Source organism: Streptomyces sp. NPDC005374, assembly GCF_042872225.1.
GTDB lineage: Bacteria > Actinomycetota > Actinomycetes > Streptomycetales > Streptomycetaceae > Streptomyces.
Map to the genome: position 1 here is coordinate 1 of NZ_JBIAKA010000005.1, position 57,671 is coordinate 57,671.

At 69.2% G+C, this 57,671-nt stretch carries 44 protein-coding genes and 3 pseudogenes (1 of these 47 running past the window's edge); 23 read left to right on the plus strand and 24 right to left on the minus strand.

The genetic code is table 11. The features are described 5' to 3' along the window. Window positions 1-96: 96 nt before the first annotated feature. Window positions 97-345: pseudogene (locus tag ACFYRX_RS13750) on the minus strand (SDR family NAD(P)-dependent oxidoreductase); the annotation flags it as partial. 337 nt (window positions 346-682) lie between these two features. On the opposite strand from ACFYRX_RS13750, the pseudogene ACFYRX_RS13755 reads away from it, so the two are divergent. The 3 genes and pseudogenes from ACFYRX_RS13755 to ACFYRX_RS13765 all read left to right on the plus strand — a co-directional run. Beyond that, window positions 683-918: pseudogene (locus ACFYRX_RS13755) on the plus strand (restriction endonuclease); the annotation flags it as partial. A 502-nt stretch (window positions 919-1,420) separates the two neighbouring features. After that, window positions 1,421-5,185 carry a hypothetical protein gene (locus ACFYRX_RS13760; protein WP_389099116.1) on the plus strand — a complete coding sequence of 1,255 codons (3,765 nt, stop codon included), beginning with the start codon at window positions 1,421-1,423 and terminating at the stop codon, window positions 5,183-5,185. Window positions 5,186-5,608: 423 nt separating this feature from the next. Further along, window positions 5,609-6,298 carry a hypothetical protein gene (locus tag ACFYRX_RS13765; protein WP_389099118.1) on the plus strand — a complete coding sequence of 230 codons (690 nt, stop codon included), beginning with the start codon at window positions 5,609-5,611 and terminating at the stop codon, window positions 6,296-6,298. 60 nt (window positions 6,299-6,358) lie between these two features. On the opposite strand, the gene ACFYRX_RS13770 is transcribed toward ACFYRX_RS13765, so the two are convergent. Continuing rightward, complete coding sequence (locus tag ACFYRX_RS13770; RefSeq protein ID WP_389099120.1) at window positions 6,359-9,619, minus strand: hypothetical protein; 3,261 nt, start codon at window positions 9,617-9,619, stop codon at window positions 6,359-6,361. A 661-nt stretch (window positions 9,620-10,280) separates the two neighbouring features. On the opposite strand from ACFYRX_RS13770, the gene ACFYRX_RS13775 reads away from it, so the two are divergent. Continuing rightward, on the plus strand, window positions 10,281-11,582 hold the full coding sequence (locus ACFYRX_RS13775; protein ID WP_389099122.1) for a HEAT repeat domain-containing protein: 1,302 nt from the start codon (window positions 10,281-10,283) through the stop codon (window positions 11,580-11,582). A gap of 524 nt (window positions 11,583-12,106) precedes the next feature. Here the strand turns inward: ACFYRX_RS13775 and ACFYRX_RS13780 are convergent. Continuing rightward, a complete protein-coding gene (locus tag ACFYRX_RS13780) occupies window positions 12,107-12,550 on the minus strand; it encodes a PIN domain-containing protein (RefSeq protein ID WP_389099124.1) in 444 nt (147 codons plus the stop codon). Next, window positions 12,547-12,813 carry a CopG family transcriptional regulator gene (locus ACFYRX_RS13785; RefSeq protein ID WP_389099126.1) on the minus strand — a complete coding sequence of 89 codons (267 nt, stop codon included), beginning with the start codon at window positions 12,811-12,813 and terminating at the stop codon, window positions 12,547-12,549. Before ACFYRX_RS13785 ends, ACFYRX_RS13780 begins: the two co-directional genes overlap by 4 nt. A 312-nt stretch (window positions 12,814-13,125) precedes the next feature. Here ACFYRX_RS13785 and ACFYRX_RS13790 point away from each other — a divergent pair, with 312 nt between their 5' ends. Together ACFYRX_RS13790 and ACFYRX_RS13795 are read left to right on the plus strand one after the other, a co-directional pair. Further along, a complete protein-coding gene (locus ACFYRX_RS13790) occupies window positions 13,126-13,818 on the plus strand; it encodes a hypothetical protein (RefSeq protein WP_389099128.1) in 693 nt (230 codons plus the stop codon). Beyond that, complete coding sequence (locus ACFYRX_RS13795) at window positions 13,815-14,279, plus strand: hypothetical protein (RefSeq protein ID WP_389099130.1); 465 nt, start codon at window positions 13,815-13,817, stop codon at window positions 14,277-14,279. The genes ACFYRX_RS13790 and ACFYRX_RS13795 overlap by 4 nt, the downstream gene beginning before the upstream one ends. Before the next feature lie 5 nt (window positions 14,280-14,284). Here ACFYRX_RS13795 and ACFYRX_RS13800 read toward each other — a convergent pair whose 3' ends face one another. Both ACFYRX_RS13800 and ACFYRX_RS13805 read right to left on the minus strand, forming a co-directional pair. Next, entirely contained in the window at window positions 14,285-15,085 is an 801-nt protein-coding gene (locus tag ACFYRX_RS13800; protein ID WP_389099132.1) for an FHA domain-containing protein, read from the minus strand. 1 nt (window position 15,086) lies between these two features. After that, the gene (locus ACFYRX_RS13805; protein WP_389099134.1) at window positions 15,087-17,042 is read right to left on the minus strand and encodes a protein kinase; all 1,956 of its coding nucleotides are present in this window, start codon (window positions 17,040-17,042) and stop codon (window positions 15,087-15,089) included. 227 nt (window positions 17,043-17,269) lie between these two features. Between ACFYRX_RS13805 and ACFYRX_RS13810 the strand changes: the two genes are divergently transcribed. Next, window positions 17,270-18,688: a tol-pal system YbgF family protein gene (locus tag ACFYRX_RS13810; RefSeq protein WP_389099136.1), complete on the plus strand. Its 1,419-nt coding sequence runs from the start codon at window positions 17,270-17,272 to the stop codon at window positions 18,686-18,688. Further along, window positions 18,685-20,523, plus strand: coding sequence for a serine/threonine-protein kinase (locus tag ACFYRX_RS13815; RefSeq protein ID WP_389099138.1), 1,839 nt, complete (start codon window positions 18,685-18,687; stop codon window positions 20,521-20,523). Before ACFYRX_RS13810 ends, ACFYRX_RS13815 begins: the two co-directional genes overlap by 4 nt. Window positions 20,524-20,612: 89 nt before the next feature. Here ACFYRX_RS13815 and ACFYRX_RS13820 read toward each other — a convergent pair whose 3' ends face one another. After that, window positions 20,613-21,170, minus strand: coding sequence for a hypothetical protein (locus tag ACFYRX_RS13820; protein ID WP_389099140.1), 558 nt, complete (start codon window positions 21,168-21,170; stop codon window positions 20,613-20,615). Window positions 21,171-21,204: 34 nt separating this feature from the next. Further along, a complete protein-coding gene (locus tag ACFYRX_RS13825) occupies window positions 21,205-21,651 on the minus strand; it encodes a hypothetical protein (RefSeq protein WP_389099142.1) in 447 nt (148 codons plus the stop codon). Between the two features lie 621 nt (window positions 21,652-22,272). Between ACFYRX_RS13825 and ACFYRX_RS13830 the strand changes: the two genes are divergently transcribed. Continuing rightward, window positions 22,273-22,611, plus strand: coding sequence for a DUF4333 domain-containing protein (locus tag ACFYRX_RS13830; RefSeq protein WP_389099143.1), 339 nt, complete (start codon window positions 22,273-22,275; stop codon window positions 22,609-22,611). Window positions 22,612-22,637: 26 nt separating this feature from the next. Here ACFYRX_RS13830 and ACFYRX_RS13835 read toward each other — a convergent pair whose 3' ends face one another. Together ACFYRX_RS13835 and ACFYRX_RS13840 are read right to left on the minus strand one after the other, a co-directional pair. Beyond that, window positions 22,638-23,342, minus strand: coding sequence for a response regulator (locus tag ACFYRX_RS13835; protein ID WP_389099145.1), 705 nt, complete (start codon window positions 23,340-23,342; stop codon window positions 22,638-22,640). After that, the gene (locus tag ACFYRX_RS13840) at window positions 23,339-24,592 is read right to left on the minus strand and encodes a sensor histidine kinase (RefSeq protein ID WP_389099147.1); all 1,254 of its coding nucleotides are present in this window, start codon (window positions 24,590-24,592) and stop codon (window positions 23,339-23,341) included. The genes ACFYRX_RS13835 and ACFYRX_RS13840 overlap by 4 nt, the downstream gene beginning before the upstream one ends. 118 nt (window positions 24,593-24,710) lie before the next feature. On the opposite strand from ACFYRX_RS13840, the gene ACFYRX_RS13845 reads away from it, so the two are divergent. Together ACFYRX_RS13845 and ACFYRX_RS13850 are read left to right on the plus strand one after the other, a co-directional pair. Further along, entirely contained in the window at window positions 24,711-25,469 is a 759-nt protein-coding gene (locus tag ACFYRX_RS13845) for an ABC transporter ATP-binding protein (RefSeq protein ID WP_389099148.1), read from the plus strand. Beyond that, window positions 25,466-27,469: an FtsX-like permease family protein gene (locus tag ACFYRX_RS13850; protein ID WP_389099150.1), complete on the plus strand. Its 2,004-nt coding sequence runs from the start codon at window positions 25,466-25,468 to the stop codon at window positions 27,467-27,469. Before ACFYRX_RS13845 ends, ACFYRX_RS13850 begins: the two co-directional genes overlap by 4 nt. A 95-nt stretch (window positions 27,470-27,564) precedes the next feature. Here the strand turns inward: ACFYRX_RS13850 and ACFYRX_RS13855 are convergent, their stop codons facing one another. Then, window positions 27,565-27,789: a hypothetical protein gene (locus ACFYRX_RS13855; protein ID WP_389099151.1), complete on the minus strand. Its 225-nt coding sequence runs from the start codon at window positions 27,787-27,789 to the stop codon at window positions 27,565-27,567. Between the two features lie 1,170 nt (window positions 27,790-28,959). Here ACFYRX_RS13855 and ACFYRX_RS13860 point away from each other — a divergent pair. Next, a complete protein-coding gene (locus ACFYRX_RS13860) occupies window positions 28,960-29,250 on the plus strand; it encodes a hypothetical protein (protein ID WP_389099153.1) in 291 nt (96 codons plus the stop codon). Between the two features lie 343 nt (window positions 29,251-29,593). On the opposite strand, the gene ACFYRX_RS13865 is transcribed toward ACFYRX_RS13860, so the two are convergent. Next, a complete protein-coding gene (locus ACFYRX_RS13865; protein ID WP_389099155.1) occupies window positions 29,594-31,906 on the minus strand; it encodes a hypothetical protein in 2,313 nt (770 codons plus the stop codon). Between the two features lie 195 nt (window positions 31,907-32,101). Here ACFYRX_RS13865 and ACFYRX_RS13870 point away from each other — a divergent pair, with 195 nt between their 5' ends. Both ACFYRX_RS13870 and ACFYRX_RS13875 read left to right on the plus strand, forming a co-directional pair. Then, window positions 32,102-32,533, plus strand: coding sequence for a hypothetical protein (locus tag ACFYRX_RS13870; protein ID WP_389099157.1), 432 nt, complete (start codon window positions 32,102-32,104; stop codon window positions 32,531-32,533). Window positions 32,534-32,781: 248 nt separating this feature from the next. Further along, a complete protein-coding gene (locus tag ACFYRX_RS13875; protein WP_389099159.1) occupies window positions 32,782-35,592 on the plus strand; it encodes a PKD domain-containing protein in 2,811 nt (936 codons plus the stop codon). Between the two features lie 36 nt (window positions 35,593-35,628). Here ACFYRX_RS13875 and ACFYRX_RS13880 read toward each other — a convergent pair whose 3' ends face one another. Both ACFYRX_RS13880 and ACFYRX_RS13885 read right to left on the minus strand, forming a co-directional pair. Next, window positions 35,629-36,069, minus strand: coding sequence for a hypothetical protein (locus ACFYRX_RS13880; protein ID WP_389099161.1), 441 nt, complete (start codon window positions 36,067-36,069; stop codon window positions 35,629-35,631). 118 nt (window positions 36,070-36,187) lie between these two features. Then, window positions 36,188-37,183: a helix-turn-helix domain-containing protein gene (locus ACFYRX_RS13885; RefSeq protein WP_389099163.1), complete on the minus strand. Its 996-nt coding sequence runs from the start codon at window positions 37,181-37,183 to the stop codon at window positions 36,188-36,190. Window positions 37,184-37,342: 159 nt separating this feature from the next. Here ACFYRX_RS13885 and ACFYRX_RS13890 point away from each other — a divergent pair, with 159 nt between their 5' ends. From ACFYRX_RS13890 to ACFYRX_RS13900, 3 genes are all read left to right on the plus strand, one after another. Beyond that, window positions 37,343-37,651 carry a hypothetical protein gene (locus tag ACFYRX_RS13890; protein ID WP_389099165.1) on the plus strand — a complete coding sequence of 103 codons (309 nt, stop codon included), beginning with the start codon at window positions 37,343-37,345 and terminating at the stop codon, window positions 37,649-37,651. 168 nt (window positions 37,652-37,819) lie between these two features. Continuing rightward, the gene (locus ACFYRX_RS13895) at window positions 37,820-37,993 is read left to right on the plus strand and encodes a hypothetical protein (protein ID WP_389099167.1); all 174 of its coding nucleotides are present in this window, start codon (window positions 37,820-37,822) and stop codon (window positions 37,991-37,993) included. A gap of 55 nt (window positions 37,994-38,048) precedes the next feature. Continuing rightward, window positions 38,049-39,236, plus strand: coding sequence for a tachylectin-related carbohydrate-binding protein (locus ACFYRX_RS13900; protein WP_389099169.1), 1,188 nt, complete (start codon window positions 38,049-38,051; stop codon window positions 39,234-39,236). 63 nt (window positions 39,237-39,299) lie between these two features. On the opposite strand, the gene ACFYRX_RS13905 is transcribed toward ACFYRX_RS13900, so the two are convergent. Further along, window positions 39,300-40,589 (minus strand): hypothetical protein, encoded by a 1,290-nt coding sequence (locus ACFYRX_RS13905; RefSeq protein ID WP_389099171.1) that lies wholly within the window; start codon window positions 40,587-40,589, stop codon window positions 39,300-39,302. Between the two features lie 543 nt (window positions 40,590-41,132). Here ACFYRX_RS13905 and ACFYRX_RS13910 point away from each other — a divergent pair. Next, window positions 41,133-41,525 carry a hypothetical protein gene (locus ACFYRX_RS13910; RefSeq protein ID WP_389099173.1) on the plus strand — a complete coding sequence of 131 codons (393 nt, stop codon included), beginning with the start codon at window positions 41,133-41,135 and terminating at the stop codon, window positions 41,523-41,525. Between the two features lie 41 nt (window positions 41,526-41,566). On the opposite strand, the pseudogene ACFYRX_RS13915 reads toward ACFYRX_RS13910, so the two are convergent. From ACFYRX_RS13915 to ACFYRX_RS13945, 7 genes and pseudogenes are all read right to left on the minus strand, one after another. Beyond that, a pseudogene (locus tag ACFYRX_RS13915) lies at window positions 41,567-41,635 on the minus strand (VapC toxin family PIN domain ribonuclease); the annotation flags it as partial. 54 nt (window positions 41,636-41,689) lie between these two features. Next, entirely contained in the window at window positions 41,690-42,499 is an 810-nt protein-coding gene (locus tag ACFYRX_RS13920) for a hypothetical protein (protein ID WP_389099175.1), read from the minus strand. Window positions 42,500-42,606: 107 nt separating this feature from the next. Next, a complete protein-coding gene (locus tag ACFYRX_RS13925; RefSeq protein WP_389099177.1) occupies window positions 42,607-45,408 on the minus strand; it encodes a LamG-like jellyroll fold domain-containing protein in 2,802 nt (933 codons plus the stop codon). A gap of 117 nt (window positions 45,409-45,525) precedes the next feature. Continuing rightward, a complete protein-coding gene (locus tag ACFYRX_RS13930; RefSeq protein WP_389099178.1) occupies window positions 45,526-46,362 on the minus strand; it encodes a carbohydrate ABC transporter permease in 837 nt (278 codons plus the stop codon). Beyond that, a complete protein-coding gene (locus ACFYRX_RS13935) occupies window positions 46,359-47,315 on the minus strand; it encodes a carbohydrate ABC transporter permease (protein ID WP_389099180.1) in 957 nt (318 codons plus the stop codon). Before ACFYRX_RS13935 ends, ACFYRX_RS13930 begins: the two co-directional genes overlap by 4 nt. Window positions 47,316-47,334: 19 nt before the next feature. Further along, window positions 47,335-48,633 carry an ABC transporter substrate-binding protein gene (locus tag ACFYRX_RS13940; protein WP_389099182.1) on the minus strand — a complete coding sequence of 433 codons (1,299 nt, stop codon included), beginning with the start codon at window positions 48,631-48,633 and terminating at the stop codon, window positions 47,335-47,337. A gap of 520 nt (window positions 48,634-49,153) precedes the next feature. Next, the gene (locus ACFYRX_RS13945; protein WP_389099184.1) at window positions 49,154-50,092 is read right to left on the minus strand and encodes a glycosyl hydrolase; all 939 of its coding nucleotides are present in this window, start codon (window positions 50,090-50,092) and stop codon (window positions 49,154-49,156) included. Window positions 50,093-50,449: 357 nt separating this feature from the next. Between ACFYRX_RS13945 and ACFYRX_RS13950 the strand changes: the two genes are divergently transcribed. Genes ACFYRX_RS13950 through ACFYRX_RS13960 form a run of 3 tightly spaced genes read left to right on the plus strand, consistent with a single transcriptional unit; the run spans window position 50,450 to window position 53,595 of the window. Then, the gene (locus ACFYRX_RS13950) at window positions 50,450-51,493 is read left to right on the plus strand and encodes a glycoside hydrolase family 43 protein (RefSeq protein ID WP_389099186.1); all 1,044 of its coding nucleotides are present in this window, start codon (window positions 50,450-50,452) and stop codon (window positions 51,491-51,493) included. A 9-nt stretch (window positions 51,494-51,502) separates the two neighbouring features. Continuing rightward, the gene (locus tag ACFYRX_RS13955; RefSeq protein ID WP_389099188.1) at window positions 51,503-52,555 is read left to right on the plus strand and encodes a LacI family DNA-binding transcriptional regulator; all 1,053 of its coding nucleotides are present in this window, start codon (window positions 51,503-51,505) and stop codon (window positions 52,553-52,555) included. A 2-nt stretch (window positions 52,556-52,557) separates the two neighbouring features. After that, window positions 52,558-53,595 carry a LacI family DNA-binding transcriptional regulator gene (locus ACFYRX_RS13960; RefSeq protein ID WP_389099988.1) on the plus strand — a complete coding sequence of 346 codons (1,038 nt, stop codon included), beginning with the start codon at window positions 52,558-52,560 and terminating at the stop codon, window positions 53,593-53,595. Between the two features lie 7 nt (window positions 53,596-53,602). Here the strand turns inward: ACFYRX_RS13960 and ACFYRX_RS13965 are convergent, their stop codons facing one another. After that, window positions 53,603-54,535 carry a LysR family transcriptional regulator gene (locus ACFYRX_RS13965; protein ID WP_389099190.1) on the minus strand — a complete coding sequence of 311 codons (933 nt, stop codon included), beginning with the start codon at window positions 54,533-54,535 and terminating at the stop codon, window positions 53,603-53,605. Between the two features lie 129 nt (window positions 54,536-54,664). Between ACFYRX_RS13965 and ACFYRX_RS13970 the strand changes: the two genes are divergently transcribed. After that, window positions 54,665-55,483 carry an inositol monophosphatase family protein gene (locus ACFYRX_RS13970; RefSeq protein WP_389099192.1) on the plus strand — a complete coding sequence of 273 codons (819 nt, stop codon included), beginning with the start codon at window positions 54,665-54,667 and terminating at the stop codon, window positions 55,481-55,483. A 176-nt stretch (window positions 55,484-55,659) separates the two neighbouring features. Here the strand turns inward: ACFYRX_RS13970 and ACFYRX_RS13975 are convergent, their stop codons facing one another. Then, window positions 55,660-56,973, minus strand: coding sequence for an alpha/beta hydrolase (locus ACFYRX_RS13975; protein WP_389099194.1), 1,314 nt, complete (start codon window positions 56,971-56,973; stop codon window positions 55,660-55,662). Between the two features lie 274 nt (window positions 56,974-57,247). Here ACFYRX_RS13975 and ACFYRX_RS13980 point away from each other — a divergent pair, with 274 nt between their 5' ends. Beyond that, a protein-coding gene (locus ACFYRX_RS13980) for an FAD-dependent oxidoreductase (protein WP_389099196.1) crosses the window boundary here: on the plus strand, window positions 57,248-57,671 show its beginning. The gene runs 1,259 nt beyond the window's last position; only the first 424 of its 1,683 coding nucleotides appear in the window; the start codon lies at window positions 57,248-57,250; its stop codon lies beyond the right edge, outside the window.

Here is a 57,671-nt window from a genome sequence, read left to right on the forward strand (position 1 = left end):
CGCCCGCCGAATACGAAGCCAACTACTACCGAGCGACCACGAAACCCCAGGTCACAGTCAACATCTGAGATCTCTATTGAACCCGGAACGGTTCACGGCACCGGTGGACGACCCAGCGTTGTTGACCAGGATGGTCACGTCGCCGGTGGCCTCGGCGGCGGCCGCCACCGAGGCGGGGTCGGTGATGTCGAGTGCGATCGGCTTGGCGCCGGGCAGGTCGACCTGGTCGGGATTGCGGGCGCCGGCGTAGACGGTGGCGCCGCGGCTGAGCAGTTCGGCGGCGAGGGCCCGGCCGAAGCCCCGATTGGCTCCGGTGACAAGGGCGGTGCTGGTGGAGAGGTCCATGAAGGTTCCCGGTGAAGTGGAGGGGAGATGGACAGAGCGCTGATGGCATGGCCTGATGTGACCCAGGTCCATTAAATTACGATCGTAAGAGTAAGCAGGTCGAGTCAGTGATCGCAACCGACCAGCCTGGTGAACGACGCTGCACCAGGCACCTTGCCGGAGCGCCGTCAGGGAGCTGATCGACGCCGGCAAGGTCAAGTGCTTCGGCCTGAGCGAGACCGGCCCGCAGACCATCCGCGGGGCGCATGTCGTACAGCCGGTCTCTGCCTTGCGGGCCGAGTGACCCTGGTCTGTGGCCCCGCCCATACCCGGCAGCCCGCCGCTACGATCACTGGCCATGGACTGGCTCGAGCGCACCGCAAGCTGAGGCAGTGGACCAGAAGCGGGACGCGCGCGCCGCACAAGCCCCTCCTGCTCCTGTACGCCCTGGGGCGGTTCCAGGAGGACGCGGACAGCGAGCTGCGGTACAGCACGGTGGAGGACGATCTGCGGCAACTGCTGACCGAGTACGGTCCGCCCAACAAGACGACGCCCGCCTACCGCACTCGATTCTTCTGGCATCACCGCATCTCGCGGTCGTGGAGCGGCCAAGCCGCGGAGACCGAGCAATCGATTTCGCTCACACTGCCCTTCAGCGACTGGAAGGGTTGGGGCGCCAGTGGCTCCTCGTGTGTTCCGCGCCGCCGCAGTGCTGCGCCACCGGAGACGTGGGTACCGCCATTGATGGCCCGCCTGAAATCTCCGCTTCCGCAGTCTCGCAGCAGAGCCGTCTGGACGAGTCACCTCGCCTGTCAGACCGAACTGCCATGCTTCCTAGATGGCCAGTAGGAACAAAGTGCGACGAGGGCGGCCCGCCGTACCTGTGCGACGAGGCGATCCGACCCGTGGACCCGCTGAATTCCTGTGGACGCAGACACGATCGGGGGCACGAGCCGGTCGCGGGTTTCACTACCAGGATGCCGTCGGAGCATGGCTGTGCGGCCGGGTCCTGTCCGGCCGGCTCGCCATCGATCGCATTGTCCCGGAGGGGTTTGAAGACCTCTCTTGCGAGGGCCCGACGTCCTGGCATGTCCAGGTGAAATCACGTCAGGAACGGGTCGGTGATTTCACCGCTGCTGATGTGGCCGGGCATCTCGTCGCCATGGCCAAGGCGCATGCCAAGCGGGCAGCGGCGGGAGTGACCGATCGCGCGATCCTCATTCTCGAACGGCCGGTGGCAGGAGAGCTGTTCACCCACTGGGATCGTCCGTTGAGCGCTCTCCCAACAGGCCATCCGGTGCTGCGGGAATTCGCCACGAAGGCTGCACACGCCGGTCTGGACAGGGACGAGATCGACGCCTGGTGCGAGGCTGTCAGCCTCTACGTGCTGCCATGGGGCGCCGCGGCAGCGGAAACCCGGGCCGCGGTAGTACAGCGCTTCGGGCTGCTCCCTGCGGCCGCCGAACCTATTGTGCTAGCCCTACGCGACGAGGTGGCAGGCCAAGCGGATGCCAACGCAGAGGCAAGTCTGGGTGACGCGGCTGGGCTCACTCGAACAAGCATCGAGCGCATCGCCCAGGAGGTCGTGGAAACCATCGAGCGCGAGTCACTGGAAGAAGCCCTGTCGTCAGGTGCCTGCGAGCCGGTGGACTTCGACCGACCGCTTCTGCCAACCGGCTTCTACGAAGGCATCGACGTGCAGCCCGGCCACATCGCAGCCGGCCTGCCCGCACCCAGGCAGGCTCTGACCGGCCAGGTGGTGACGGCGATCGGCCGCGAAGAGAGCGTCCTCATTGTCGGCCCGTCAGGAGTGGGCAAGTCGACTGTCATGTGGACGGCCGCCTACGTGACCAGGCATGTGCTCTGGTATCGGATCAGACGTCTCCGAGACGGGGACATCGCCGCGTTGGTGCGGCTGGCAAGAGCGTTGAAACCCTCGACACGCTCGCCGGTCGGATTCGTGGTGGACGGCATCGGAATCGGCTCGGCCGAGGCTTGGGACGCCCTTCAGCGAGAACTCGCCCCGATTCCCGGAGTCCTGCTGTTGGGTTCTGTCCGCAGTGAGGACTTGCTGCCCCTGCGGAGCCGGGCCAGGTGTACGCAGATCGCGGTGACACTTGACGAGGACGTCGCGAAGGAGATCCACACCGGGCTGACCGCCTCCGGTGCCACGACGACACCGCACTGGCGGGAGGCATACGAGGTAGCCGACGGTCTGACTCTGGAGTTCACTCACCTTCTCACCAAAGGAAGGCGGCTCTCGGACGTTCTGTCGGAGCAGGTCGACCGGCGGGTAGTCGAAGGACGACAGACAGAACTCGACATTCTGGCCAGGATCTCGGTGGCCCATCGATGGGGCACCGATCTGCCGGTACGGGCGCTCCAGCGACAACTCGGCATTGAGGACGTGGAACTCCGCGCCGCGCTCTCGCGTCTGGTCCACGAGCACCTCGTTCACGAGCGGCTCGGACATCTGTCCGGACTCCACCAACTGCGCTCGGGCAGATTGGCGGATGCCGTACACGCGGTACCGCCACCCGTACTCGACGAGACCGTCATCGCGGTCATGCGGATGCTGACGGACGAACAACTCCAGCCGTTCGTGGCCGGCGTCCTCACGGACTGCCCCGACCTCGATTCCGTCGTACTGGACCAGATTGTCGTCGAAGTTGGGCAAAGGCACGGAACGACTGCGGTCACCGGTGTTTTCCAGGCGCTCCGGCTGGTCGATTTCACTCGTTGCGCCACCGACTGGAAGCAGATCCTCGACCGGCATCAAGTAGCGCTCGCACACCGTCGAACCCTTCTGCAGTTCGCGCTGCTCGACGGGGATCCACTGCCCAACCTGCAACCCGAGATCGCGGCGGCCACAGCCGAGATCCGCGCGTACCTTCCGCTGAGCTCGCCGCTGCGCGACACCCTGGTGGAACGGCTCGGGACGGCCCAGTTGGCCCAACTTCTCGCCCAGTGCACGGAACCGATCGAGACACAGAGGGTCCTGGCCGTCCTGACAGGAACAGACCTGGATCTTACGAACTGGGCTGCAACGCTCACGGATTCTCCGTTCGGCCGACTGCTGACCGGTTCATCGACTGAGTCGCTGGGGGACCTTCTCACAGCGGCGCGAGCCGTGTCGTTGGATCTGGCGAACAGCCTGCTGGAACTCGTGGGCGGAGAGGAGGCTGTTCTGACGAGACTGAGAGCCCATTTTCCGTGGTTGTACGAGGTATCCGTCGTAGAGCGGGAAGGCCGACAGGTTGCGTACGCCCGTCTTCTGCACGTGTCCGATCGGGCTCAGCCGGAGGCGGAACAAGCGATCCGGGCCTTCGGGCGGATCCTGCTGCGCTGCCTCCCCCACTGCGAGAGCGTGGACGTTCAGAGCCTTCTGCCCGGTGGCATTCCCCAGACCTTCGGTGACTTCACAGCTGGGATCAGCCGTTTGGAGCGTCAGTACGATCGCTCGCCGACCCAGGTGGCATGGACTCGCGCGCAGAGCCTGATCGCCACCACTCTGGCCGGCACCACCGACCGGACCAGCAGGACCGCTGCGGCAAGCGCCCTGCTCCCTGAGCTGTACAAGTACTTGATTGATCTGACCCGAGTCTGGCTCACCGGCCGCAGCCAGCCCCGGGACGTCGCCATGCTCAAGAAGGTGCAGGCTGACCTGTACAAGCGGGCCACCGCGCTGACACTGCCCATGGACAATACCCACCTGTCCTCGCTGCCTGCCGATGACGCGGTCCCGGGTGGCGGAGCGGACCACTTGCAATCGCTCGCACACGGGATCGCGGACAATCTGACACAACGGATCGTCAATCCCGAGGAGTACAGATCACTCGCCGGGTACGTCCGAGACTCGCTGAGGAATAGCGCGTTGGGCGTGCGGGACCAGGAGCAATGGCACCTCGTCGACCAAGAACTGCCACCTGTCCTGGACCAGTTGACGAAGGCTCTCACCGACCTTCACGCCGTTCTCGCTGAGCTTACGTGGGGCACCCTCGGCCTACAGGCCATCAGGACCGCGGCACGATCAGGGCCGTCCGGCCTCGCTCTCGCCCGGGCCGCGGACGTTGCCCGCACCGCCGCCGACGCCCGAGCGCCCGCCGCACAGCAACAGCTCCAAGCCGACGCCGAGGCCGCAGGACTCTCCGTTCAGCTCTTCACCCGCCCTCCCGCCGATCCGAACGCGATGGAATGGCCAGCTGTTGAGTCGGCGGTGGGCGTGTACCTCGAGGACGTCATCGGATGGTCAGCGACGGTGGACGAACTAAGCGCCTTGATGCACCACGATTATGTGTCGCAGGGATACCGGGGACCCGTCCTCCTCATGCCCCTCATCGACGGCAGACCGGTCCGCCTCCTGACCCAGCAGCTCCAGACCACGTTGTGGCCGGGAGTCGACCTCTTCGACACCTGGAGTGCGGCCCTCCCCGAAGCCCACCCGACCCCGCTCACCAACGCGGTCATCAACGCCCATCAGGCTCTCCAATGCCTCTCTGGTCTGGCGCACCTAGCGACCTTGCGGGATACCGCTCCACTGCACCAGAGCGTCGCCGACGAAGCCGCGACGCGATTCCAGGAGACACATCGCATCATCACGGAACTCAGTCCCGGAGACCTGGTCATCAGTGAGATCGTGGACTTCCTCGGAACCCTGGCTCTCCGGGTGCAGAGCGAAATCGACACGGGCACAGCGGTCCGAGAACCGGGCGTACCGAATCTCGCCGTCGCCATTGCTGAAGGCGCCACCGGCCAACCGACCGACGACTTCCAGGAGATGGAATTCCTGATCATGGTCGCCCTGCAGTGGGACCTCTCCCCCGAACGCGCGGCACAGCCCCTTACCGCTGCCGATGACTGAGGCACCGGTGTCGGGCGACGAGAACACCCACCCTGTTCTGCCGCGGAGTCCGATGTTCATCGAGGCAAGGCAGTGAACAGCCCGGTACGGACGAACCAATACGCGGGCCGCTGTGCCCGGTGCGGCGCAGACGTCCCGGCAGAGGCCGGAGTACTGCTCCGAAGCGTGTGGGGTGGCTGGGTGATCTATCACCCAGATCACGCCCCGACACCCGATCCGGACGGCACCACGTCTGACACGTCCGCGATGCGCCCCAATCAGAGAGACGGGGAGTGCGAGACCTGCGGCTCGGTCGTTCCGGCTGGGCTGGGGGTGATCGTGAACACCGGCTTCGGTGGATGGGACGTCTACCACCGTGAACACGTCCGTGAGCCTGCTCCACCACCACGCCAACACCATCCGGGCTGGCACCGACGCCGCCTCATGGCCCTGGACATCGCAACCACCGGCAACCGTTACGGTATCGACCGCATTCTCGGCGCGGCGGTACGCACCACTGACGGAACGAATCGGCTCTGGCTCATCGATCCCGGCCCCGGCCCGCTGTCCGTCACGCCTCGCAAGAATCACGGCATTTCAGTGGAGCGCGCCCGTGCCCACGGAACGACTGCCATCGAGGCTCTGGAGGAATTGACGACTGTGCTTGTGGGGCAGTTGGCAACCAAGGAACCGATGGTGGTCTGGTATGCCCAATTCGTGCTGACCACGTTGGAGAGTGAACTGCGCCGGCACGGACTCACACCACTGTCCGATCGCTTGGCCAACGGCATGTCACCGATCTGCGACCCACTCGTTCTGGACCGGCACGCTGAGCCCTTCCGCTCTGGCGGACGCGCCCTGGAAACGGTCGCCAAGTGGTACGGCATCCCGCATGAACGCCCGGGTGACCCCTCCTGCGACGCCGAAACCACGCTCGTCCTCGCGCAGGTCATCGCGGCCTGCCACCCTGCCGTAGGCCGCTTGTCCCGCCCCGCGCTCCACCGGGAACAGGTCCGCTGGTACGAGCAGTACGTGCAGGAAGCTGAGGCTCGGCGTCCCAACAGGGACAGGGATCGGAGCTGGCCCTTGGAGACGGTCCAGGTGCTGGACTGGAAGGAGCACGAACTCGTCTGATGCACGGCATCAGTGGCCATATACCTAGGCCGGCACCCGCCGTCTCTGCCTGTTGCCCTTTCACTCACGGGACCGGTTGTCGGCCGCCACACGCACACTGTGGCGTGGGTCGCGGGCGAGGAGTTCCAGTACGGCTCTCGCCGTTTCGGATCGCTTGAGGTCAGTCTGAGCAGCTGCTTCGGCCAGTGTCTGACGGACTCTGTGCTCACTGTCCTTGGCCAGGCGCATGGCGGTGTCCCGGTAGCGATCGGGATGCCGTAGGCACAGCACCGCGCAAGCTTGACGCACATTGATATGGCGGTGCGCCGCCAGAAGGTCGGCGTCGACATCCGCGGTGATGCCTTCCACGAGTCCACTGAGCGCGACCGCCGCAGCATGAAGGTGGGCGGTGTCCTCGCTGGACAGCAGACCGATGGCTTGTCCGCGCACCCATGCGTGTTCTTCGGGGGTTGTGGCTGACGCGACTGCCAGAAGTAGAGCTTCTCCTCGCAGAGACGCCGAACCCCCAGAGACCTTGAAGGAACTGAGCGGGTGGGGCGTGCCGGTCAGCTGGTCGTCCAGGTGACTGCCGTCCTGGTCGCCGACCGCGAAGCCCTTCGCTGTACCGAACACCTGTCGCTGGACGTCGACGGGCAGGTCGACCACCAGATTACGGACTCCGATGAGCGCGTCCTTCCTGGTTGTGGCCACTTCACGCACGTCATTCGCGATACTCATGAGCTTGTCGAGGCATTCCGTGCGACTCTCCTCGCCGAGCTTGCCGACCAAGTAGGAATCGGAGACCAATCTGGTTCCGAACTCCGCGATGCCAGGTTTCGGTTCGCGGTGTCGAAGAATGCGGGCCCGCGCCTGCTCCGCGCGTTCGCGCACCGCGACGTGGTCGGGGTCGATCACAGCCCGTGCGACATCGGCCAAGTAGAGACCGTTGTCGTCGAGGCGGCCGACTCTCGCCCGGAGCCGGATGAGGTCGTCCTCAGCCAGCCCGCCCGGGACAACGGAGCCTGCCCGGGGTTCCGTTTCCGCTTGCCGCGCTTGCAGAAGGCTGATCACCTTGTCATCCACGACGAGTTGGAGCGCCTTCTGTGCCCCTCCGTCTGCCAGATCGAAGAGTCTGGTCAGAGCTTGCATCGCGATGGCCCCGTGGGTTCTGGCGATGGCGACACAGGCGGAGGCATGGCAGTCGTCCGAGTGGTGGTACTCGTTGGATCCCCGTGGGACATCAGGGGCCAGGAGATCGAGAACTGCGAGAGCTTGTTCCTGTGTTCCCCGAGCCGCGAGCGCGCAGACGCTGCGAGTGACCTGGTGCGTGAGGTTGTGGAAGGGGGAATCCGCCACTTCGCCGGCTCTGGCCCGTTGAGCCAGATCAGTCAATTCACCGAGCAGATCACGGGCCGTCTCGTCGGAGATCAGATCCGCCTGCGCCTCAACGATCGTGGTGCGGCAATGGAGTACCCACCAGGGAGCATCGGAGAGGGGGCCGAGTGGCAACGTGAGGTCGCCGACGGCAGCGGCGAGTTCCTTGAGCTTCTTCGTCCTGCCCGCGCGTTGGTAGTACTGGGCGGCAAGAGATGATTCGTGACTCTCTCGATACAAGTCCCCCAGAAAATCCAGTGCCTCGAACTCGCTGCCCCAGTCTCCAGTGGTCACCGCGTCGGTAAGCCAGCGACGGGCTGACAAGACCGCCTCGACAGGTTTGCCGTTCACCTTGGCCGACAAAGCCTGTTCCCGGAATGGGCGCACTCGGTCAAGCAGACGTCCCGTGCCGGTGGCGCGGAGCGCCTGCGCGAGCCGATGCTCGTCATCGATGAGCGAGGTCAGAGGACCGTACTGGGCGTTCACTGCCCGGATCGCGTAGAGCCAGTCCGCGGCATCCTCGGTCATCCCGGCATGGATGGCGTCGTAGACCGCATCGCGCCACGTCTCGACTGCCTCCTCCGCTCGACCCTCAAGGGCGCAGAGCCTGGCTTCACGTGCGTTGATCAAAGCTGCCTGTCGACCGGACACCCGGTGATGCCGCGCCAGCCGCTTAAGCTCCGTGCGCTCGGCGAGGTCGTACTCGGCGCGCACCAAACGCAACCGGACGACAGCGTCCTCGGCGACCCGTCTGATCAGCTCCGTATCCGCTCGCGTGGCGGCTGCGGTGATGAGACCGTCCAGGTTTTCGACTCGGTCCGGGTCCAACGCCAGCAGATGTTCGGCGAACAGCAGCACCAGCAACGGCTGGTAAACCGGCTCTTCCGCGGCAGGCGTCTCCAGCGCGGTACACAGAGCGACGAAATGACCGAGTGGATGGAGCACGCTCTTGACTGCGGAACCGACCAATTGGAGGTGCCGTTGCGCGAGTGCTGTCTGCGTCCGCCCGGACGCCTTCTCGCTGGCGGTCAGTTGTTCAATACGGTGCAACAGTCTCCGGGGTTCGTCGCGATCCCCGAAGTGCAGTGCGACGACCGCGAGATGTGCAGCCAAATCGATGGCTTCATCAACGAGTTGGGCGTCCACCAGTGCGTCGAGTTGCTTGCCTCGCATGGTGACCGCATGACCGCGGAAACCGGCCTCGTCGAGCCGTTCGGCCAGTTCGCCGTACAGTCGGGCGGACTCCTTCGGCGCGGTCGATCGGTGGGCGTCCGCCCGTCGCAGAATCGGTGCCACGTCGTTGGTCTGCAGCGGGCCGACAAGGATCCGCTCCGCCTGCTCCTGCCGATCGGGCAGTGGTACGGGAACTCCTTGTGGGGGAGCGCCTGTACAGAATGTCGTCGCCGTCTCGCGGGTCCAGAATCGGGCGACCACATCGCCTTGGAAGCGCAGGTAGTCATTAATCTGCTCGGATCCCCACAGGCCCAGCTCCAGGTCGGAGTGTGCGTCCTGGAGTCTGGCAAGCTCATCAACGACCTGAGTGGGCTGCGTGGTAGCCGAGGTGGCAATGATCAGATGGCGCGCGCCGAAGGGGCGCCGACCACGTGTGAAGGTCTCCACGGCTGCTCGCAGATCGCCGGCAGTGAATGACTGATAGTCCTTGCACTGGACAACGGTGTAGTTGCCATCCGGCTCACGGCCGGCGAGGTCGATGCCGTACTGCGCCTGCCCCTGCGTACCGTAGCGGCGAAACTTCACGCCTCTCAGACCGAGCACGCCGCGTGACAGCGCCAGTACGAGCTTCTCGAAACGGTCCCAGCCGAGGTGCAGATCGAGGTCCTCACCCGGTGGGACGTTGCCTGAGGCGCCGGGCTCGGGCGAAGCGCTGAGATTGGGATCCGCGGTCCACGGCTCCCAGGGGTCTTCTCCACCGACGGATACAGCTCGTTGCGAGGCAGTGTCGATCACGCTTCAATATTACATCGCGATCGTGCATAAATTCCTTCAGACCAAAGAACTCACCCTCCATAGCGACTTCCCGTAGCGCTCGGTACAGGGCGCTTGAGGGCTGATCGCTAACTCACCTTTCTCATTCTGACCAAAGCATCAAGTTGATCACCGGTAGTCCCGTGGCGTGACGCCAACCGTGCTGGGTGTATCAGAGATTGCGGGGCTCGACAGTTACAAGCGCACCTTACCTCCCGCCAGCATTCATTCGGCCGAGATGATCTATTTCTCTGCCTTACTCGGGTGCCCGAGCAAGAGCTGCCGTGAGAAACTCGGTTTACTTAGCTTTCTGATTCTCATGCATGTCGTGACGGGATCCTGAAAACCGCGAGCGTATCCAGATGATCGGCGGTATCCGAATAACCTACACCTCCTCGCGGCTGCTCATCTTCACCGTATGAGTCTGCAAAAGGGGCCCTTTCAACGGTCCAATCGAACCTCGCGATCTCCAGGAGGGCGGTCTGCTGTCGGCTCCGTACGGCGGCGAACTGGCCGGCCCGGCCTTCTCGGACTGACGGCCTGTCTGGGGGACGGACGAGTAGCGGGACCGCTCGGTCGATGTCAGACCCTTGCGGAATCATGATGCTCGGAAGCCTGGTCGACCCTGCTGGAGGGGCACGTGGTGAACGCCGACCTGATACGAGACCTTGGCAGGCCGGACCGGCACGAGGCAGCAGCGGACGCGTTGGTGACGTTCGGCGCCGGCGGGGTGGAGCAGTTGGTGCGGGAGGTCATGGACGCGGAGTCCCCGGTGGACTGGCGGCCGATCGCCGCCGTACTCAGGCGGATAGGGGATGCGGGGTTCAACGGTCTGCTCCAGGGGCTCCTCTCCGCGTCCACCGAGGAGTCCCGCGGACGCGTCGGCTTCGCGTTCTCCCAACTCGGCGTGGCCGTCCTCGACCGTTACACCGCGGCCCTCACCCACCCCCTGCCGCTCGTGCGCCGTCAGGCCATCCGTGGAATCGAGCACTGCGGCGAGGCCGGCCGGTCCGCAGCCACCCTGCTGCCGCTGCTCGGCGACCCGGACCAAGAGGTCGCCCAGCAGGCCCAGGACACTCTGATCCGCACCGGCCAGCACGCGATTCCGCTGCTGCAACGCATACGCGAACGGGGGCCGGGCCGCCAGCGGGCGCGGGCGTTGACCGTACTCGTCGAACTCGGCGGCGAACCGGCGCTGTCGCGCACAGACACGGCCGCGATCGAACGACTCATCCGCATCAAGCTCCCGGACGATCGGCCCGAACCACTGTGGGCCTGCTGGAACCACTGGATGGCCATCCCCGGCGGAGACCAGACCGGGATCATGCACGCACTCGGCCTGACCGATCCACGACCCGTGACCTTCGCGCTCGGCAACGCCATCGTCGACGCCGACGGCCACGGCTGCGACACGGACGAACACACCGGCTACGAACGGGTCTTCGTCACCCCCGAACTCGATGGCTGGACCCTCGTCCTCGGCGCCTGGTGCGACCCGCACGGCCAGGAGCGCCGCGAGGACGTACTGCGTCTGTGCACCGAGCTCAGTGCCCGTTACGGCCGGGCCCAGGCGTACTACTACGGCGGCCAGGGCGACGGCTCAGCCTGGCTCGTTGCCGAGCACGGCACGGTGATCCGGCGCTACGGCGAAACCGGCGAGGCGGAGGACGAGTTGCTGACCCTCGGCGAGCCGCTGCCGTACGAACGAACACGCCGTACGGAACTGGACCTGCACCCCGACTGGGACCCTGCGCAGGAGAGCGAGGACGACGAGGACGCGTGGCGGTGGACCGCTCACGACCTCGCCCCGGACATCGCCCGCTCACTTGGCTCCGCGAGTCCTCTCGATGTCACTGCCGACACGCCGTCACGCGGCACCGGCGTCATCGCCCTGACTCCGTACGGCGTCACCCACGGCGTACCGGCGGGCGCCTACCGCATCTGAGTCATGACTGCCCTGATGTGCTCCCGCAAGGGCATCCTTCCGGCCGGCGCCCGCTTCCCGTGCTCGCCCGCTCGCCGGCCACCTCGAAGGGCTCTCGACGTCTCGGGGTCGACGGCGTGCCCATAGCGTGCCCTGAAGAGCGGTAAACCACGGTCAACAGCAGTGCGATCCCGCGCTTGCGGGCGCCACACCAGAGCGCATACGACCAGGTCAGAAGCCATCCAGCTCGCCAAGCGCCGTCGCTTCCCAAGCTGAGAGTGCGAGTTCGATTCTCGTCACCCGCTCTTTTCAAAGCCCCAGGTCAACGACCTGGGGCTTGTGTATTGGTGGGCCGTTGATGCGTTTTGCAGGTGCCCTCACGTCGCCACATGGCGCCGACCTGGACGTTCACGCAGATGAGCGGGAGGCGAGCCCTCAGCCCGCCGTTTCCCAGCGACGAAGGACACCTTTCCTGCACGTACCTCGTCGTGGGCGGTACATAAGTCCCTTATGGGAGCAGTCACTTGACCCCGGATGGTCCTGGATCAGAGCGGGAGGTCGTCGGGGAGTACCCGGAACGCCTTGTAGCGGCCCAGCGGGCGTATGGCCCGGAAGTCCCGTCGGTCCAGGGTGAGAATCGCGTCCGTGTCGTAGTCGGCGGCAAGCGCCACGTTCACCGCGTCGGCGAGGTCGAGGTCGAGCGCGCGATAGCGGACACGGACGGACTGGGCTGCGCCCAGGTGGTCCTCCGTGATCTCCGGCATGACGACACGACCCCGGCTCATCCAACGCCGTAGGTCGTCGACGGCGCTGAGTGCAGCATCCCTGCCGAGCTCACGCGTCGCCACATGATCCAGTTCGGCCAGCAGGAGCGGGGACATGACCAGCAGGCCCGCTGCCATGATCGCCTCGTTCGCCGCCCGGTGTTCCGGATGAGCCGAGTCCAGCGCCGCCAGAAGGCCGGACGTATCGGCGATGACGATGATCACGCGGCGGATCCGGAACCCGAGCCGGTCTCACGCCGCACGGCCTCGGCGACCGTGTCGCGGACCTCCGGCTTGGACAGCGTGAGCCCCGGTCCCTCGAAGGTGCGTGAGAACAGCGGCTCGTCCCAGACCCGGTTCGCCATGGCCGCGAGGTGGATGCCCTGGCGGATGATCTCGGCCTCGCTTATACCTCGGCGCTTGGCGGCCTCCTTGATGATCGCCAGGTCCTCGGGGTCCGCGTAGACGTTCGTGCGCTTCATCGACATGTACCAAGTATAGTACATGTACCGGATTGATATACCCGGCGTTACCTTCCCCGGTCCCGTTGCCGACGACCGGCCGAGCCGACCTCACAGGCCCGTCGGGGTGCCAGACCGTTCCTGGGGAGAGGGGTACGTCACCACCACCAGCGCGCCCTTGACGCCCTTCGGCATACGCCCCCTCTTTCGCTCGTGTACCCGAAAGCCGGCGGGACGGTGGAGTTCCGGCCCGCACCCCGGCTTCCCGGGGCCGTTCCGGGACCCCTCCCGACGCAGTGCCGGTAGGGATTGCCCGACAGACACGTGAAGGGGGAATGCATGGTGCGAGCACGCTCGGGAGCGTTCCCGGCCGTCGTGGCCCTGGTCGCCGTACTGGTGTCGGCGTGTGGCGCGGCGGCGCCGCAGACATCGCGGGAGGAGTTGTTCCAGGAGGACGTCCGATCGACCCACATGAAGAACGACTGGTTGGGCCGCGAGGGCGGGACGAGTGCGGATCGGATCGCGAACTTCGCCTCTCGCGGCACGCCGACCGATCTGCTTTCCCGCCTGCTGTCCGCCCGGCCATGCGATGCCGACGCCGACTGCCCCCCGAGCGGAGCGGCCGGCCAGGCGGTGCGGGACTTCGCGGGGTCCGCCGGGTCGGTCTACGAGGGCTCCGTTCTGGTCAAGCGTCGGAGCGGGTCGCTGGAGCTGATCACGCTGTACGTGGCACACACATCCGGCAGGGCCCCGGCGCTCGTCGACTCCCGCGGCAGGACCTACACGGGTGGCCTGTACGGCTTCCGCCATCACAACGACCTGCTCAGCTCCGACGACATGATCCTCACGCCGGCCGCCATCACCTCCGTATCGGGTGGCGGAAAGGTCGTCGCAGTCTCCGGGCACACGGCCACGGACCGGCAGCCGTGGCTCATCGGCACGACCGTCGTGGTGTTGCTGCTGGTGCTGGTGCTCAGAACCGCGATCGGCGCGCGGGCGGCCCGTCGGCGTACAGCGGAGGTATGCCCATGACCGGCTCGCCGAACGAACCGGGTGCGGCGCAACTCCTGCCCGAGGAGCCAGAGGAGCCCGAGGAGGAAGAGGTGGAAGAGGTTGAGGCGGACGCCCGCAGGCCCCGGGTGATCACCGTGGCGTTCTGGCTGTTGATCACGTCCGCGGTGCTCTGGGTGTTGGTCAGCGGGAGCGACGACCCGGCCGAACAGCAGGGGACCGCTGCGATCCTCTGCGTCTACATCTGGTCCGCAGTACGCGTCCGTCGCGGCCGGTGGACAGCCAGGATCGTCGGCACGGCCGCTGCCGTCTGGCTCCTCGTCGTCCTGGGGTCCCGGGTGCAGGGCTTCATGGGCCCGGAGTACCCGTACGGGCGGGACTACGCCGTGTTGGACATCATGGCGATGGTCCTGACCGGCATCGGTGTGGCCCTTCTCTACGGCCGTCGAGGCACCACGTACTTCCGCCGGCGGCCATGGTGACGGCGTCAGGCGGCGTCGATCAGTGCCAGGTCCATCGGTACGAGCGTGGTCGATGCCAGCAGGGCCCGGATCAGGTGGTCGTTGAGCGCGTTGCCCACCGGCTCGCCGAGCTCCTCGCGGGTCAGCCAGGGCACCCCGTCGCGGGACAGCTTGGTGCGCACGCCGTTGACCAGGTGCTCGACGCGCTTGTCCGTCCAGCCGGCACCGGGCTGCACCTCGGCGAGTTCGGCGGCGGTCTGCCGCCAGGTCAGCGGCTGTGGCCGGGGTTCGTGCAGCAGGTAGCGCCGGCCGAGGACGACGAGGGCGAGCTTCTCCTGTTCGGTGAGCGCCCATACCCGGGGCGGGCGGGTGACGTCCTCGTGCCGGGGCGGCGGCCGGTCGCCCTCGGGGCCGGTGACGAAGACCTCCAGCAGGTGCTCGCGCCCGTGGGAACCGCCGACGAACAGCGGGGTGTAGCCGGTGTCGAGCGGCAGTGGCTCCTCGTCCCGGAACAGCAGCCGGGCCCCCGGACAACGGATCGGCAGCCGCCCGGAGTTGCTCACCCACCAGCGGCCGTCCCGGTGCGTGAGCGTGCCCTGGTGGCGACTGACCTGGGGGTCGTCCTCCCCGAGGCAGACATGCACCTCGGGGCGGTTGCGGCCGAACAGCACCTCGCGGCCCTCCCCCGGTCCCAACGTCATACCGCCGGTCAGCGCGAGCGCGAAGACGGTGCCGCGCAGCGGTGCGGACGCGCCACGGGCGAGGCTCCCATGGGTGGCGGGCAACCGCCTGGCGCCTGTGCCGTGGGGAGTTCCCAGCTCCGTCATGTCACGCCTCCGGCAGTCGCTTCGCGATGTTCCGCACGACGACGGCCGCGAACTCTGCCGCGCTGTCACACAGTTGCCGGTCCGGCTGCGGGGCGTACACGGTCAGCTGGACCAGTTCGGTCGTGCGGTCGCCGACGGAGTCCGTGTACGTACGGTGCGGTGTCCGTACGGTGCAGCTGTCGTCCTCGGCCTCGTCCGCCACGTAGTAGCTCCGCGTCCCGGCGACGTCCACCGCCGTTCCGTCGTCGGAGTCCAGCGAGTTGTCCCGGCTGAACTGGATCTCGACCTCGCGCTTGCCGTCGTCGCTGGACCAGTCGCAACTCCAGGAACCGAAGCCGCGGTCCCTGTTGTCTGCGTCGACGCCAGGCAGCTGCTTGAGCGCGGTGGCGTCGAGCAGGGTGCAGGTGTCCAGCCGGGCCAGGGAGTTCGCGGCCGGCGACGACGAACGCCGGGGCACCGGGCCGTCGGCCAGCACGCCGACCACGCGGTCGGTGGCGGCGTCGGCCATCTGGCACGGGTCGGGCGCCACTTCGCCGAGCTGCTTCCCGATGACGCGGATCTGCTTGCCGTCGGCGGTCAGGACGGCCCGCTCGCAGGCCCTCCCGTTCCGTTTGAGGGTCACGACCGTAAGACCGCCGGCGAGGTGGGTGGATTCGATGTCGTCGAAGTCGTCCCGGTCCGAGTCGAGGTTGACCTGGACGTCCGCGTTGTCGTCACCGCTGTTGTTGCGCACCAGGACGTCGCAGCGGTCGAACTCCCCGTAGTCCGGGTCGAGTACGGTGCCGCCGAAGCGGCTCAGCGAGGCGGCGTCGAGCAGCCCACAAGGGTCCGCCGTACGCTCGTCGCCGATGGCACCGACCGGCGCCGTGGCCGAGGGTTTCGCGTCGGTCGCGCCCTTACGGCCGCCCTCGTCTCCTTCGTCCTTCGAGGCCCACGGGCCGAAGACAACCAGCCCGGCCGTGATCGCGCCCGCCGCGGCCAGCGCCACCGCCGTGATGGCCAGCCGGCGTCGACGTGGGGGCTGTTGCGGCTGCGGCGCGAAGGGCGTGGAGTCCTGCGCTCGGCGGACGAGTCGCCGTAGTCGGAGGGTCGGGGACGTCAGGTCCCGCACCCGGCTGTCGTGCAACTGCTCCGCTATGTGCGGTGGTGGTGGCGCGGCGCGCGTCAACAGGCTCTGCGCCCTGGCGGCGTCGGGCCGGCGCCGGGGCTCCACCTCCAGCAGGGCGGTGAGCGGCCCCTCCAACGGGCCGGCCCGGTGCCCGGGCTCGATGTGTCCCTCGACGGCTCGGGCCAGGTAGGCCGCGGGGTGTTCGACCTCGCCGTACGGCGACCGGCCCTCGACCGCCATGAACAGGGAGGTGCCCAGGGAGAACACGTCGGACTTCTCGCCCGCGGGCAGCCCCTTTGCCAACTCCGGGGCCAGATACGGCGGTTTGCCGGGCACACTGCTCGTCCCGCTCTGTGTGACGTCGCTCCACAGGGCCCGCGAGATCCCGAAGTCGGTCAGTCTCGCGACGCCTTCGTCGGTGACGAGGATGTTCTCCGGTGTCACATCGCCGTGCACCACGCCCTCGTGGTGGGACTTCGCCAGCGCGGCCGCGATCTGGCAGCCGATCGACCCGGCCGCCTCGGGCGTGAGCGGACCGCTCTCCGTCAGGATCTGCGCGAGGCTGCGCGAAGGGACGTACTCCATGATGATCCAGCAGGTGGCGCCCTCGTCGACGAAGTCGAAGACGCCCACGATGTTCGGGTGGTGCAGCCGCCCGGCGTTGCGCGCCTCGACCATGAGCCGTCGCGAGGCCCGATCGTCGTCCAGGCGTGCGCACTTGACCGCGACCCGCCGTTCGAGCCGCTCGTCCCAGGCCAGCCAGACGACGCCCATCCCGCCTCTGCCGATGGGCTCCTGCAAGAGGTACCGGCCGGCGATCTTGTCCCCGGCCTCCGGCGTCACCAGCACCGACCCGCCCCTCGCCCCACCGCCAATGGTCCTGCCAGACGACGGAGTGTACTCAGCCCGCACCTGGCGGTGATCTCTTTCACCGGACTTCGCGCGGACCCGCCCAGAACCCCCACAGCGCGGCCGGTTCACGGTCCGCCCCGGGACCCCTCCCGGGAACGGCGCCGCACCATGCGGGCGCCGGACCTGTTCGTGACCGAGACCAGGCGAGATCAGGGGAGATCAGGATGAGCGACCCGACGTACGCCCTACCCACCATGCCGAGTGCCGCGCCCGACGAGCCCAGGGCACCCGACCCGGTGTCCGTCGCCCTGGGCAATGCCTCGCTGCTCGGCGTCGGCTATCTGATGCTGCGGCGACGCCGGCTCGCCCTCGCCGCCGTGGTCGGCAGCGCCGTACTCGTCCTCAGGCTCGTCACGACCGCCTCGCCGTCGTACGAGGTGGCCGTGCTCGTGTGGTGGGCGGCCGTGGTCGGCCACGGGTGGTTCCTGGCGCGCGGAGGCGGTGGCCGGGGCACGGCGCGCAGACAGCGCCTGGTCGCGCTCGGCATCACTCTGCCGGTGCTGCTGGTGGTGGGGCTGTTGCGCTTCGACGCGTTCAGGATCGGCCGCAGCGTCACCGAGGCGCGCGAAAGCGGCGACTGCGCACGGGTGTCGACCGCCCAGGACAGCGTGTGGTTCGGGCACCGGGTCGCCGACGCCCCGCTCACCGCCCGCGGTGACGAGGCCGTAGCGGCGTGCGACCGGCTGCGGACGGCACGGGCTGAGCTGAGCACGGCGCTGACTGGGGACACCGAGGCCATGGCGGACGGCTTCGGCACACTCGCCTCGGTGCTGGCAAAGGGCGGTAACGAGAAGACGGTCGAAGCGACCTTGAACGGATTCCTCGGCAGGCTGCCCGCCAAGGACCCCTGCGACACCGCCGCCGTCACCGACTGGCTCCGCGACCGGGGGCGGAGCCACGACGTACTGGACCGGGCCGCCGACACGGCCGCGCTGACCGCGCCCGCGGCGCTCGTCGGATGCGGTGACGACCTCCTTGCGGACGACAGTTGGCAGCAGGCGCTCGCGTACTACCAGCGGCTGCTCGACCGGTATCCCGGCAGCGGCCTCGCGGACCGGGCCCGGAAGGGAGCCAGGAAGGCCACGCTGAGCATCGAGTTGGCAAACGTCCGCAGCCTGCTGTCCGGAGGGACCGGCACACAGCCCGAGTACTGCTCACGCCCCGCGAAGTACAGCGGCGCCAAGCCCATGGGGAAGGGCACCAACCGCGCACTGTTCTACGCCTCCGACCTGTATGGCACCGATTACTCGGACCAGCTCCCCGGCTCCTGGAAGGCGGGCGACGCCACCGACACGGTGCTTGTGGTCTGCATGGGCGAGGCCGCCTCCGGGCCCTCCGTCGAGACCTGCCCGTACCGGAGCAAGTCCTCCGGCGCCATCTCCTACAAGAGTTTCACCAAGATCGAGATCCCGGTGAAGGTCTACGAGCTGCGCACCGGCAAGCCGGTCGCCGACCGCAAGATCCAGATCAACGGCACGAGCTGCCCCTCGACCATCTACGCCCCGGAGGGCACGGGTTCGATGTACCTCGACGCGTCCACGTCCGATGTGCGGTCCGCCTTCCGCCCGCTGGTCGTCCGGTGAGCGGCGGCGCGGACCGTGGCGTCGGCGGGGTCATCGCCGGACGGTACCGGCTCCGGGAGCGGTTGGGCTCCGGCGGTGGCGGACACGTGTGGCTGGCCGAGGACGAGGACCTCCAGGTCCGGGTCGCGGTCAAGGAGACCACCGTTCCGTACGAGTCGGACGGCCCCGGCGACGACCCCGTCCACCGCGGGCGCAGGGAGGCACTGAAGGCAGCGCAGCTGCGCGAGCACCCGAACGTGATCACCGTGTACGACGTGGTGGAGGACGACGACCGCCCGTGGATCGTGATGGAGTACCTGCCCGGCACCCGGGATCTGCGGGCCGTGGTGGAGGACCGCGGGCCGCTGCCGAGCGAGGAGGTGGCCGGGATCGGGGCGGCCACCCTCGACGCGCTGTCCGCCGGGCACCGGCTCGGCATCATCCACCGGGACGTGAAGCCCTCCAACGTCCTGTTGGCGCCGGACCCGTCCGGCGCCGCCGATCGACGGGTCCTGCTCACGGACTACGGCATCTCGCTGTGGCCCCGGGAGACCCGGGTCACCCGGAGCGGCATGGTGGTGGGCACCCCGGGCTACCTGGCGCCGGAACGACTGTCCGGCGGCGAAGCGACGGAAGCGACCGACCTGTTCTCGATCGGTGCCACTCTCTACTTCGCCGTCGAGGGCGCCTCCCCCTTCGAGCGGGACACGCTCGACGCCTCCCTCATGGCGGCGCTGACCGCGGAACCCGCCGTACCGCAGCGGGCGAGCGACCCGCTGAGCCGCGTGATCATGGGGCTGCTGGCCAAGGATCCGGCGGAGCGTATGCGGGTGGAGCGAGCGCGTGAGCTGCTCGCGGAGGCCGGGGGAACCAGGACCCCTCGTACGCCGCTGCCCGCGCTTGCCGGAACCGCCCGGGAGAGGACCGGTTCCAGCGCCGATTCCGCCGCCGCGACCGGCTCCGGGCGCACCTCGGCCGCCGCTCGCCGGGCGCCCGGCCAGCGAACGTCCGTACTACTGACGCTCGTTGCCGTGCTGGTCGGGGCCGTCGGATTCGCGCTGGGCGCCGCCACGTACCCGGTGGAGAAGGCCGGGGTGAAGGGGCCGGAGGTCGGTACGAAGGTGGCCCCGAGCCCTTCCCCGACCGTGACCCGGAACGCGTACCCGTACGGCCGGCAGGCGGGGCTGCGCGAGGAGCTCACACCGGGACAGTGCGTCGATGCCGACTGGAAGGACGGGAAGCTCAGGGGGCTGCCCAAGGTGAAGCTCGTCGACTGCTACGACGACAATCCCGACGGCCAGGTCATCACGACCGTCGCAGCCGACGGCGCGCGGGCGGGGCGGGACGAGTGCACCCGGCGCACCGCCAAGCTGCGGGCGGCCATGGCCGACCCGGTGCTGTACGTCCTCACGCCCGGGACCGGGCAGAGCGAGCCGCCGCCCTCGGCCTGCCTGCTCTTCCTGAAGAACGCCACCGCAGGCGGCCCGCTCGGCGACTTCCGCAAGTTCGGCAAAGAGGTGTACGTCACGCAGTTGGGCCCGGGTGACTGCATCGACACGCGGAAGGACGAGGACGACACGTACACCAAGACCCTGGTGAACTGCGGCGGACCGCACGAGCAGCAGATGGTGGGCTGGACCCGGGCCTCGGGCGACGGCTCGGCGGACAGTGTCGACGCGGGAGACCTCTGCGACGAGAAGTACGGCGTCAACTGGGCCCGTGGCCAGGGACACGAGATGTGGGGCTGGTACTCCTCGGACGAGGAGTGGGACGCTGGGTTCCGGTGGGTGCTGTGCGGCGTGGGCCGGGCGGACGGGAAGAAACTTCCCGGCGGAACGCTGAAGTCGGCGTACTGACTACCCGCAGGATCACCGGCGCCATCGACGCCGCTCGACGGGACTCCGGGCCGGAACTCGTCCAACCGGCCCCCGACTGCCCGAGGTTTCTACCCGACATCCTTCACCGAGGTCGGCCCCAATTGCTTGGCACTGGCGTACTCCGGCATCGTCATGGGCTTGTCGAACAGGAAGAACGACTGGTTCGTGCCGACCGTGAACTCCATGTACACGCCCGTCGTGGCATCGAAACCGTAGTAGGCGTTGCAGGTGGAACCCGACGAATACGTGCCGTCCATGCCGGGCTGCGCGAGGACTGCGACGCCGTTGGAGGAGGACTCCACCCTCTCCGTCGGAGTGAGCATCTTGCAGCGCGGCACCGGCAGGCCCTTCATGATGAAGTACCCGTACTCGCCACTGGCGTTCTGGATGTAGACGTACGAGAGTTTGCCCCGCTTCCCCCACGTCCTGATCCACTGGTTGATCGCTTCGCGGGTCGGCGAGTACTCCATGCGGCCCGCCGGCTGCTGGGCCACGAGACGGTCGTAGTTGTCCTGCTTGGCCTTGTTCTCCTTGTCCTGGCTGGAGTCGCTGGTGCAGGACGTCAGGGCAAGGCCCACAACGAGCGCGACAACGGTGGCCAGGGCCATGCGTGCGAACTTCTTCATGCGGTGCCGCCCTCTTCCCGGGATGAGATGGGGATCAGTTGGTGCACGTCGTGCGCTCGGCGCCGGCATCCAGCCGGTACGGCAGATCCTTGTCGCGGAAGGGTGCGCGGTGCTCCTGGGCGGCCTTCGAGTTGTAGGTATTGACCGACTCGATCCGCGTGGCCTTCAGCGCGGTGATCGACTGGTCGATCTGCGTCGTACGAGTCTCCGAAGCGACCTCCCGCTCCTCCCGGAGCGCCTGGACAGTCCCTTCGGCGTTCTGCACGGCCTCGCACAGATCGAAGAACTCCTCGTACGTGGTCTGACGGAACTCGCCCGAGCCGACGGAGTTCTCGCGCTTGTCCGCCTCACCGCGGAACGGGGCGGTGATCCACTCCGCGCCGCCGAAGACGAACACCCCGATCACGTACAACACCGACAGGCCGATGACCCCGCTGACGGTCCAAGCCGACAACCGTGCACCCTCGCGTACCTGCCCCATGGTCATACCCCTTCACAGGTGTCTCCGGCACACACTGCATCTGTAATGACGACCGGGCTTGCGCGTACCGGATCCGAATCGTTGGTTGTACGCGAGGCACTTGACTCCGGTGGAGGCCGGCCGTGGGTGCTGCCCGCAGCTGATGTCCGATGCTAGGAGGAGCGTCCGGGACCGGTCCCGGACGCTTGCGGGCCTTCCCTGCTCGCCGGGTTCCCGATCACCCACCGGTCCCTGATCCGCTCCAGTGGCCCCAGTTGCTGCGCCATGGCCTCGCTGTCTGTCCGGCCGTATCCGAGCAGGAACACAACCGATGCCCGGGCACCGCGGCCTCTCCCGAGTGGCGTCTGGTGCCCTCCTTTGGCGGACCGTGCCCACGCAGTGACGGGCGAGCCGTCGACGTCGCCTTCGACCTCCTCGAACACGGGTGGAGCGCCCCGGACTCGCGCTTCGGTGACGGCCGCGACTGACCTCGCCCTCGCCGATGCGGCCGTCGTCCTTTCGGCCGGGGCTCGAGTGGCACTACCGGCCGTTGTGCCGAGGCAGTTGAGCGGGCGGGGAGAGGAAGCTCTGTGGAGAGCAGCCGGTAGGGTCCGGCCGTCGCGGGAATCGAAGGAGCACCCCATGAAGCGCATCGTCATAGCCCTGGCCGCGGCCGCCGTGCTGGCGGCAGGTGTGGTGACGGCGTGGAACGTCTTCGACAACTCGTCGGTCGCCACCGCGGGCGGAGCGGATCACACGGTTTCGCGCACGGAGGTCGAGAAGCTGGCCAAGGAGAACTACGCCATCCCCTTCGTCCAGGACGGCCCGCAGTCCGTGAGCTGCCCGAGCGGGCTGCACGCGAAGATGGACTACACCGTGAAGTGCACCGCCGTCTTCAAGGGCGAGAAGAAGACGATGCTGATCTCCGTGACCGGGGTGAACGGCGACCGGGTGAGCTTCGACTACGGCCTGTCGAAGTAGGGCGACGGCGTGGTACGGCGACGGGTTCAGCGGTCGCCGACCACGCCGCAGCGCCATGCCCAGGCGGCGATCTCCACACGGTTCCGCAGCCCCAACTTGACCTGGATGTTCGTCAGATGGGACTTGACGGTGGAGAGCGAGACGCACAGCTCGGCGCAGATCTCCTGATTGGTCCGCCCGTCGGCGACCAGCCGGGTCACATCCAACTCCCGTTCCGTCAACGGACCGGAAGACACCTCGTCGCCGGCAGAGGGCCGCTGTTCGCCGATCCGCTTCAGGAGCCGTACGGTCACGGAGGGCGAGATCAGCGCGTCGCCGCGCGCCGCCGCGCGTACGGCCTCCACCAGCAGTCCGGGGCCCGCGTCCTTCAGCAGGAACCCGCAGGCACCGTTGCTCAACGCCCCGTACACGTAGTCGTCCTGGTCGAAGGTGGTCACGACCACCACGCGCAGCGGATCGACGGCCTTCGGGCCCGCGAGCAGCCGGGTCACTTCCAGCCCGTCGAGTTTCGGCATCCGAATGTCGACCAGGCACACGTCGGGGCGCAGCCTCCTGGCCATGTCCACGCACTCCGCGCCGTCGGCCGCCTCGCCCACGACCTCGATACCGGGCTGGGTCTGGAGGATCAACCGGAAGCCCGTACGCACCATTTCCTGGTCGTCGGCGATCAGGACCCGGACCGCCGATCCGCCTGATCCGCCCGACGCGCTTGATCCGCCAGCGTTGGTCATGCGGGGGATCCTGCCACAGCCCCGCGTACCGGGAACTCCGCCGTCAGCCTCCAGCCGCCGTCCTCCGCCCGGCTCGCGTGGAGCGTGCCGCCGACCGCCTCGGCACGTTCGGTCAGCCCGATGAGGCCGAGGCCGCCGCGCCCGCCGAGAGGTTCGGCGTTCGGTGTCGCCGGCCGGGGCGGTGGTGCGTTGTGCACCTCGACCCGAAGCCGCCGGGCAGCCGTGCCGTCGGCATCGCCGCCGCCGTCGTCCGACAGTGCGACCCGTATGGAGACGGACGGTGATCCCGGCGCGTGGCGGCGTACGTTCGTCAGCGCCTCGCGCACGACGTTCCGCACCGAGGTCTCCACCTCGGGGGCCGGCCGCTCATGCCGGGCCTCGGCCGCGACCTGGAGGGTGGCGGGGACGTCGCGTTCGGAGAACGTGGCGACCAGTTCGCCCAGTTCGGCGTACAGCTCCCCCGGCCGCACCGCCCGTGTGGCGTCGTCGCGCAGCACACGCACCAGCTTGCGCATCGACTGCAGGGTCTCGCCCCCGGCCTTTTCGATGCCGCGCAGCAGCGGATCCACCTGCTCGGGCGCGATCTCGCGGATCGCTTGGGCCGCCTGGGCCTGGACGACTATGCCCGTGACGTGGTGGGCGACGAAGTCGTGGAGTTCCCGGGCGAGTTCGAGGCGTTCGTTCTGGCGCGTTTCGGTGACGGCGCGGCTTCTGCGGTCGTCGAGGGTGCGGAGGTAGGAGCCGATCCCCACGGCACCGCCCGTGAAGAAGATCAGGAGGAAGGAGAAGTAGACGTTGCCGCTGTCGTGCAGCCGCATCGGTGCCGCGATCACGGCGGAGGCGAGTGCGGTGCCCAGCGTGGCGGCCAGCCAGGGCTGCGGTACTTCCCTCGCGGTGCGTACCAGCAGGAGCAGCAGGCACAGCGTCTCCAGCAAGCCCCAGTCTGCGATCGTCGACGGCTTCACGGACGTGAAGAGGACCAGCGTCACCGTCCAGGAGAAGAGCACCGCGGCACCCGCGCCCCAGGCCGGCGTGAGGCGTCTGGCGGGCAGCAGCAGCGCGACGGCCGCCACGAGGCCCGGGGCCGGCCTCCACCATGCGCTGCCGCCTTCGAGTCCGGCGTCGGACGCGACGCCGGCCACGTCGACCACCCACAACAGCGCCATGATCACCCCCAGTGCGGTGAGGGCGGTGCGGTGGGACAGCGGGGAGTTCCGGGTGTGGTCGTCTGTGTCTCTCGCGTCTGGCACATCTCGCAGCGTAGGGGCGGCCCCGCCGTGCGGCCTCGGCCGAAAGGACGACGCGGCGGCTCCCCACCGGTCGGCCGGCTGAGGCGAAGGGACGTCGCAGAGGCGGATGTTGGAGCACATGACACACAACACCTCCTGGCCGCCGGCCGTGTTGAGCGGCATCGGACTGTCCAAGTCGTACGGATCCACCCGCGCGCTCGACGGCGTGGACATCGCCGTGCAGGCGGGCGAGTCGCTGGCCGTGATGGGCCCCTCCGGGTCCGGCAAGTCGACGTTGCTGCACTGCCTCGCGAACATCGAGCGCCCGGACGGCGGCCAAGTGCTGCTGAACGGCGAGCGCATCGACCAGTTGCGCGAGCCGCACCGCAGCGAGCTGCGCCGTACCCGCTTCGGGTTCGTCTTCCAGTTCGGGCAGTTGCTGCCCGAACTGCCGGCCGTGGAGAACGTGGCGCTCCCGCTGATGCTCGGCGGTACCTCGCGCCGCGAGGCGGAGCGGCGCGCGCGTCCGTGGTTCGCGCGGCTGGGGCTGGAGGGCAAGGAGGACAGCCGTCCCGGGCAGCTGTCGGGCGGGCAGGCACAACGGGTGGCGCTCGCAAGGGCGTTGGTCGCGGGTGCCCAGGTCGTCTTCGCCGACGAGCCGACGGGCGCGCTCGACCAGACCACCGGGCAGGACGTGATCCGCATGCTGACGGAGGTCACCAGGACGCAGAACACGGCGTTGGTCGTGGTCACCCACGACCGGTCGGTGGCCCGCTGGTGCGACCGTACGGTGCAGGTGCGGGACGGGCGGATCGTACGGGACACGGACGCGGGCCCGTCCTGGACCGGCGTAACGACTGGCGTAACGGCCGGCGTGACCGGCGGAGTTGTGCGATGAGGGCTGCGAGGACCCTGGACCGCACCACCTGGACACTGACCTGGCGGTTGCTGCGCGGCGGCGGCAGGCACGGCCGTCTCGGCGCCGGACTGTCGGTCGCCGCCGCGGCGATCTGCACCACGCTGCTGCTCCTGTGCGTCGGCGCCAACCTCGGCTTCGGCTCACGCGCCGCGCACGCCGACTGGCGTACCCCCGTCAAGGCCGGGCTCTCGCGCGCGGTGGCCGTCGAGGCGGTGGGCACCACCTTCATCGACGGCGAGCCCGTGACCGTCGTCGACGTCGCGGCGTTGCCGGGCCGGAGCGGCGAGGCGCCCGCGCCGCCCGGTATGCCGCGCTTCCCCGGGCCGGACGAGGTGTGGACGTCGCCCGCGCTCGGCAAGCTGCCCGGCAGCGGGAACACCACCGGCACGCTCGGCCGCGCCGCGCTGGTCAGGCCCGGCGAGAAGGTGGCCGTCGTCGGGCACCGCGTCGGCGACCCGGCGATGACGGTGAAGCGCGGCACCGACCCGCGCCGTCCGGGGGACATCGTCACTCCCACACCCGTCGCGGACTTCGCGGGCAAGCGCGCTGCGGACGGCCTCGGTGCGCAGTACCAGGCCCTGGTGAAGATCGCCACGGTACTGCTGATCGTGCCGCTGCTCATGCTCGGCGCCTCCTCGGCCCGGCTGTCCGTCTCACGTCGCGACACACGGCTGGCGACGCTGCGGCTGCTGGGTGCGGCGCCGGGCCGGATCGCGGGGATCGCGGTGGCCGAGGCTGCGCTGACCGGTACGGCGGGGGCCGTCGCGGGCGCGCTGGGCTATGCGGTTCTGCTGCCGCTCGTAGCCAAGGTCCCCCTGGCAGGCGGCAGTTGGTATGTCTCCGACCTCTGGGTCGGTACGGGAGTCCTGCTCGCCGCACTCGCCGGCGTGGTGCTGATGGTGGCGGCCGGCGCGCTGGCAGGACTTCGGCAGGTGGTCGTGGGTCCGCTCGGAGTCGTACGCCGCTCCCGCACTCCCCGTATGAACGCCGTACGCGTACTGCTGTTCGTCGCCGTGCTGCTCGGCTACTGGCAACTGTCCAAGGGCAAGGCGATGGACATCGACGCGGTGGTGTACTGCTGCGCCGCCGTCTTCGCCGCACTGTCCGTCATCGGCCCCTGGGTGGTCGGCGTACTCGGCACTCTCGTCACCCGGTCGGCGCGGCGACCGGCGACGCTCCTTGCGGGGCGCCGCCTGCTCGACGACCCCAAGTCCGTGTGGCGTGCGGTGTCGGCGCTGACGCTGGCGGCCTTCGTGGCCGGTTTCTTCGCGCTGTTCAGCCTCGGTGGCGACTCGCCGTGGGGCAGCACGGACCAACTCGCGCTGTCCGTACCGAAGGAGCGCGTCACCGCCGTACGGCACGAGGCAGCCGTACGCCTGGAACGCGCGGGTATCCATGCCACAGTCGGCGCGGACGACGACTGGGTCGCCACCGGCGTGGGCGGCGGTGGCGAGCGCCAGGTGACCGCGACCGTCGCGGACCCGGGCCGACTGGACGCGGCGCGTGGTGTGCTCACCGGTCTCGTGCCCGGTCAGTACCCGGTCACGGGCCCCGATGTCGCCTGGCAGTCGCGGCAGTTCGACCGCGACTTCCACCTCGTGACGCTGGCCGTGCTCGGCGCGAGCTTCGCCATCGCCATCGCCGCTACGGGCATCACCGCCGCCTCGTCCGTCCTGGACCGCCGCCGCACGTACGGCCTGCTGCACCTCGCGGGCACCCCGCTGCGGGTCCTGGACGCGGCCAGGCGTACGGAGTCGGTGCTGCCTGCCGCCGTACTCGCGGGCGGCGCGGTGCTCACGGGGCTGTTCTGCGCGGCGCCGCTGACGCTCGCCGGGGGCGCCCCGCGGTTCGACGGCCCCGGCCCCGCGCTCCTCGCCGGCTGCCTGGCGCTGGGCTTCGCGGGCCTGGCCGGCGCGAGCGCGGCGAGCCGCCCGCTGCTGCGCACGGTCACGCGAGAAGCGGGCCCGCGCCCGGACTAGCCGGGACTGTGTCACCGACCTTGGCCTTGCTGATCGATCTTGACGGGCTGAAACCAGACCGATCCACCTGCCATAGGCAGGTGTTGAACCCCTGATCACGAGAGGGCTCCCCCAACCGTGCGCACCAGGCTTGATGCCGTCTCCATCTCCGCCGTGCCGGTGCCGGTCGGCGCGTTCTCCGCGACCGCGCCGCGCTGGGCCGCGACGCGCTGGGGCTGCTGCCCCTCGGACCGGTGGTCGCGCTGATCCGTCGGCGGGTGTTCCGGAAGGCCTTCCACGGCGAGCGTTTTCTCGTGCGCAAGGAGCAACGCCGACTTCATGGCTTCGCACTCCCCGATGACGAACGTCTCCTCGTCGCCCCTGTCTCCTGGAGTCGCTCAGCCCTACCGCCTCGGCAGCGTCCAACCCGAGCAGCCTCGCGTTGTGGAAACCTCCCCGTCCCCTCGCTCCTCGAGTGGTTCGACCGTCGCCGAACCCTCCTCTGTGTGCGCCTGCAATGGCGTATCTCCGGCCGCCACCGCTCCCAAGGCTCCGCTGCTCGTCAGACGCCGGGAGGGACTATCGGTGACTCCGATCGGGCTGCGTGCCCATAGCGTGCCCTTACGACCGGTCAACCACGGTCGACAGCGGTGCCATCAGGCCGGACAGCTGCCACACCGAGACGGCATCCACGCAGGCCGGCGTCCATACGGCCGACCAAGCGCCGTCGCTTCCCAAGCTGAGAGCTTCAATCACCGGATACGCGGTGGCCACCGAGCATGTCGTTCTGTACTTTGCCCCCATGACCGACAACCGAAGGGGCGATGCCGCGTAGGCGCCCGTCAGACCTGCGGGGTGACCTTCCTACCCGCCGGCCGAGGCAGCGACGGTACCCGTTCATCGATCGCCTGTCCGGATCTTGCACCGCTGACATACGGCGGCTTGAGCGGACCCGTTTCTGGCCCGAAGCCACGGAAGAAGCGTTCTGGCACTGGAAGGCCCTGGCCCACGGCCCTCTCAGACAACTTGCGGACCCACTGGTAGGTCCTGACTGCGGCATCCTTGAGTGCGGGTGTTACGGCATCGACTTCCGCGGCCACCTCGAAGCCGTACTTCACGCCCTGCCGAGGAAGAGCGCGCGTGAGCTACGCGCCATCGTATGGGCCCTCGACAGGAAGATCCTGGCTAGAGCCAAGGTGATCCCGGCTGACAGCCTGGACGTGCCATGGTGGCGAGGTCAGTTCTAGGACCACGGACGGCCGTCTCAGTTTGCGTCTCATTCAGCACCGGTCACGGCCGTTCAGACGAGACCCGCAGCGTTCCAGGCGCCGGTGACCAACCGCCAATGAACGCAGGTGAACGCTCCTGGACGCGGCCTCACCAGACACCCCCACAGTTGGAAAGCGTGTGGAGGACAACGTACGCGTACCCAACCCGCTTGACATGATGACAGCGTCGTGAGGTGATCCACCCAGCGTGATCCACTGGGGGAGAGAAGTCTTGTGTCGTACATGGCCGTGACGCTTGCCGGCGCCGATTCACCAAGCGAGCATCTCAAGCTGGCCGCCTTTACCGCGATGGCAGCGGTCGTCTTCATATGGCTGGGGCGGAGGCAACGCCGCACTGGGCGCAGCCTGGTCGCTCCGAACGAGACGATGAGAGCAGGCAACAGGCTGATCGAACCTCCGCCGCCGAGCAGAGGCCATCGAACCGCCGGGTGCGTGTGGATGGGCGTCGGCGGCATCTTTGTCTTGCCTGCGGTGTTCAACCTCGTGGCGGCCGTTCACGAGCTCATCGGCTAAATCTTCAGGCGGCCCCGCTCATTGCGCTGGGACACCAGCGCACCACAACCGCACCAGATCGAGCGGGGAGCCACGGGGAACGAGCCGTATCTCGAACCTTGGGCAAATCGGACGTTCACGCTGGTCAGAGGCTTATCCAGCCCCAAACGCCCGCAGCTTCCCCAGCTGAGAGTGCGAGTTCGATTCTCGTCACCCGACCCGGGCGCGGCCCATCCAGCTGCCGCGCCGAGTGTGCGAGGCACTGCGACAACGACCGCGCACCACCGGTCCAGGAACGCAAGCAACCCGTGCGGATTCGCTTCGGCTCAATTGCGGGTGCTGGACGGGCCCGAGCCGTTGGGGTTCACGAGGGGCTCCCGGGGCGGACCGTCAGGTAGGTCCACGGGCTCCATACGCTACCGGTCTGCGCGCCCCTGGTCGGCGGCGTGTAGTGAGCCCGGATGCGGTAGTGGTCCTTGCTCACGAAGAGCTTCAGCGCCCGGCCGTAGCCGTACCAGCCGTCGGAATACAAGGGCACGCAACTCTGGGACGTCACCTGGTGCCAGGCTCCCGAGGAGTAGTGCTCGAGGTACACCGACGTGCAGCCGCCGGACTGATGGGGGGTGACCTGGACGTTGAACCCCAGGGTGACTTCGGACTTGTAGAAGACCTGGTAGGTGGTGGATCCGATGCGGGTGGTCTCCGTCGGCCACTGCATCTGCGTCCGGGTCGTCGGCGTGAGGATCGCACTGGTGGTCGCCGTGCGCGGCTCGTAGCGGTAGTCACCGGCGAAGGCCGCGCTGAAGACGGTGTTGCGGCTGACCTTGTAGTACGCGACGAGGTTCCCGTGCGCGTCGACCTTGCCGGTCTTGAGCTGGGTCCGCGACTTACCCGCAGGCTGGTCGTACAGCGTCACGAGACGTGAGTTGTACGTCGTCCCCAGATGCGCGGTGACCTTGACCTTCGCGCCGGAGTGGTACGACTTCGCGTCGGTCGCCACCTTCAGGCTCGGAGTGGCTCGGGACACCTGTACCTTCGCCGACGCCGTGACCGGGAGGTAGGACGTGCCGCCGTCGTAGGTGAAGGCGTAGGTGTTCGCGCCGCCGACCTGCGGGGTGTCGTGGAAGGCGAAGCGGCCGTCGGCGGCGACGGGCACGGTGCCCACCGAGTAGCCGGAGGGGTGCGCCAAGTCGGTCTTGACGACGTGGACCGCCCCGGTCGTCACATGCGCATGCGGCCAGGTGAGTTGCCCGGTGACGGTCATCGGTGCGGCACGGTCGCCGGAGGAGGGAGCCGTCAGCGCCATGGTGGGCGCGTACTTCGCGACGGGGATGTCGAAGGTCTGGCCGGCCGGGGCGTAGTGGCCGCTTCCGGAGTAGTCGACGCGGAAGCTCAACGGGCCGGTGAGGGGAGCGGTGCCAGCGACGTAGTAGGAGCCGAAGAAGTCGACCGGCACGCGTGCCGGGGTGGTTGTCGGGTCCGGGATGAGCACGCCGTCCGGATCGACGTCCTCGTAGCGCGTGATCCGGACGGTGCCCGGGATCATGGAGACTCCGCCGTTGAGACTGAGGGCCGAGTCGAAGCCTGCTTGGAAGGAATAGGCCTCGCCGGGGGCGAGCGGAGTCGTGTTGGAGCGTCCGAGGAGCCTGACCCGCGCGGTTTCCGGGTTACGAGCTGTCTGGAGCGTCGGTGTTCCCCCGGCGGCGTCCACGCCCACGGCGTAGAGCGCGCTTCCGTCCGGTGCCCAGGCAAGGCCGTGTGCGGCGAGGCGTACCGGCGTCTCGAACCCGTACTCGCTGTAGAAGCCCTCGCCCGTTTCCGGAAACGCCTCGAACGCGTAGCCGTTGCAGCCGCAGCCGGCCAGGGTGCCGTCCGCGGCTACGGCGACGGCTTTGGCGGCCACAGGCATGGCAAATCGCCCGTCCACCGCCAGATCCGAGGTGCGGTACCGATCGTCGCTCGCGCTCTTCCAGGACGAGACCGCCAAGTGCTGCCCGTCCGCCGTGACCGCGAAGTCGCTCAGGTCGGGGACGGGCAGCGCCTTCGCGGCCTGCCGGGTCAGCGCACCGCCCTCGGCCCGGTACGTCACGAAGGCGGAGGTGTCGCCCGTCTGCGCGGCGGCCGCGAGTACACCGGAGGGCGTCGGGGTCGTCGCCAGCATGGGCGGTGCCGCCCAACTGCCGGAATCCTGCCGCAGAGTGACCTTGCCGGCCCCGTCGACGGATCCGATGCCGCCTACGCCCGCCGTGCCGTACCCGAACCAGAGGGTGCCCCCGGCGACGGCCAGCGAGTCCGGATGGGTGGCCGTGCCCGTGCCGTAACGAGCAGACTCCGTGAGGTTGGCCGTGCTGATCGCCGCGATCGTGTCCTGGACCGGAAGTGCCGCGTACAGGGCGGATCCGTCGTCGGAGAGGGCAAGACCGGTGACACCCGGCTCGCCACTGATCATCGTCGGGTTCCCGCCGTCGAGGTCGGTGACGAGAATGCCGTCGGTGCCGGAACCGCCGCTGATGAACAGGTGTCCGTGCGGAGCATCCACCACCATGTGCGCGAAGTGCGCGATCGGCAGTGGCACATCCGACGCCGCGTACGAGTCGACCGCGCCTGGACCGATGGCAATCGTCAGTCCCAGGAACAGCGCTGCGGCGGTCGGCGGCGAGAAACGCGCCAGCTTCATGACATGCCCCCACATAACCTGCACGATCAAGGGGCGCAACCTAGCACGCGAAGATCGGGCGCCCCCCGGTGGGTTCCCCGGCGGACCGAAGGGACCGACGCACCATCGCGGGGCTTCCGGCCAGGCTGTGCGCAACCGTCGCCCGGAGCAGCGTTCCCGCAGACGGTCGGTCACGACGGGCGCGGCAAGGCGGACGTGTACGACCGCGACGAACTGTCCGCCGTGCCCCGTACCTTCGACACAGGCGCACTGGCCTACCAAGCCGCCTACGGGATCGTCGGCGACAAGCCGCTCGGTGTCGAACCGGTGTCGCCCGGCGACAACAGGTACTTGAAGGTGCGGAACCAAGAGGCGCGCCAGGCCTCCCTCACGGCACTTCGAGATCAACTGCGCGACGCCTACGGGCCCTTCATGTGTTCCCTGGCTGTCGTGTCGCTGGAATGCCGCCCAGGGCCGATAGACGCGGCAAGAGCCGTCCATGCGGCCTCCACCGTGGCGTACACCCGCCTCATCGCCGTCGAGGAGGAGATCAGCGGGGCCGATGCCTTCTGCGCAGCCGTCAACGCCTACCTGGCCTCGGTCGATTCGTTCATCGAGGCAGCGCGGCAAGCCGAGCAGGAGCCGTAGGGCTGAGGTCCCTGCCCGGAGAGGCACGTCTCCCCTCAGCGAAGCGCAATCTTCAAAGCCTGCTGATGTGCCGGTCTGCATGATTCCCACTCCCGTCAAATTCCGAGCAAACTTTCGAGGTGGGGAGGAAAACAAGCCCCTCACCGGCATCTGCCGTCCCTGGCCTGATCTACGCTCCCGCCAGTTGCAGTGAGGGTCCGGAGGGGGACGTAACCATGGGTTCGTTCAAGGGCTGGAGACAATCAGGGGTGGCGTCCGCCGCTCTCATGGCCCTGTTCGTCGGCTGCCTCGGCGTCGGTGCCGCTCACGCGGACACCGTCACCGGTACGACGTTCTACGTCAACGACGAAGCCGCCGGCTGTGACGACACCGGTCCCGGTTCGGCGGCTGAGCCCTTCTGCCAGATCCAGCCGGCCGCGGACGCCGCGGTGGCGGGGGACGCCGTACGCATCGCGGGCAACAGCACGTTCTACGCGCCTGTGACCATCAGGTCCGCGGGCACCGCCGACGCACCCATCACCTTCTCCGCCGCGGCGACCGGCGACGGTTCGCCCGTCACCGTCGAGGGTCCGCGCCCGGCCGTGGGGATCACCTTCTCCGGTGCCCGGTACGTCGACATGACCGGGATCCGTGCCCGGGCCGCCGGGGCGAGCGCCCTGGTCGTCGAGGGCTCGCAGCACATCGGCTTCAGCGCCGCCTCCGCCCAGATCACCATCGTCGACCGCACCGCCGGGGTGATCGCGGTCGACGGATCCTCCTCCGACATCTCCCTCACCCGCCTCGACGTCGACACTCTTTCCGGACCGGACGTCACCAGCGCCGCCGGGGCACGGAACATCACCCTCGCCGGCGACACCTTCGAGGGCGGCGGAGTCTCAGCCGTGGGCACCAGCGGCATCGACTTCGCGGGCGACACGTTCTGGACGGTCTGCGGCGCGATCAGTCTGACCGACGGCACTTCCGGGTCGGTGGAGAACACGGTCGCCCTGCGCTACGGCACGACAACCTGCTCCGCCGACACGGCCGAGCTCACGGTGGACGCCACCTCCGCCCCCCAGGTCAGCGCGGACTACAACGCGCTCAACCCGCCGTCGACCGGGACGGACTACAGCTGGGCCGGCACCGCCTACGCCACCGCGCAGGCCTTCCGGGCGGGCACCGGCCAGGGCGCCCACGACCTGGACCAGACGGATCTGACGATCCCCGCGGGCGGACTGCCCACGGAGCACTCACCGCTCATCGACTCGGCCGACTCCGACGCCCCCGGCGAGCTGTCCACGGACGTCGACGGACGCCCCCGGGTCGACGACCCGCTCGTCGCCGACACCGGCACCGGCCACGCCGACCGGGGCGCCACGGAGTTCCAGGACCCGTTCACGGTGAAGGGGCTCACGGTGACCGCCGCATACGTCGGCGTCCCGCGCACCGCCACCGCACAGCTCGGCAACCCGTGGTCGGACTCCCTCGACGGTCTCACGTACACCTTCGACTTCGCTGACGGTACGACCGTCACCTCCACCACCGGCTCGGCCACCCACACCTACACGCAGACCACGTCGGGCACCGGCATCGAGGCCACGGTGGTGGTGAACAGGGCCGACGGCACACGGGTCGGTGCGGCCTCCACCTTGGTACAGGTCGAACCGGTGCCGGATCTCACCCCGACGATCGGCTGCGGCGCGGCCGGTCCCTCGCAGCCGGACACCGCCCAGTGCACGTACGACACCGGCTTCGACCCCTATCCGGTCACCAGTGACCGGATCACCTTCGGCGACGGCTCGGCGGCGGTCTCCGTCACCTCCCGCGACGGCTGGCTGCAGCACACCTACAAGGCGCCCGGCACGTACACCGTCACACAGACGGTCACCGACTCCGACGGACGGACCGCCACCGCGACCGCCGCGGCCACGGTCGGCGCGGCCTTCGTCGTCGCCGGTCCCGTGCGGATGCTGGACACCCGGTACGGAACAGGTGCGCCGAAGCGGCCCGTCGGTGCCGGCGGTGTCGTCCGGCTGAAGGTCCTCGGTGTGGGTTACGTCCCGGCGTCCGGAGTGACGGCGGTGACCCTCAACGTCACCGACACGGGCGCGACGGCGTCCAGTTATGTGTCGGTCTACCCGGACGGCACCGCCCGTCCGAGCGCCTCGAACCTCAACTTCGGCACCGGACAGGACAATCCGAACCTGGTCACCGTCCGCGTGGGCGCCGACGGCTACGTCGACCTGTACAACGCGCACGGCAAGGTGAACCTCGTCGCGGACCTGGAGGGCTACTACACCACCAGGGCCGACGACGGCGACCTGTCCGTGTCGGGCCTGGCCCCGATGCCCCCGACCCGGGTCCTGGACACCCGCGACGGCACCGGCGCCGCCAAGGGCGCGGTCGGGCCGCGCAGCACCACGACCCTCACCCTGCCGAAGTACGCACGCGGCTGGGCGACCGTCGGCGCGGTCCTCAACGTCACCGTGACCGGGGGCACCAGCAGCGGTTACGTCATCGTGGAGTGCGGCGGCCCCGTCTCGCCGACCACGTCCACCCTCAACTACCGGGCCGGACAGACCGCTTCCAACCTCGTCGTCCCTTGTGTGAGCGCCGGCAAGGTGCACATCTACAACAGCGCCGGGCACGTTCAACTGATCGCCGACCTCCAGGGGCTGTTCACCAACCAGCAGGTGGGCACGGACGCCGACTCGGTAGCCCCCGCCGGCGGACCGTTCGTGGCGACCGCGCCCACCCGTTTCCTCGACACCCGCACGGGCCTGGGCACGACCGCGAAGCCGCTGGGTGCCAACGGCACCCTCACGGTGAAACTCACCAAGGTTCCGGCGGGAGCCACCGCCGTACTCGTCAACCTCACGGGCGTCGCCCCGACCGCGGCCACCCATCTGACCGCCTACGGCGACGGGACCCTGCCGACCGTGTCGAACGACAACCTCACCGCGGGTCGGACCCGTCCGGTCCTCGCCGTGGTCCCGGTCGGGGCCGACGGCTCCATCCGTATCCACAACGCACTCGGCTCGGTCGGCGTCGTCGCCGACCTGGAGGGCTACTACGGCTGAGACAAGCGACCGCCGGCCGGCCTGGATCAGCGCCTTCTACGGGATCCTGACCGTGTAGACACCGTTGGAGACGTCGGCGGCCGTGGGCTTGACGGTCACGCCGCCGAGGGACTGCGTCCACCCTGGCGAGTCACAGTTGCCGGTCTCCCAGGCGGAGATGCCATAGGTGGCGCCCGCGGTGATCTTGTAGTCGGTAGCGAATATGATCCGGCCGTTGCCGCCGGAGGTGTTGCCGCCCCACCCGCTCAGGCAGGTGACGGAGGTGCCGTCGTCGATCCGGAGACTGCCGAAGTACACGACGGAGTTGCCGGCCCCTCGGGCGGCCAGCGGTACGTCGGCGGTGAGTGAGGCCGTGGGGGCCGCGGACGCTGTGGGCGCCGCGACCAGGGCGGTGGCACCGGTGAGGGCGAGCAGGGCGGCCAAGGAAGCGGAACGGGCCGTGCGGCGCGTGCGGACGTGGGGGGTCGTGGGGCGCATGCCGTCTGCCAATCATCGAAGGGTTGTCAAACTCTCAAGCACCTTGCGTGACCAGTGTTACCCGAGGGAATACCGGCACGGGACCCCGGTTTCGGCCATGTTCGAGCTCCGTCGTGGGTCACGGGTGGGCCGGGAGCCAGCGCTGCTGGACGGCGCGTACGCCGGCCTCGAAGCGGCTGCGCGCGCCGAGTCGGTCCATCAGCTCGGAGGCGATGCGGCGGGCGGTGCGATGGGACACTCCGAGGCGTTTGGCGATGGCCTCGTCGGTGTGGCCCTCGGCGAGCAGGCGCAGGGCGGTGGCCTGCTGGCCGGTGAGGCCGTGCGCGTCGGTGGGGACGAGCCGGCCGAGCGGCTGGGCGGATTCCCAGGTGGTCTCGAAGAGCGTGCACAGTGCGGTGAGCGTGCCCTGCCCGCTCAGGAGCACCGCGCCGGCGGCGGTGTCGTCGCTGCTGACGGAGATCAGGGCGGTCCGCCGGTCCATGAGGATCATCCGGGTGGGAAGCGACGGCACCGTGCGGACCTGACCGCCCAGCCCGGCCAGCCAGTTGGCGTGCTCGACGGTGGGCCGGCTGGCGCGCACGCTGTCCAGGTAGATCGTGCGCATCCGCACCCCGCGGCCGAGCAGATCCTGGTTGAGCGGCCGGGACGCGGCCATGTTCTCCGCGGTCTGCGGCCCGCCCGGCGCGAACGTCAGGAACTCCTCGCGCACCTCACGGGTGAGCACGGCCAGCCGGTCGCGGATCTGGTCGAGCCCCACCAGTTGCTCCACGCCGGGGTGACTGGCGGCCGGCCGCAGCTCGGCGTACTCCGATATGAGCTGGGCCGCGGCCACCCGTGAGGCCTCCAGGCGCTGCTGCTGCGCCGCCAGCTGGGCCTGCTGCCGGGCCATCAGGATCTCCATGCCGATGTCCGGCGAGACCGCCCGCAGCCGCCCCGCGTCCCCGGCGGCGGGACGCGCCAGCGCCAGCTCGCTCAGGGTGTCGAGGGCGTCGCGCACCTTTTCCTCGGGCAGCCCCACGGCGCTGCCGAGGTCCGCGACACCGGCGGCCGGATGTCTGAGCATGGCGCGGTACACCGTCTCCGCGACGGAGTCGAGTCCCAGTGCGGTCATCACGTGCTTCCCCCCGATTCTGCACACAACAGCCCCTGTTCGGCGCTGATCTTCGCAGAACAGAGACGTTTCGTCACAGGGTGCGGCCGGAACGGGCCAGGGACACAACCGGCCACCCGGTGCGCGGACTTGGCGACCTCATCCGTTGAGACGCTGGAGCGCATGTACCTTGTCCACGCGCATCTGGAACTCCCTCCTGGTGGCCATCTGCCGCCGGGTGTCCGTGAGTTGGTGCGTTCTTCCATCGTCCCCGGCGACCGCGTCGAGCACGTCGCCGTGCATCCCCGCTCCCCCTCCCGGCTCACCCTGGGCTTCTACCTGCTGGCCGACGGGCTGGGAGAGGCCGAGGAGCGGGCCGTCCGCGTCTGCGGCCGACTGCTGTGCGATGTCCCGCAGTTGGCGGCGGCGCGACTGACGGGTGCCGGAGTGCCCTTGATACCTCTGGCGTTCGAGGCGCAGCCGGTGGACTGAAGCGGCCCGTGTGGACGTATCGGTCCAAGGCCCCTTCCGTCCACCGAGGAAGCCTTCTCATGGGCCCCGGCGGCGACCAACCTGGTGATCACCGGTCAGGAAGCGCGTCACCGCGGGACGCGGCACCGGACCGGACCTCACACCTCGTACCGGAAGGAACGGACAGCCATGCCTCGTACCCGTATCGCCAAGGCCGCCGCGGTCGTCTCCCTGGTCGTCGTCGCGGCCCTCGCCACCCCGGCCGCCACCTCGGCATACGGGACGGACGCCGCTGATTCCTCCTCCGTCGTCACCGCGGACGCCGGCTGGCAGGCCGCCCCCACCGACGCCGGCTGGCAGTAGGCCGCCCGCGCCGCCACCGACTGCCCGACATCAACCACCCCCAGGGGAAACAGAAGTGAAGAACATCCGCACCAACGGCCGTAGAGGCACGGGCCTGTTGGCCATCGCGGCCCTGAGCACCGGACTCCTCACGGTGACCGCCCCCACCGCCGACGCGGCCACCACCTGCTCGGGCGGCGTCAACATCTACGGCGTACTCTCCGACGGCAGGCTCACGTTCAGCCAGATCAACCCGGCCACCGGCGACCTCGCCAAGGTGCTCGTCGGACCGGACCTCGGCTTCGAGCCGCAGGCCATGGCGACCCTCAACTTCAACACCGTCCTGATGACATCGACCAGCGGCGCCCTCTACCGCATCGACATCAGGACCAACAACACCAGCCTCGCCCTGCTGAACCCGCCGGTGAAGATCGCCGACAGCGGCTGGACCCACGACAAGCTGACCTACGACGGGCACGGCCACCTCTACGGCACCACCACCTCCGGCCTGCTGCTGCGCTACAACGTCACCGAGGACAAGCCGGCCGGCTCCCAGCACATCGGCGTACGCACCGAGATCGACACCGGGTTCGTCCTGAAGACCCTCACCGCCACCGGCGACGACCGGCTCAGCGCCACCACCGGGGACGGGCGGCTGCTCGACTACACCGTCGCGGGTGCCGGTTCCTGGAAGAGCAACACCCTGAAGTCCTCCGGCTGGTCGGGCTTCAACCAGCTCGTCTCCCCGGGCGGCGGGCTGTACTACGGGCGGCTCTCCACCGGGGCCATGTACTGGTACAAGGACGCCAACCCGGCCGACGGCTCCGGCGCGGACATCACGTACCACCTCGACGACCCGGTCAACACCAGCGGCTGGACGCAGAAGCTGCTGTCGGCACAGCCCGCGACCTACACCTGCACGACCTCCGTGGACACCGTCGACCGCAACGACATCACCGAGGTCAAGGCCGCCGGGCGGCAGCTGATGAACGAGAAGGACGCGGCCTGGGCCAACGCCACCCAGTGGGCCTGTCTGGAGAACCTCTGGGACCACGAGAGCGGCTGGCGCTGGAGTGCCACGAACCCGTCCTCCGGCGCGTACGGCATCCCGCAGGCGCTGCCCGCCACCAAGATGGACGTCGCCGGCGACGACTGGCACGAGAACCCGCTGACCCAGATCAGATGGGGCCTGAGCTACATCGACGGCCGTTACGGCTCTCCGTGCAACGCGTGGAACTTCTGGCAGGCGAACAACTGGTACTAGACCGGTGGTCACGGACTGACGGACACGAAAGGGCCCCCCGGTGTCGGCGGGGCCCTCGGTGCGTCAGGCGATCTTGTCGTAGCGCAGGGCTACGTAGGACGAGGCCGGGTGGCTGTCGATGGTGCCGCTGTAGGCGTTCGCGGACCGGTAGTTCATGTCCGAGTCCGGGCTGCCCTCGGAGTAGTAGTAGAAGGTGCCGGCGTCCTGGTCCTTCCAGCCCGCGAAGAGGACCGCGTGCCCCTCGCTGCTGGAGTTCAGGGCGTCGCCGGGCCGGAGGTCGGCCTTGGCGATCTGCGTGGCGGCGTTGTCGAGGGACTGCGTCGTCAGCGAGGTGGTGAGGTGCCAGGCCATGGAGACGAAGCCGGAGCAGTCGGTGCGGTAGGTGTCGTCGCCCTCGATGTCGGTGGCGTAAGCGGTCTGGCTGTACTGGACGTTGCGGTTGTACCAGTCCTTGGCCCGGGTCATGACCTCGCTGCGGTAGATCGTGCCGCCCTGCACGGAGTGCGGCGGGGCCGACGGCACGTAGGCGCAGTTGTCCGCGTAGGCCGACAGCAGGGTCTGCGTCCAGCCGGAGGCGTCCACCGGGTCGTTCGGGTGGTACGCGATGTCGCTGCCGTCCGCGTCGGTGGGGTCGGAGTCGTGGTACCAGTACATGCCTCCGCTGGTACGGCCGTAGTAGAGGCCCCCACCGGGAGAGGACAGCGAGTCGACCGCCGACCAGCCGCTCGTCTTCAGCACCGCGCGGTCCCAGTCGTTCACGCCGTTGATCTTGTAGCTGAGCAGGCGTCCGTCCGAGGTGGAGGCGATGATGCGGTCGTCGCCCGCGGCGGCCAGGGTCTTGAGGACGAAACCCGTGTCGATCACGACGTGCTGGCCTATGTGGGCCGACCCGGAAGGCTTGTCCTGCGACACCAGGTACTGGTGAAGCTGCCCGTCGACGGTGCCGTAGAGGTGCCCGTACCCGTCGTAGACCATCTTGTCGAAGGTCCAGCCGCCGTCCCAGATCTTGGTGACTCCGGCGAGGCCGAGGGAGGTGTTGTTGGTCTGGATGTCGACGCGGTAGAGGTCACCGGCCGTCGAAGTGACCAGCACCGTGTTGAAGTTGAGCGTCGCCATCGCCTTGGGTGTGAAACCGAGGTTCGGGCCGATGAGCGTCTTCAAACGGTCGCCGGTGTTCGGCGCGATCTGCGTGTACGTCAGCCGGCCGTCCGACAGCGTGCCGTAGATCGACACGTCACCGGTGCACGAGGCGACGGCCTGCGCGGCCCCGCCGGTGACGGTGACCAGCCCCAGCGACATCGCCCCGACGGCGAGGGCGGCGGACGTACGGCGTATGACGTGGCTCAGCTTCATGGTCTCTCCTGCGGCACGGAAGTCGAGTGGGCGTACGCACGTCCCAGGCCCGGACAGCTGCCCTGCAGGTGCAGCTGTGAGGGTCGTTCGCGGATGTGGCGCCCGGTGTCAGGGACTACCTTCGCCGCAGGTCAGGGGGGCCGGAAGAGAGATCCGATGGCCACAAACGTCCCTGGCCGGTTGCGTCCTGACGGGGCGTGCGCCCATGACAGCGCCCCGACACGGCGGCCTACGGGGCTACCGGCCCACGTCCGCCGCGACGACCGTCGCGGCTCTCGGCCCGCCCTGCCCCGGCCCGGACGGATCGCCGAACCGGCCGGCATCGTGCCTCCCGGTCCCCCGGGTCCGGGCCCCGCCTCGACAGCGGCGGCTCAACGCCGTTCAGGGACGAGGCCCCGCCTGAACGTCGGGTTCGCGGTCGCGTCGGCTTCATCCTTGTGGCCACCGGCTACCATCGGCCCATGTCGTCACAGCAAGCGGATGCCGCGTAGGTCCCCCCGTGAGGTCAGGGCCACGGTGCCCCATGGGCAAAGCGCCGGTGCGGTGAGCACGCTGCTCATCAGCGCGTGTCCTGGGCCACCGACCTGTGCTGCTGTCCACACCTACCTCTTCGTCGACGGTCTCGACGTGGTCGCGCGCACCGACAGCAGAATGGCCGGTCTCGATCCGGGCCGACTGCTCCGCCCAGGCGGGCCGCTCCATCCGAACGACATGCCATGCACGGTGGAGGTGGCAACCCAGGAACAACCCGTGCCAGGGCCTGACAGGTTGACCATCCGGGTCCGTCTCCGGGGCGAGACGGTCATCTGGTCCGGCCTGATGTACCCGGGCCCCGACGGCAGGCCGATCGAGGAGGTTCGCTTTCACCTGGAGCAGTATCTGGGTGAGGTCGAGCGGGCATACGCGGGGCTGAAGGGGCCGCCTGAGACGGCATGAACTTCGCAAGCTGGGGGCGGCGCTTGACCGCCGAGTCTGCGTCAGAGTGGAAGGTCGTCGGGGAGTACCCGGAACGCCTTGTGGCGGCCCAGCGGGCGTACGGCCCGGAAGACACCAGGGCTGACGGTGTCCCGGCCGGGCATGCCCGCGCGAAGCGGCCCGGGTCAGTCGACCGGGACGGCGTCGAACACCGTGTGGTGCACGCGGACATGGGCCGAGGCCGTGAGGCGGTCGAGCATCGCCCGGTAGCGGTCCAGCACGTATGCCTGGCGGATCTGGTCGTGTGCCGCGGCGAAGGACTGGTGCGGGAAGTCGCCGCGGTGGGCGGCGAAGTAGGGCCTGAGGGCGCTGTCCGGCGTGGTGATGGCCCGCGTCCGGGTCAGCTTCTCCCTGAGGCCGGCACCGAGGTTGTTCAGGACGTAGGTGAAGTAGTTCGACTCGGTGTACTGAACCGGGCCGTAGATGACCTGGTGGGCGGCGACGGCCGCGCGACGACGGGCGTTCTCCGTCTGCCAGTTGAGCAGGAAGGCGCCGTATCCGGAATCGGACAGCAGGCCTTGGCTGTGGGCCAGGTTCAGCTCGACGGTGGTCCTGGTGACGTCGGTGAGTGCCCGCTCGCGGAGATAGGCGGCCGGGGTCTGGCCGTCGTGCTCGGTGGTCCAGAAGTCGGGGCCGTCGTCGGCGCCGTACTTCTGCCGGAAGTGGGTGAAGGTCGCCGCTCTTTCCTGCGCGAGGTAGAGGGCGAGTTCTCGCACCGGGATGTCCTGGCCGTCGACGGTGGCCGCCACGGCTGTGACCGGGGGAGCCGGTGCGGCGGCCGATGGCCGGCTGTGCCGCGGGCCGGGCAGCAGGGCCGCTACGGCGATGGCAGCCGCGGCCACCAACGCGGTGACGGCAATCGCCCAGAGCGGCACGTTGCCGCCCGCACGGTTCTTCGCCGGTGTCCGGGGCCTGTGCCGCGTCGACGTGCTCATCGCCGACTCCTCTCTTGTGGGGCCGTCCGACATTCGAAAGGGGACGGGCGCCCGGTCCGGAACACCCTCATGCCCGGATCGGGCGCCCGTCCTGTCCCGCCGCTGGTTCAGCCGGCGGCGAGCGTCTGGATCTCAGCGGCGCTGAGAACCCGGTTGTAGAAGTGGACGTCGTCGATCTGGCCGTTGGTGAAGTCCACCGGGCCCTGGTTGTAGGTGCCGGCCCCGATGAGGGTCGCGCCGTTCACCGTCCAGGGGGAGGTGTACGACGTGCTGCCCTGGAGCGTGCCGTTGACGTACAGCGAGATCGTCTGGGCGCCGCTGTCGTACACGCCGAGGACGTGGTACCAGGTGCCCGTCGTCGCCGCGGAGCCGGCCGTCACCGTCGTGGCCGCGGAGTTGTTCGCGTCGGAGGCCCGGGTGACGAAGGTGAACTTGCCTCCCGACAGTTGCAGATAGAAGGGGCTGACCTTGCCGCCGACGAGGCTGGCGAAGGTCTGGTTGTTGCCGCTGACGGAGTTCAGCTTCACCCAGGCCCCGACCGTGTAGCTCTGGCCGGTGTCGATCACCGAGGAGGGGACGACCGCCATGGTCGCCGCCGTGCCGTCGAAGCTGAGCGCGTTGCTGCCGACCTTGCCGCTGCCCGCCCAGGTGGCGTTGCCCTCGGTGTAGCCGTCGTCGGTGTTGCCCAGCAGGTTGGTGACGGTGTGGCCGCTGCCCTCATCGAGCTGGTAGTAGCCCGCGGCGCCGGTCCCGAGGGCGTACGCCTCGCGGGCGGTGAGGGCCCGGGGGATCATGCGTACGTCGTCGACGGCCCCGTTGGCGAAGTCGGCGTTCGCGCCGTTCCACTTGGCCCGGCCGATCGTGGTGTGGCCGGTGGCCTTCCACGGTGCGGAGAACGCCGTGGTGCCCTGGAGCTGTCCGTTCACGTACAGCGCGATGGTGTGCGCGCTGTTGTCGTACACGCCGGTCAGGTGGTACCAGGTGCCGGTGGCGGGGCTGCCGCCGGTGACCTGCTTGTAGGTGGCGCTGGTCGAGTCGGCGCTGCGGACGGTGAAGGCGAAGGTGCCGCCCGACAGTTGGAGGTAGAAGGGGCTGATGTTCGCGCCGTCGATGCTCGCGTAGGTCTGGTTGCCGGTGAGGCTGTTGGGCTTCACCCAGGCGGAGACCGTGTAGCTGCCGCTGGTGTCGAGGGCGGTGGTGGGAACGTCCAGCCAGGAGTTGCTCGCACCGGTGAGGTTGAGCGCGCCCGTGCCGGCCTTGCCGGTCGTCCAGGACGCCCCGGCCTGAAGCGTGCCGTTGTTGGCGCCGCCGGTCAGGTCGGCGGTGGCGGTGCCGGAGCCCTCCTCCAGTGGCCAGTACGCGCCCGCGTGGGCCGTCGGTCCGGAGACGGCCGGGCCGTTGTAGGCGCCGATGTTGGGCGCGGCGGTGGCGGAGACGGTGTTGCCGAAGTAGTCCAGGCCGCCGTTGGAGGAGACGACCGCGCCCGCGCCGAGGGCGGGTGAGCCGCTGCGCAGTTTGTAGACCGCCGCCGAGGCCCGGCCCGTTCCGCCCGCGCCCGGGTTCACGAACAGCGGGTCCGCGGTGATCTTCGCCGAGTCGGCCGGTTCACTGGCGGGGTGGTTGCCGTAGAACAGGTTGTGGGTCCACGTCGTCTTGTTGGTGGCGTAGCCGCCGGTGCCCAGCTTGTAGACGATGTTGTTCGAGAAGGCGACCGTGCTGTTCGGGGTGCCGCCGGTCACGCCCCCGTTGTCGCCCTCGCCCATGTAGATCGTGTTGTTGTACACCTGTGCGGTGGTGCCGCTGTCGACGCCGCCCATGCCGGGGAAGACCGCGTTGGACGCGCCGTCGTTCTGGCTGATGTTGTAGCGGATCACCGAGGACTTGGCGCCGAAGCCGCTGCGGCAGCACCACTCCGTGAAGCCGAACGGGTTGTCGTGGCTCCAGTTGTACTGAATGACCGTGCCGGTGTTGTTGTTGTCGATGTCGAAGGCCTGGCCGTCGACGAAGTTGCGGTACTGGCGGGAGACCTCGTTGTTCTGGAACACCGCGTTGGTCGTCCACCCGTTCCACAGACCGGCGCCGGAGTAGCGGTAGCCGTTGTCCGTGGCCACGTTGTTCTGGATGACCGGTGAGGCGCAGAAGACACAGACGATGTCGTTGCCGCCCATGTCGGTGAGCGTGTTGCCGTCGATGACGACGTTGGTGGTGTTGATGTTGTGGTTCAGGCCCACGAGCGAGCCGATGTAGATGCCGCCGGCGTCGTCGCGTGTCAGCGTGTTGTTGCTGATCTGGACGTCGTCCCAGCCGCTGGTGGTGTTGTTGTCGGTGACGTCGAAGGCGATGCCGGAGGACTGGCTCGGCTGCACGGGGTTCTGGACGTTCGCCCAGTAGCCCTTCACGTCGTGGATGTTGTTGTTCAGGATGTGGATCCCGGCGAGGATCCCGGTGGTGTCGTTCTCCAGCTGGATGCCGCTGCGCACCGCCGCGCTGGACGCCGGGTTGGTGATCTCCAGGTTCTGGACGGTCCAGTACTGCTGGTTGTGCAGGTAGATGGTGGCCGCCGCGCCGCCTCCGTCGAGGATGGGAGCGGCACCGGAGCCGTAGCTGGAGATCGTGATCTGGTTGCCGACGGCGCCGGATCCCTGGGGCTGGAGTTCGCCGGTCCAGGAGCCGCCCGCCTGGAACAGGATCTGGTTGCCGGCCGTGAACGTCGTCGAGTTGACGTTCGTGAGCGTCTTCCACGGGGTGCCGGTGCTGCATCCGTCGTTGCTGTCGCTGCCGGACGACGACGAGACGTAGTACGTGGTGCAGGTCGCCGCGTGGGCGGCCGTGCTGGGGACGAGCACGAGTCCCAGCGTGGCTGCCGCGCTGCCCAGGGCCGCCAGGAGGCGGCGTGGCCATCTTCGCATTGCGTTCCTCTTCGAACGGAGCGGATGAGTGGGGTGGAGCGGACCGGTGCGCACGCCGTGCCGGGCTGTACGGGGAGAGGGCACGCCGGACGCACCGGTCGATCTGAGGGGCGGGGGTCAGCCCTTGACGGCGCCGCTGAGCAGGCCGGACATGATGTGCCGCTGGACCGCCACGAAGAAGACCACCATGGGGACCAGGGCCAGCACGCTGAGGGTCAGGAAGGCCGGCCAGTCGACCTGGAACTGCCCGACCGAGGTGTAGACCTCCAGCACGATCGTGCTCTTGCCCGGGTCGCTGAGGTACACGTTGGGGGTGAAGAAGTCGTTCCAGATCCACATCGTCTGGAACACCGCGACGGTGGCCAGGATGGGCCGGATCAGCGGCAGCACGATCCGCCAGAAGACCTGCCAGGGACCGCAGCCGTCCAGCCGGGCGGCCTCGATGACCTCGAACGGCAGGGTGGCCATGTAGCCCTGGATGACGAACCAGCAGAAGATCGATCCGGCGCTGTAGACCAGCACGAGGCCGTTCAGGCTGTTGACCAGGCCCAGTTTGACGAAGATCTGGTAGACGGGGATGAGGGTCGACTGCGTGGGCACGACGAACGCGAGCAGCAGGAGCTTGCCGAAGCGCTGGTTGAACCTGGTCGGGCGGATCGTCAGGGCGTAGGCGGCCATGGCGCCGATCAGCACCATGAGGGCGACCGAGAGCACCGTGACGTAGAGCGTGTTCGCGAACGCCGCCGCCACGGGGACCTGGTCGAAGACCCGGCGGTAGGTGGAGAAGTCCGGCGAGGTCGGCAGTGCCAGCGGTGAACCGGTGGTCTGCGCCTGCGACTTGAGGGTGTTGACGAGGACGTAGTAGAAGGGCAGCGCCATCACCGCGGACAGGGGCAGCATGTAGGCGCTGGTGAGCCAGCCCCGTTCGCGAAGCCGGGAGAGGATCGCCGTCACCGGAACCTCCTTTCCAGCCTGCGGGTCACCGAGAGCTGGAGGAACAGCACGGTGGCGACCGCGATCAGGAAGATCACGCCCAGCGCCGCGCCGAGCCCGTACTCGCCCTGGGCGATACCGCGTTGTACGAGTACCTGGGTGATGGTGTACGTGTCGTAGCCGGGACCGCCGTTGGTGAGGGTGAACGGCAGGTCGTACACCCTGAGGCCGTTGATGAGCAGCAGGAACTGACTGACCGTCATCGCCGGGGCGAGCAGCGGCAAAGTGATGCGGAAGAACTGCTGCCGTGGCGTGGCCCCGTCGAGGGTGGCGGCCTCGTAGTAGTCCCGGGGGACGGACTGCAGGTAGGCGAGGTAGAGGACGGCGTGCCAGCCGGTCTGCGCCCAGACCCCGACCACGATCACCGAGACCTTGGCCAGGGTGTTGTCCGACAGCCACGGCACCGGGCCGACTCCGAAGAGGCCGCCCAGCACGGAGTTGATCACGCCGGAGGACAGGGGTGACAGGACGAACGTCCACACCAGGCCGAGGATCGCCATGCTGGGCACGGCGGGGAAGAAGAACGCCGCACGGACCAGACTCCGGCCGGGGAAGCGGCGGTTGAGGATCACCGCGAGCGGGATGGCCAGGACGGTCACGATCAGCGTGGTCGCCACCGCGTACAGCAGGGTGAAGCCCAGGCCGGTCAGCACCGAGGGGTCGGTGAAGATCTGCCGGTAGTTGCGCAGTCCGACCAGGTGCCGGGTCGGGGAGGAGCCGCTGTAGTCGGTGAAGCTGTAGTACACCGACTCGGCGAGCGGCACCAGGAACAGCACCACCAGCACGACGGCGATCGGCAGCAGGAACGCCTGCGTGGTCAGCCGCTCGCGCAACCGGTGGCGGGCGGGGCGGAAGCCGCCGGGCGCGGTGCCGGCGCGTGCCCGGGTCGGGAGGTCCGAGGTCTGTGTCGCCATGAGAGCTGTCGCTTCCCGCTTACTTCGCGTCGAGCTGCTTGAGCTTCTTGTCCAGCGCGGCGGGGATGTCCTTGGGCTTGACCGACCCCTGGACCATCTGCTGCATCTGGGTGTTGAACTCCTGGATGAGCTCGTTGGAGTGGCGCGGCCAGGCGACGACGGGGAGGTAGATCTTGCCGGAACGCGCGCCGAGGGCCTGGTTGGTCACGCCCGGCGCGAAGCTCGGCGTGTAGTTGCTGGTGGTGGTGATCGCCCCACTGGACTTGCCGTACGCCTTCACGGCGTCGGAGCTCGACAGGAACTGGAGGAACTTCAGCGCGGCCTCGGGGTTCTTGGCCTTGGGGTTGATCGCGTAGCCCGGGCTGGCGGCACCGGTCCAGTAGCTGTGGCCCTGGGTCATGCCGGGGATGGCCTCGGTCTGGAAGGACAGGTGGGGGGCGCTCTTCTGGACCGTGGGCACGTTCCAGGTGCCGGCGCCGAACATGGCCACCCGGCCGTTGGCGAACTCGCTGACCACCTGGTCGCTGGTCAGACCCACCACCGACTTGGGCGTCAGCTTCTCGGTGTACAGCTTGCTGTAGGCGACCAGCGGTTCGGTCCAGGTGTCGGCGAACGTGGCCTTGCCCGCGAAGATGTCCTCGTCGGGGAAGCCGCCCTGGCTGTCGAAGTACCCGCCGAGCAGGCCCCACAGCGCCATGAAGTTGCCGTCGTGCGCGGCGTCGAAGTAGGGGGTGATCCCCTTGTCCTTGAGCTTGCCGCACAGCTTCAGGAACCCGTCCCAGCTGTCCGGCAGGGCGTCCGCGCCGACCTTGGCGAGCAGCTCCTTGTTGTACATGATCCCGCCGGCCCAGGAGGAGATCGACAGTCCGTACACCTTGCCGTCGACCGTCATGAAGTTCCTGTTGGCGGAGTTCATGGGGTCCAGGAACTTCTGGCCGGTCAGGTCCTTCACGAAGCCGCCGCCGACCAGCTGCTTGTCCTCGGCCGTGAGGATGAAGACGTCGGCGGCGGTGTGCGCCTGGAGGCGGGTCTGCAGGGTGGAGACGTACTGCGGCACCGGCGGGGCGTAGGAGAAGGAGACGCCGGTGCCGGTCTGCTTGGTGAACAGGTCCAGCACCGGCTTCATGACCGTCTGGGTGTCCCAGGAGAAGAAGGACACCGCGCCCTTGCCGCCGCCACCGCCGCTCGCCACGGTGCTGGTGGAGCAGGCCGAGGCACCCAGCGCGGTGCCGCCGAGGACCGCGGCCATGAGGCTGCCCTGGACGAAGCGTCGTCTGCTGAGCTGCGGGGCGCCGGTGTCGGTGTGGTCGATGGACATGGTGGTTCCTCTCGGGGAGCGCGCGGGACGGGGTCGTGCAGGGCGTGCATCGGAGTAAGGCCGGAAGCGGAGATGGGGCGGAGGCGGCATCTCCGGGTCGGCGCGGATGCCGAGGGTGATGCCTCATCAGGGCCGGGCCGGAGGTGCCGGGCGGGATGCCGGGGCGGAGGGGGCGCCGGATCGGGGGCGTGATGCCCCCCGGCGAGGCCGAAGTGTCGGGGCGAACAGATGTCCAAGGCGGGGCGGGGTGCCCGGGGCTGCGGGGGCTGGGTGTCAGGAGCGGGGGCGGAGTGTCTGGGGCGGAGTGCCGGGGCCCGGGAAGCGGGAGTGTCAGAGCTGGAGGAGGCGAGGAGCCTGAAGGCGGGCGGTGGGCCAGGACCAGGACGCGGGGGCGTCCGGGCCGCAAGCGAGGAGACAGAAGCGGGAGCGGGGTGTCCGGGCCGTAGACAGGCGCCCGGCGCGGGGGCGATCGGTCAGGGTGTCCGGGCCGTAGGCGGGCGCCCGGCACGGAGGCGGGTGGTCAGGGGCGGGGCAGGGTGTGGAACGGAACGGTGTCGCGGTCGAGGAGGAGTCGGTCGCCCTGGGTGGTGAGCCGGGCCAGTTGCACCACCGAGCGGCGCTGGGCCGGGCCGTCGCTGTCCGGGGATTCCGGGTCCCGGTCGGGGTGGGTGAAGTAGAAGATCCAGGCCGCGTCGGGTCCCGCGACGACGTCGGCGTGGTGTCCGACGCCCCGGTCGTCCTCGCGGGTGCCGGATCCGTCGAGGATGCGGCCCGCCGGGGTCCAGTCGTCGAGGTCGGCCGAGTGGAAGACGTCCTGGCCGTCCCAGCAGTCCACGACCATCCAGTACCGGCCGTCCAGCGCGAAGACGTTGGGCCCTTCGTGCGCCCGGTGCTCCAGGACCGGGCCCCGTACCCGCCAGTCGTACAGGTCGGCCGAGTCGGCGGCCCAGGTGTGCGAGCCGTGGGCCTCGTCCTTGTACCACATGCGCCAGCCCGAGCCGTCGGGCAACGGGTGGACGCAGGCGTCGATGACCTGGCGTGAGCTGAGCGGCACCGGTCCGGCGTGCACCCAGTTCCACAGGTCGCCGCTGGTGTAGTGCAGGATCCGCCGGTCGTGGCCCTCCCAGCGGTCCGGCACACCACGGATGTAGCTGACGTACATGTGGAACACCCCGTCCGGCGCCCGCACGATCTCCGGGGCCCAGAAGGTGTTGGTGCCGGGCTCGAACGGGAGGCTGTCCAGCACCCCGCGGTAGAGCCAGTCACGACCGTCCGCGCTGGTCGCGACGCCGATCGCGGTGCCGTGCACCCAGGCGACGCCGGGCGCGGCCACGTCGGAGCGGCGCTGTGTGTAGAACATCCACCACTGCCGGCCGTCGTACTGCACGACGGGATCGGTCGGGCCCGCGTGGACGGGATCCTCGTACAGGGGCGCCGGGGCGGGGGCAAGGGAGGCCATGACGACCTTCTTCTGCCGGCGACGGCCGGCTTCGTCGGGACGGTGGACCGTACGAACCGGGTGAACCGGGTGTTACGGCTGAGTGAAGCGGGATCAGGATGTCCGCCAGGTACATCGTCGTCAACCCTCTTTGGCCGGTCTTTTTCCAGACCGACATCGAACGACCTCCCCGAGCGGCACCGTCCGGTTCATGATCCGTGCAGGTCAAGACCGTTCACTTCGTCACATCCTCCAACCCTGGGCCCTATCGCTCCGAGGCTCGCTCCGCAGCATCGGACTTTCCGACCTTTGACAACGATGAATCTGCGGTGCGAAGCTCATCTCACCCCGCCCCTGCAGACGAGGAGACACGTCCCCGTGCCTCAGAGCGCCCCCCGCGACCACGAAGCCACAGGTACGGCACGGCCGTCCCTCGGCGCGGCGCCCGAACGGCCCGCCGGCTACCTCTTCGCCCACTTCGCCGGCGAGCACCGCCCCGACGGCGAGCGGATCCGCTTCGCGCTCTGCGACACCCCCCGCATGGACCGCTGGACGCAGCTCACCGGCATTCCCCCGCTCGCCCCCGCGGGCGGCGGTGCCCGGGATCCGTTCCTGGTGCGGGCCGCGGACGGCAGCGGGTTCCATCTGCTCGCCACCGACCTGCGCATCCACGGCGGCGAGGGCTGGGAACATGCGGTCGCCCACGGCAGCCGCGACCTGCTGGTGTGGCACTCGGCCGACCTGCGCGAGTGGGACGGGCCGCACCGGGTCGAGGTCATGCCGGAGCAGGCCGGGTGCGTCTGGGCCCCCGAGGCCGTCCACGACCCGGAACGGGAGGAGTACCTCGTCTTCTGGGCGTCCACCGTCTACCCGGACGACGACCCACGGCACGAGAGCCCGTCGTACCAGCGCATGTACTGCGCGACCACCAAGGACTTCCGCACCTTCGGAGAGCCCCGGGTGTGGGTGGACAGCGGGTTCCCCGTCATCGACTCCACTGTGGTGGAGCACGACGGATGGTTCTACCGGTTCACCAAGGACGAGCGCCTGCCCGGCACGCCGGACGCTCCCGACGCCAAGTTCGTCTTCGTCGAGCGCTCCCGGGACCTGCCCGCCACGGACTACGAGCCCGTCGCGCAGGGTGTGGGCCGCGGCACCGGGGAACTGCCGGGGCTGGCGCACGCCGAGGGGCCGATCGTGCTTCCGGCGCCCGACGGGCGGGGCTGGCTGCTCCTGCTGGACGAGTTCCTCGGCCGCGGCTATGTGCCCTTCCGGGCCGACCGCCTGGACAGCCCGGTGTGGCTTCCCGTGGCCGACCCGGAGTTCTGCGTACTGCCACCGGGGCTCCGCCACGGCTCGGTGCTGGCGCTAACCGAGGCCGAGTGCGCGGGACTGCGCGGTCCCGCCCCGGCCGGAGCCTAAGGTTCGGTCATGTCCACGATGCATGACGTGGCCCAGCGGGCCGGGGTGTCACTGAAGACGGTCTCCCGTGTGGTCAACGGCGAGCCCAACGTCAGCGAACAGACCCGGCACAAGGTCGACGCCGCGATAGCCGAACTGGACTTCCGGCCCAACTCGGTCGCCCGCAACCTGCGCACCGGCCGCATCGACCTCGTCGGACTCGCCCTGCCGCACCTGTCCCAGCCCTACTTCTCCTCGCTCGCCGAGGAGATCATGCGGGAGGCGGAGCGGCACGGGCTCACGGTGCTGATCGAGCTCACCGAAGGGGACGCCGAGGCCGAACTCGCGCTGGTCCGCGAGCACGGCCCGCACCTGGGCGGGCTGCTGATGTACCCGGTGGGGCTGTCGGACGCCCAGGCCCTGACCGTGGCCCGGACCGTGCCGACGGTGTTCGTCTCCGAACGTGCCTACGGCGCACCCGTCGACCGGGTCGCCATGGCCAACCGGGAAGGCATCCGGGCTCTCGTCGGGCACATGGTGTCGCTGGGGTACACCCGGATCGCGGCCCTCGGTGCCGACCACACCGGCCGGCCCGAGCGGGCCGCCGCCCATCTGCGCCTGGAGGGCTACCGGGACGGACTGCGCGACGCCGGCCTGCCCTACCTCCCCGATCTCGTCCTCGAAGTGGGCACCCCCGACTGGAACCGCCAGGCGGGAGCGACGAGCATGCGCCGGCTGATCGACGCCGACGTCCCGTTCGACGCCGTGGTCGCCTTCGCGGACGCGCTGGCGCTGGGCGCCCTGCACGCGCTGCAGGAGGCGGGGGTGAGGGTCCCGGCCGAGGTGGCCGTGGCCGGGTTCGACGACACGGACGACGCCCGGTACGCCCATCCGTCGCTCACCTCCATCGACCCCGGCAGGGCCCAGATCGCACGGGAGGCCCTGGCACTGCTGAACGACCGTATGAACGACCGGGTGAACGGTACGGTCGAGCGGGATTCCGGGCGACTGGTCGTCGCCGACCACCAGTTGACCGTCCGTGAATCGACTCTGGGAGGGATGGCCGCATGGGGCGGAGCGTGACCATGCGCACCGTGGCCGAGAAGGCGGGCGTGTCCACGAAGACGGTCTCCAACGTCGTCAACGGCACCGGTTCCTACAGCCCGGAGACGGAACACCGGGTCCGTGCGGCCGTCGAGGAACTCGGCTACCGGATCAACCCCTTCGCCCGCGGCCTGCGCTCACAGCGCACCGGCACCATCGCGCTCGTCCTCCCGAACGTCTACCAGCCGTTCAACGCGGAGCTGGCCGAACAGGTCATCCGGGCTCCGGAGACCCAGGGACTCAAAGTGGTGGTCGAGACCACCCGCGGGGACCCCGAGCGTGAGCGAGCCGTCCTGTCCACCTCGCACAAGGAACTCGTGGACGGGGTCATCTACGTGCCGCAGGCCCTCACGGCCGAGGAGTACCTGCGCCTGCCCCTCACCCAGCCCACCGTCGTCCTCGGGGAACGGCCCGCCCAGGCGGCCGGGATGACTCTGGACTACGTCGAGATCGCCGACGAGCAGGGCACGCACGCGGCCGTCGCCCACCTGCTCAACCAGGGCCGACGCCGTGTCGCCGCCCTGTGCGAACAGGCGGAGCCCCGTGCCGGCGGCCGGCGTCTGCACGGCTACCGACGGGCACTCGAGGACGCCGGGATCGCCTACGACGACTCGCTGGTGATCGGCGTGGACAACGCCGACCTGTGGTCCTCCGGCGCCGGTGCGGTGGCCCGACTCCTGCGCACCCGCGTCCGCTTCGACGCCCTGTTCTGCTACAACGACGTGGTCGCCATCGGCGCGCTGTCGGTACTGGCCCGAAGCGGCGTCGCCGTGCCCGACGACGTGGCCGTGGCGGGTTTCGACGACATCGAGGCGGCCCGCTTCGCCTCACCGCCCCTGACCACCGTCGACCCGCAGCGCGAGTCCATCGCCCGCACAGCGGTGTCGCTCCTGCGCTCCCGCATGGACAGGGAGGACTTCCGGGATCTCCCCGGCCGCTGCGAGAGCGCCGGGTTCGTCCTGCGGGTGCGCAGGTCCTCCTCGGCCGCCCCGAACATCCCTGTCGACCCGTCGACGTGACACCGCTTCACCCACGCTCATCGCCGGACGGCGGCCGCGGTGGTGCGAACACCGCCTGGACGGTTTCGGTGGCCAGGTCGCGCAGCCAGGTGTGGGCGCGGTCGTCGTCGTAGCGCTGGTGCCACAGCAGGTACAGCGCGATGGCGGGCATCTCGAGGGGCAGGGGCAGCGTGATCAGGCCGAGTCGGTCCCGGGCCGCGCGGGTGACCGCGTCGGGGAGGGTGAGCACCAGGTCGGTTTCGGGGGCGAGTTGCAGGGCGAAGGCGACGGTGGGCGCTGCGGCGACGACGCGGCGTGCGTGACCGTGCGTGGTCAGGGCGTCGTCGACGGGGTCGCGCAGGCGTCCGCGGCGCGAGACGGTGAGGTGCTCGGCGGCCACGTAACGTTCGATGCTCAGCGGGCCCTCGGTGAGCGGGTGGCCGGGTCGGACGGCGACGACGAGCTGGTCGTGGCCGACGACGCGGTGGCGGATGTCGGGGAACGCCGGCCGGCTGGAACTGGATTCGAGATCGACCTCACCCCGGCGCAGTTCGGGGGTGTCCGTGCCGGACTCGGCCGGCAGCCGCAGCTGGACGCCGGGGGCCTGGCGGTGCACGGCGGCGATCAGGGCCGCGCCGCAGGCGGCGTTCAGGGCGTCGTGCCAGCGCACGGTGAACACCCGTTCCAGAGCTGCCAGGTCGAGTTCCTGCTGCGCGGACAGCAGCTGGTGGGCCTGCTGCACGAGGGTGTGGACCTGGGCGCGGAGCGCCAGTGCGCGGGGAGTGGGAACCATGCTGCGGCCGGTGCGGACCAGGATCTGGTCACCGGTGGCCTTGCGGATACGGCCCAGGGAACGGCTCATCGCCGGTGCGGTGACATGGAGGCGGGCCGCGGCGCCGGCGACGCTGCCCTCTTCCAGCAGTGCGTCGAGAGCGGTGAGGAGATTCAGATCCAGTTGCATGAGAGTAACTCTACGAGTGAAAAGCATGCACTTGTTGTTAATCACCGGGCGGCCTACCTTCGAAGTGCGGGAGCGGGCCGAGCCGCCCCGCAGTCACCGGAAGCAGTCACCGGAACCAGGGAGCCCGCCATGAGCACAGCCATGCCTTTCGACGCCGACCCCGCGCTCATGTCCGACGTGACCGCCGCGGTGCGGACCGCCGGCCGCACCCTGCGCGACCGCTACACCCCGCACGCCCGGGGCGTGAGCCTCGACGAGGTCGTCGAGGAGATCCACGCCAACGACGACGCGGTGCTGGACCTGCTGCGGGAACCGCTGCTGCGGGCCCGGCCCGGATCGCGGTGGGCCGAGGACGAGCTGGCCGGCGGCGCGCTCCCGACCGGCGAGTGGTGGGTCGTCGATCCCGCCGAGGGCAACATCAACCACGTCCACGCCATGCCGGACTGGGCCGTCACCGCCACCCTGGTCCGCGACAACCAGCCGGTCCTCACCGTCGTTCACCTGCCGCTGACCGGCGACACCTACACCGCCGTCGCCGGTGCGGGCGCCCGCCTCAACGACCGGCCACTGAAGGTGTCCGCCAAGACCGACCTGGGCGCCGCACTCGTCGGCACCGGTCAGGCCAAGCCCGGCGAGGACAAGGACACCTTCCGGAAGATCGGCGAGTCGGCCACCGTCATGCTCACCGACGCGCTCGTCGTACGGGTGTCCGTTCCCGCCACGATGCAGCTCATCCACGTGGCCGCCGGACGCATGGACGCGTTCTGGCAGTTCTCCGACGTCCGCTCCGGGCTGGTCGCCGGCGCCCTGCTGGTCTCGGAGGCCGGAGGCACCGTCACCGACCTGGCGGGCGAGCCCTGGAGCACGGCCGCCGAAGACTTCCTGGCCACCGCCCCCGGCGTCCACCCGGCGGCCCTCAAGACCCTGTCCCCGATCGCCCGCCCGTGAACCGAACGGCGCCGACGCCCGAACGGGGAACGGTCGGCGCCAACACCCGACCGTGATCCCAAGTCAGCAGGCGTACCGGCTGTTCACCGACGCGGGCACCACCGGCCGGCGTGCTCCTCGAGTCGTGGGCTCCAGGGCCGTACGGCTCGGAAGCCACGTCGGTCCCGGAGCCGCGTTCACCTGCGCGTCGTGGCGCGGGGTGTGGGCTCCGGGCCGTCGGCGCGCAGGGGGTCGGGGCCGGGCTTCGAGGGGCCGGGCTTCGGCGGGTCGGCGACCACTGCCTCCCGCTTGTGGTGGCGGGGCACGGCGTCCTGAGGGAACGTCAGCTGCTGGTTCATCCACTTCAGGGCGGGGGGCATCTCCTGCACCCAGGTCGGGAAGTTGTGGCTGCCGTGCTCGGGCTGGATCGACACCACCCGCATGGGTGCCTTGACGGCCTTGAGGAAGGCCTGTGTCTGCGGATAGCCGCGCTCACCGTGCTTGCTCTCGGCGACCAGGACGGAGACCTGGGGGACGGGCAGGTGCTTGAGCCGCCACATCAGGTCGTGGCCGTTCATCCGCTCGATTCGCCCGGGTCCGCTGCCGAAGAGACTGCCGGTCGTCGGATCGTCCTTGACCCTGTAGTCCGGCGACAGCGCGGCGGCCGTCGTGTACACGTGCGGGTCGCGCATCGTCAGCTGAAGGGCGCAGCTGCCGCCGGAGGAGTAGCCCATGACACCCCAGGCACTGGCGTCATGGCCGACCCGGTACGCGGACTTCAGCGCGTCGGGAAGATCCCTGGCCAGGAAGGTCTCGGTCTGCGGACCGCCCGGTACGTTCACGCACTCGGTGTCGCGCGGCGGGGCGATCGTCGGCCGGATCATCACCATGACGGTCGGCTGCATCTGACCGCTCCTCTGCAGTGCACCGGCGGTCTGGGACACCCGCAGATACTGCGCGAGGTTGAAGATGCTGCCCGGGTAGCCGCTGAGCGCGACGATCACCGGGAAGCGCTGCCGCTGGTACGCCTTCTGGAAGTACTGCGGCGGCAGATAGACGAACGCCGGGTCGACCACGCCGGTACGGCGTCCGACGACCTTCACGGACTCCACCCGCCCGTTCACCGCGGCGGGGCCGGTGGGCAGTCCGCTGACCTGGCTCAGCTGATCGTCGCCGGCCGGCTGCACCAGCGCCCCCTTCACGGCGATGCCGTTCACCGTGCCGACGCCGCCGGGGCCCCCGGCCTGCCCCGCCTGCGTCACCCCGACGGGAGCCGTCTCGACCCGGCCGAAGAGTTCACCCCACGATCCGAAGAACTGGTACGACGAGTTCAGCCAGCACGCGAACGCCGCGATGATCACCACCTGGGTCGTCCCGACGGCCACCAGCCGTCCCAGCACCTGCCACAGTCCCTGCCGGGCGAAGCGCGGCCACAGCCAGACCAGCAGTGCCACACACACGGCGGCGAAGGCTGCCATCACGTACACGGTCGTCTCGCTGGTCAGACCCATACCGGTTGATCCCCGATTTCCCTACCTGTGCGGTTTCCTTCATACAGAAGGAGGGGTCTGGAATCCCTCGCGTTCCCCAATCAGCGCAAAAGGGGTAAAGAAACAGCCAACGGTGTCACTGACGGGGCTGAGAGCGGCGCGGATACCGGCGGAAGACGGACCGCGGGCGGGTGAAGCGGGTGAAGCTTGGGCCCTCCTGCGTGCCGCGGGGCATGCATGGAGATCCCGGCCGTATCCGGACGAGTCGGTGGACACGACGCGCCGGAGGCGAGAGATGAACCCAAGAACCGACCGAAACGACCCCTCCGCCGACCCCTCCATCCACCAGGTCCCGGTCCTCATCGTCGGCGGTTCCCTCGTCGGCCTGTCGACCTCACTGTTCCTGGGCCGGCTGGGCGTACGGCACACGCTGGTGGAGCGCCACTCCGGCACCTCCATCCACCCCCGCGGCCGGGGCAACAACGTCCGCACGATGGAGCTGTTCCGGACCGCCGGCGTCGAGCCGACGATCCGTCAGGCCGCCGCCACCCTCGCCGACAACCACGGGATCCTGCAGACCCCCACCCTGGTCGGCGACGCGGGCGAGTGGCTCTTCAAGGAGATCGACGCGGGCGGCGGACTGGCCCGCTTCAGCCCCAGCTCATGGTGCCTGTGCAGCCAGAACGACCTGGAGCCGGTGCTGCTCGACCACGCCAGGG

Coding starts and splice junctions, on each gene's coding strand:
- ACFYRX_RS13765 (WP_389099118.1), top strand. CDS start 5,609: ATGGCCCTGGACATCGCAACCACCGGCAACCGTTACGGTATCGACCGC.
- ACFYRX_RS13785 (WP_389099126.1), bottom strand. CDS start 12,813: ATGTCGATGAAGCGCACGAACGTCTACGCGGACCCCGAGGACCTGGCG.
- ACFYRX_RS13790 (WP_389099128.1), top strand. CDS start 13,126: ATGGTGCGAGCACGCTCGGGAGCGTTCCCGGCCGTCGTGGCCCTGGTC.
- ACFYRX_RS13795 (WP_389099130.1), top strand. CDS start 13,815: ATGACCGGCTCGCCGAACGAACCGGGTGCGGCGCAACTCCTGCCCGAG.
- ACFYRX_RS13800 (WP_389099132.1), bottom strand. CDS start 15,085: ATGACGGAGCTGGGAACTCCCCACGGCACAGGCGCCAGGCGGTTGCCC.
- ACFYRX_RS13810 (WP_389099136.1), top strand. CDS start 17,270: ATGAGCGACCCGACGTACGCCCTACCCACCATGCCGAGTGCCGCGCCC.
- ACFYRX_RS13820 (WP_389099140.1), bottom strand. CDS start 21,170: ATGAAGAAGTTCGCACGCATGGCCCTGGCCACCGTTGTCGCGCTCGTT.
- ACFYRX_RS13825 (WP_389099142.1), bottom strand. CDS start 21,651: ATGGGGCAGGTACGCGAGGGTGCACGGTTGTCGGCTTGGACCGTCAGC.
- ACFYRX_RS13830 (WP_389099143.1), top strand. CDS start 22,273: ATGAAGCGCATCGTCATAGCCCTGGCCGCGGCCGCCGTGCTGGCGGCA.
- ACFYRX_RS13835 (WP_389099145.1), bottom strand. CDS start 23,342: ATGACCAACGCTGGCGGATCAAGCGCGTCGGGCGGATCAGGCGGATCG.
- ACFYRX_RS13845 (WP_389099148.1), top strand. CDS start 24,711: ATGACACACAACACCTCCTGGCCGCCGGCCGTGTTGAGCGGCATCGGA.
- ACFYRX_RS13850 (WP_389099150.1), top strand. CDS start 25,466: ATGAGGGCTGCGAGGACCCTGGACCGCACCACCTGGACACTGACCTGG.
- ACFYRX_RS13855 (WP_389099151.1), bottom strand. CDS start 27,789: ATGAAGTCGGCGTTGCTCCTTGCGCACGAGAAAACGCTCGCCGTGGAA.
- ACFYRX_RS13860 (WP_389099153.1), top strand. CDS start 28,960: ATGGCCGTGACGCTTGCCGGCGCCGATTCACCAAGCGAGCATCTCAAG.
- ACFYRX_RS13865 (WP_389099155.1), bottom strand. CDS start 31,906: ATGAAGCTGGCGCGTTTCTCGCCGCCGACCGCCGCAGCGCTGTTCCTG.
- ACFYRX_RS13880 (WP_389099161.1), bottom strand. CDS start 36,069: ATGCGCCCCACGACCCCCCACGTCCGCACGCGCCGCACGGCCCGTTCC.
- ACFYRX_RS13890 (WP_389099165.1), top strand. CDS start 37,343: ATGTACCTTGTCCACGCGCATCTGGAACTCCCTCCTGGTGGCCATCTG.
- ACFYRX_RS13895 (WP_389099167.1), top strand. CDS start 37,820: ATGCCTCGTACCCGTATCGCCAAGGCCGCCGCGGTCGTCTCCCTGGTC.
- ACFYRX_RS13905 (WP_389099171.1), bottom strand. CDS start 40,589: ATGAAGCTGAGCCACGTCATACGCCGTACGTCCGCCGCCCTCGCCGTC.
- ACFYRX_RS13920 (WP_389099175.1), bottom strand. CDS start 42,499: ATGAGCACGTCGACGCGGCACAGGCCCCGGACACCGGCGAAGAACCGT.
- ACFYRX_RS13925 (WP_389099177.1), bottom strand. CDS start 45,408: ATGCGAAGATGGCCACGCCGCCTCCTGGCGGCCCTGGGCAGCGCGGCA.
- ACFYRX_RS13935 (WP_389099180.1), bottom strand. CDS start 47,315: ATGGCGACACAGACCTCGGACCTCCCGACCCGGGCACGCGCCGGCACC.
- ACFYRX_RS13940 (WP_389099182.1), bottom strand. CDS start 48,633: ATGTCCATCGACCACACCGACACCGGCGCCCCGCAGCTCAGCAGACGA.
- ACFYRX_RS13945 (WP_389099184.1), bottom strand. CDS start 50,092: ATGGCCTCCCTTGCCCCCGCCCCGGCGCCCCTGTACGAGGATCCCGTC.
- ACFYRX_RS13955 (WP_389099188.1), top strand. CDS start 51,503: ATGTCCACGATGCATGACGTGGCCCAGCGGGCCGGGGTGTCACTGAAG.
- ACFYRX_RS13960 (WP_389099988.1), top strand. CDS start 52,558: ATGCGCACCGTGGCCGAGAAGGCGGGCGTGTCCACGAAGACGGTCTCC.
- ACFYRX_RS13965 (WP_389099190.1), bottom strand. CDS start 54,535: ATGCAACTGGATCTGAATCTCCTCACCGCTCTCGACGCACTGCTGGAA.
- ACFYRX_RS13970 (WP_389099192.1), top strand. CDS start 54,665: ATGAGCACAGCCATGCCTTTCGACGCCGACCCCGCGCTCATGTCCGAC.
- ACFYRX_RS13975 (WP_389099194.1), bottom strand. CDS start 56,973: ATGGGTCTGACCAGCGAGACGACCGTGTACGTGATGGCAGCCTTCGCC.